The organism is Liquorilactobacillus uvarum DSM 19971, assembly GCF_001434935.1.
Taxonomy (GTDB): Bacteria; Bacillota; Bacilli; order Lactobacillales; family Lactobacillaceae; genus Liquorilactobacillus; species Liquorilactobacillus uvarum.
Genome location: NZ_AZEG01000006.1, coordinates 57672 through 115342 on the forward strand (window position 1 = coordinate 57672; position 57671 = coordinate 115342).

Here is a 57671-nt window from a genome sequence, read left to right on the forward strand (position 1 = left end):
ATTTTCTGATCAAATGATATAATTTGGTAAACGGTGTCAATGAGGAGGAAATGATTATGCATTTTATCGCGATTGTTGGTACGAACGCTAAACTTTCGTACAATCGTATTTTATTACGGTTCATTAGGGATCATTTTTCGAATAAAGCTACTGTTGAGGTTTGTGAAATAAAAGATATTCCGATGTTTAATGAGAACATTCCAGAAACAGATCCAAAGACTGTTCAAGAAATTACGGCTAAAATCGAGAATAGTGACGGAGTAATAATTGGGTGCCCGGAGCACAACCACTCAGTGCCTTCACCATTAAAAAGTGTTATTGAATGGCTCTCTTACCGAGTGCATCCACTCAATGATAAACCGGTTATGATCGTTGGAGCATCATATCATCCCCAGGGGTCTTCTCGCGCGCAGCTTCACTTGCGCCAGATCTTGGATACACCAGGGGTAAATGCCAAGGTGCTGCCAGGAAATGAGTTTTTGCTTGGCAACGTCAAAGAAGCTTTTGATGATAACGGAGTCATTAAAGATCAACAAACAATCAAATTTCTAGAAGATTGCTTTAATGAGTTTCTGAGTTTCGTAGAGACACATCGGAGTGCACTAGCATCTAAGAAGGGAACACGACATGAAGATGGCGGAGTTCGTTGGGATAAAGCATATGATGTACTTGTTTTAGGCTTTGGGGCAGCTGGTGCTACTGCAGCGCGCTTTGCGGCAGATAAAGGGGCAAAAGTACTTTTGGTTGATGCTGCACCGGAAGGACATGAAGGTGGTAATACTCGTTATGCTGGTCAAGTTGTTCTAACCGGTTACGATTACGATAAGATGATGGTATATTTTAAGCAATTATTCGGGCCAATCGAAATTGACGAGAAAATATTATCCACCTATGTTGATGGAATAGTTAACATGACTGCATATTTCAAAAAATATTTAGGCATTGAGCAACCAGTGAGTTATAACAAAACTCATCGTGATCCCGATTACCAAGCCTTTGCTAACGGATTGTCACCTGAATATCCCGAGTTTGAAGGATCTGAGACAGTCGATTTAACAACTGTTCATGATGGTTATTTCGATGCTTCACTTTGGAAAAATCTGCGTAAACAAGTTACAGATCGCAGCAATCAAGTGGATGTTTGGTTTTCTTCCCCTGCTAAGCATTTGATTCAAGATCCTGTTTCGCAAGCTGTTTTAGGTGTTCAAATTCAGCGTGGTGAAAGTCTGGTTAATATTCGTGCCCGCAATGGAGTGATTTTGGCGACAGGCGGTTTTGAGAACAATCAGCGTTATATTCAAAATTTCATCGGTGTGCCTAAGCTGAAAGTCATTGGCACTCTATATAACAAAGGTGATGGGATTCAGATGGCACAAGAAGCTGGTGCCGCTCTTTGGCATATGAAGAGTTATGAAGGTTATGGATTTAACACTAGTTTTACTTTTGAAAATTCTGAGGAAGAACGTGGAAAATTCATCTTGGATCCATGGGCAGAGTTATCACACGGCAGCATTTTTGTTGCCGCTGATGATGGTAGCCGATATTTGCGTGAGGATGAACAAGGGCGGCACGGACATGTATATGAGCATGGAAGCTGGCATAATCCAACGGTATATGAACACCCGCATCTTATTTTTGACGAGGCACAGTACAAGAAAATCGATGCACAAAAAAGACCTTTGCCTTATCCGAAGTTCTTCGATATAGCCATTAAAGCAGACACTTTAGCTGAATTGGCCGCCAAAATTAAAGCGGATCCACTTATTTTAGAAAAGGCAGTAAAAGATTTTAGTGAATCTGCACGTACAGGGGCAGATAAGGCTTTCGGACGTTCAACTGCTTCAATGCAGCCTTTTGGGGCAGGTCCTTTTTATGCAACACCACTTGCAACGGCCATGTTAAACACGCAAGGTGGAGCACAGCGGAATGAAAAGGCAGAAGTTATGAGTGCAGTTGGCACTCCAATTCCGCATCTTTATAGTGCGGGAGAGTTTGGTGGAATTAACGCTAACCAGTATAATGGTGGTGGAAATTTGGCAGAATGCTTAATCTTTGGAAAGATCGCCGGTGAAAATGCAGCTCTTCCAAAGGCAGACACATCTAGTGCTTCTTTTGAAGATGATGCACCAACTGCAACAGCTGATTTTGCAATAGCTAGTGATCTGCAAACCACTTCTAATGACGAGATTAAACTTGAAAAAAACCAGTATCTAGGCCGCAGTAATGCAGGAATTGGCGGCGAGATCTTAGTAAAGGTAACTGTTGATGAACAGCAGAAATTGCAAGACGTAGAGATATTGAAACAAAGTGAAAGTGGGGATGTTAGTGCAGAAGCACTTGAAAGGATTCCACATGAAATGGTGACGCGCAATACCTATGAAGTGGATGCGGTCTCAGGTGCTTCCGCAACAAGTAGAGCTTTGAAAGCAGCCGTCAAAGATGCCTTGAGTCAGATTAAAGCAAAAAACTAAACAGTAGGGTTATTTTAGAAAGGAGCAGACTAAAATGAAATTAGTCGCGATTGTTGGAACAAATGCCGCTTTTTCCTATAATCGGATATTGCTGCATTATATGCAGCAGCATTTTGAAAAAACAGCAAAAATCGAAGTATGCGAGATTAGTGAGTTACCGCCATTTTGTGAGGATCTGCCTGTCAGGGAAGAATCAAAAATTATGGAATTGGCTCATAAAATTGTGAAGGCTGATGGTGTGGTTTTTGCTTGCCCTGAATATGATCATTCCATTCCAGCGCCCTTGAAAAGTGCGATCGAATGGCTTTCCTATGAAATAGATCCACTGAAACAAAAACCGGTTTTAATTGTGGGTGCTTCCTATGGACCCCAAGGATCGTCAAGAGCACAACAACATTTACGTCAAATTTTAGCATCTCCTGATGTTAATGCAAATGTGCTGCCGGGAAATGAATTCTTGTTGGGTAATGTAGCTCAGGTCTTTGACAAAGAAAGGCAGTTGGGAGATCAGCAGGCAATTAAACAGCTAGACAGTTGTTTTAATGAATTTCTGAGTTACGTAAGGGTTTTGCAAGCAGACGCCAGAGAAGATAAAAAAATTAACTCTGAGATAAATCCGTTCTTTAGTGATGCAACGGTTCAGTTTGCAACAGGAAAACTGAAGCTGCTGGAAATTCAGCAATTGTTCAGCACATTGCCGTTCGAACTTGATTTTATTGATGCAGACGATAAATTTGCGTGGTTTTCTGATAAACCGCAGCGCGAACACAAGCGTTCAATTGCGGATTTGAATGAACCAGTTAAGGATTGTCACCCACCGAAAGCTGTTCCCGCAGTTTTAAAGATTCTTTCTGATTTCAGATCTGGTGTAAATGATCGTGTTGAACGTTGTTTTATAGCGCAAGGACATCAAATTTACACTCAATACTTAGCTGTCCGTGATACTGGTAATAAATATTTGGGAACGTTAGAGATCACCGGTAATGTGGATCATCTTAAGAACTTGTTGGAAACGGGAGCATTTGGTGGTAAAGCAGAAGCAGATGTGGAAACTTCGCAAAATTACGAAGTGAAAGAAAAAAATAATGCTGATGTTGTAACAGGGGCTTCACAGCATGAGGGAAACGGGAAGGATACGTCTCCAGGAAGTAAGGAGATCTTATAATCGATGAAAGTGACAGCAAATATAGCCCAACAGTGTGTTGAAAAAAGTTTTTTTGCGCTTGGCACGACTATTAATTTGACGGCATTTGGTACAGCTTCTGAAGAAGATCTGGAAGATACCTATCACCTGATAACTGCTTATGAAGATAAATTAACGGTTAATAGAACTAATTCAGAAATTATGGCCATCAACCATGCAGCAGGAAAAGAACCGATACAAGTTTCATCAGGAACCTATCAACTTGTAAAAAAGGCTGTAGAAATAAGCCGAAAACATGAGGGATTTAATGTAGCTATCGGGCCCTTAGTTAAGCTATGGCGGATCGGATTTAAGGAAGCAAATGTTCCAAATGAACAGCAAATTGAGGATAAAAGGTTTTTAACTGATCCTAATCGAATAATCCTTAATGATATGAAGATGTCGGTTTTATTGCCTGAATCGGGAATGGAGCTTGATTTGGGCGGAATAGCCAAGGGATACATTGCTGATCGTATTCGCAGCTTATGGGATTCACGCGGAATTTTAGCAGGAATCATTAATTTGGGTGGAAATATTTTAACGATCGGAGCTTGTCCACTGCATGGAGATCATAAATGGCGAATTGGAGTTCAGAATCCATGGCAAAAAAGGGGAAAGCCGCTTGTATTGGAGAAAGTGGGACCGTGTTCTGCAGTTACTTCAGGTGTTTACGAACGTTACTTTGAAACAACAGGAAAGAAATACCATCATATCTTGGATTCACGAACAGGCTACCCTTTAAAAACTGATCTGGTCAGTGTTACAGTCTTCACCAAGGATTCAATTGTAGGTGAAATCGAATCTACACGTCTTTTTTTTGCTGGTAGTTTACCTTTGAATTGGGGAGAAAAACGTTCAGATCTGTATGGCGCGATTTTTGTTTATCGCGATCAGAGCGTTCACAGGTATGGGTTTCAACAGTAGAACGTATTCAAAAAAGGGTTCTGTGATATTTGGTGTTGATGGATAAAACTCCGTCAATGCCATTTTTGTGTGTAACAAAAGGGATTACTGTACTGCGCTGCAACCAAAACGGCTAAAATATTAATACCTTTAGAATCAAAAAATCTAAAAATGCCATTTTTAGAACAATTGTTGAGTTTTAAAGTTGAGAACTCTTATTTCCCGACATGCTATAATAAGTGAATCAAACATAGAACGGAGCAGCCTTATATGCGCAAGTTGAATATTTTCAGCATACTTTTAGTAATAGTTATCTTAACTGGATGTGGTATTCAGAAGCAAAAAGCAGACAATACCATAAAAAAAACAACACACAATGTTTTGAAATCTGACTCAAAAACATGGACTTTCAGCAAGAAGATTACATCTAAGCAGACCCCGAATGCTGGTGTTTCTAATGACCTATCAACTTCTGTAGTTTCAAAAATCGGTGATATCTCAAATTGGACAACATCGAAAAACCAGTTTGTATCATACCCCATCAACTACAAGCAGATTTCATTAGAGAAATGGCAGCATGATACTCAGAAAAGAATGGTTAAAAGTGCACAAAGAAAAGTCCACTGGATGAGGATTTCGCAGATTAATGCCGTACTTAAAAAAATGGGAGCAGATATTAAAATTAACAAACTGTCAGACTTAGTTTTCTTGGAGACAAAAAGCAGCAATATGCCTTTGGCTCAGGCATTTGTCGCCAAGGGTTATCATTTATACGCAATCAATCCCCAATATACAGATACCGAGCAAACTATTACTATTGACCGTGGTCAAGCATTTACCGATACGCGGACTAAAAAAGCAACCGGACAAGTTGCACCGGACAAACTAAATGGCACGTGGATTGCACCTGAAACTACGACTAGTGCTAGTGATACCGGAAAAATAATGGTCAAAGATGGTTATCTCTATCAGCACCGCTATGATAGTTATGAACGTTCCGCAATTCAGGCTTTGAGTTCCTATTCACTAATATCATTAAATCAAAATACGACTTATGCTTCGCAAAAAACTAATGCAGCTAGGGCCGACTATCAGCTAACTCAAAAATCTGTCGCTAGTGGCGATAGTCTGGGTTATCTTTATCTGTTTGTTAGTGAAAATAAATTGATTCGAATTGGGCAGGGACAAACTACTACCTATAAGAAAACGAGTACGTTGGTGGCAGCAAATGACTTGCCGAAGGATGATATTACTATTTTTGAACAGCTGGATCAGAAAAATCCAGGTGAAGCAGCTTCGACAATTACAGTCAAAGCCGGTCCAGCGATCGTTGGCATGAGCAGCAGTATTAAATATCTGACTGATCCTGATGCCGGGCAAATTACTAGTAATATCCCTGTCGTCAGTCTTGAGAATGGCAAAGTTACCACAAGTGATGGGGAGAGTGGAATTGATTGAGATTGTGGAAGAACAGATTCCTTTTTTTGTTAAATTTTTTTATATTTTTTGATAATTTATTATCTAAACAGAAGTTCAGCTAGAGATTGATTTTACTTAATCTCTAGCTGAACTTTTTATACTCCTAGGTAATATGTCTATCCATTAATACCAAATATCATACAGCTAAAAAGAAGGACATGGTCAGCTTTTTGTTTAGCCAAAAAACAAAATGATTGTGATGACAGCATGAAAAATGTTTTTTGGAAGAACAACAGGTATTATAAAGATAGATAAAGCAAGTTGAGCAACTGCAACTCCGAAAACGAAAGAAAGGAATGAACGATACATGAAGAAAATGTATATCGCATTAGGAGCAGTGGCAAGTATTATCTTCATAGCTTTGATCGCATTTTTTGTAATTTTGCCGAATAAAAATAATACCAGTAACACAAAGGAGTCTGATTCAACAAGTGTTTCAGGTTCTTATAAGAAAGCTGAATTGGTTGGGACACCTCGTGTAAGAGCCAGCGGATTAGAAGCACCTTGGTCGCTTGTCTTTTATAATGATAGCGTTTTAGTTAGTCTGCGTGATAAAGGAGAGATCCGTGAAATTTTAGACAACGAAAAAACACGGCTTGTTGGCAGAATATCCGGTATAGAGCATGTTAGTGAAGACGGATTATTGGGAATGATAGTGAACACTTCAAATGAAGATCCCTATTTATATGTTTATTATTCAACATCTGGAGACAACCGTATTGTACGTTATGTTTTAAGTGGCAAAAAAGGTTCACTTAAATTGGGTAAAGCTGAGGTGATACTTAGCGGAATATCCAAAGCTGCTAATCATAATGGCGGTCGAATCGCATTTGGACCTGATGGCATGTTATATGCGACTACTGGCGATGCGGGCGATCCTTCCAGCGCACAGGATAGAAATTCATTGAATGGTAAAATTTTGCGCATGACGGCAGACGGCAATGTTCCAAAAGACAACCCTTTTCAGAATTCTCTTGTTTACAGTTATGGTCACCGCAATCCTCAGGGGATTGCTTGGTCTACAAATGGGACAATGTATGCAACCGAATTTGGGCAGAACAAATGGGATGAGTTGAATGAAATAAAACCGGGACGTAACTACGGCTGGCCGACACATGAAGGAAAAGCCAATACGCAGGGATTCGTTGATCCAGTACAACAGTGGACCCCCGCAGAAGCGAGTCCTAGTGGAATGGCTTTTTATAATGGCGTGTTATTTATTGCAAACCTACGAGGGACAGTTTTGCGTGCAGTTGCGACTTCTGCTTTGCAAGAATCGCTTGAATATTTCTCAGGCAAATATGGACGTATTCGAGATGTTGTGATTTCACCTAAAAATGAATTGTGGTTTATCACCAACAATACAGATGGTCGTGGGAACCCTGAGGCCAGAGATGATCGCGTGATGTCAGTTTCAATTAAAAAGTAGTTTGCCTATAAAGAAAGCCCTAGAGGGTGCATTGATTCAGAACCAGAAGTCTTTATGGTACAAAGAAGAGCTTGCCACATTAAAGATGGTAAGCTCTTCTTTCATTAAGTGGTACAGCTAGAATAATAATCATTCATCAAATAAAATGAATTCTTTATATTTTCTGCTTAAAATAGATAAAATCAAATTTAAACAAGTCATGGAATAGATAGGCTCTTGCCCGTTAACATTTGGCAACAAACCGGCTTCATAATACAAAGAATAATCAGCATGTTCAGTCAAATAGTTAGTCCCGAATGAAGTGACGGAACATAAGGGGACATTGCTAATTTTTAATGTTTTTATAGCATCTCGTATTCCAGGAGTATTTCCGCTCAACGAGGTAACTATTACCAGATCTTGCGGAGTAAGTTTATTTGAAATAATTTTTAAATTGGACTCTCCCGCGATTAAAAAATTTGTTCGTCCTGATATGAATAAGTCATTGGCAAATTCTTTGGTGGCGTTGCTTTGTGAAAAGCCGGTTGCATATAAAACTAGCGTATCTGCTTCTTTCATTTTGTCTAATAATAGTTGAAAATTGGTCTGCCTAACGTACTGAAATGTTCTTTGAATGTCATTTTGCAATTCAGCTACCAAATCTGCAGGTTCGAAGTTATCAGACGCAAGAGCTTGTTTCAGGATAAATTTGAGTTCTGAATAACCGCGAAAACCAAGCTTTTTTGATAAACGAAGGACAGAGCTTTTGGATGAGAGCATTTTTGCGCCTAAATCAGTAATTGAGGAATCAACGACTTCAGCAGCATGGTTTTGGATAAACTTAACCATTTCCTTCTCATTATCCGATAATGAATCATAGTGCAACCGTAATCGTTGGTCAAAATCCATCAAACATACCTCCTAAACTACCAATAGTGTAACATGGACAAGCAAGCTGTAAGTAGCTCACAGGTTTTGATGGTAAATCAGTGCTTCATAAGGGCGTAGTATCATTTTCGAAGTCAATTTTTTGACCGCACTAGGATAATTGGTTAGTAACAACTGACTGTTTTTTTCTAGTAGAGTGTCTGGAACTTTGAAATTAACGTTAGACTCTGAAAATGAACAAATAACGATCATTTTTTCTGATTTGTTGGTGCGTGTATAGCTATACACGGCCGAATCATCGGAATTAAATAGAGTATAACTACCATCAATTACTACGGGATATTTTTTGCGAATCGCTATCAGTTTTTGATAATGATAGTAAACAGAATGTTTGTCTGCGAGAGCTTGGACGACATTAATTTTTGGATTATCTGGAGAAAAGGCCAACCATGGTTTGCCGGTCGTAAAGTCTGCCGTGTCCGTTCCATCCCAAGGCATTGGTGTTCGGGCGTTATCGCGTGATTTTAAGAAGATGACACGCTTGATATAATCCTTATTCATCCCAGCTGCACGTAATGTTTTGATCATATTTATCGTCTCAATATCCTGATATTCAGCAAGTGATTTAAATGGAGCATTGCGCATTCCTAGTTCTTCACCTTGAAAAATATAAGGTGTTCCTTTCATCATGTGGAGTAGTGTTCCCAGCATTTTAGCAGATTCAATGCGATATGTTTGATCATCACCAAAACGTGTAACGGCTCGTGGCTGATCATGGTTACTCCAATATAGTGAATTCCATCCTTTTTCTAATTTGAACTGCCATTCGCTTAGAACGCTGCGTAAATCGCTCATTTTAAACCTAACATCAGAGAACTTTCCGAAACGTCCGTAATCCAAATGCATATGATCGAAGTGAAAAACCATGTTTAGTTCATGTCGTTGGGGGTCGGTGTAGAGAATGGCCTGGTCACTGTTTGTGTTTGCAGTTTCCCCGACAGTCAGACTTGGGTACTGGCTAAGGACTTGCTGGTTCATTTCATGCAAAAATTCATGCACACGTGGCCCATTTGAGGCACCAGCATAATAGTTTTTAGTGTAAGGCAAGTTGGCAGGCGCATCAGAATAACATTGGTCTTTGCTTATTAAGCTGATGACATCCATTCGAAAACCATCGATCCCCAGTTCAAACCAATAGCGCATCATTTTATAAATTGCAGCGCGGACTTCGGGGTTTTCCCAATTTAAATCAGGTTGTTGTTTTGCGAAGAGATGCAGGTAATATTGTTTTCTCCTTGGTACATATTCCCAAGCTGAACCGCCGAAAGTCGAACCCCAGTTGTTAGGTGGATCGCCATTTGGCTTAGGATCTTTCCAGATATAAAAATCAGCATATTTGCCTGAACGGCTTTGTTTCGAGTCTTGGAACCAGCTGTGCTGATCACTTGTATGGTTAACGACAAGATCCATAATTATTTTGATTCCCAGTGCGTGTGCTTTTTCTAAAAGTTCTTTAAATTCATCTAGTGTTCCATAAATAGGATTTATCTGATAATAATCGGAGATATCATAGCCATTATCGACAAGTGGAGAGGAGTAGATTGGATTTAACCAAATTACGTCGATTCCAAGGTCAGCTAGGTATGGTAGCTTGGAAATTATGCCATTTATATCGCCTATTCCGTCTCCATTACTGTCTTTAAAACTTTGGGGGTAGATTTGATAGACAACACTTTTCTTCCACCAATCTTTATTCATTACTCATCATCCTCATCTTGTGCTTGAGCTGTTAAATAATCGTTAACATAGATCAACTGTGTTTTTGCATCTGCGATGGCACTTCTCACAGCCTCAGGTGCCAAGTAGTCTTCTTTAGGAAGTGCTAGTAAGATCGTAAGTATAATTGGTAAATTTACTCCTGTAATTAGATGGACATGGGGATGACCGAGATGTTTTGCAAAAGCTTGATTCACAGAGCCGCCTAGCAAATCTGTAAAAACAATAACTTCATCTTGTTTACTGATATTTTCAAAAAAATCATTGACTTGTCCGTCTATCGGTGTATTGTCCATGTACGCATCTAACGTTATAACGTCAACTGTGTGAGGGGCAATATAATCAAAAGTGTCTTTCAAACCGGAAGCCATCTGGTGGTGGGTAGCAAAAATTATTTTACGCATATTTTTTCTCCTTAAACTAAACTGTTAAGATCCCAAAGTATGATAGAACCAAAGCTAAAATGATGATCAAAAAGATAATTTTAATGACGCTCAGTTTTTTAGAGGCAATCAGACGATAGACAACAAAAGTCAAAAGTGCAGGTAAAAGCGCGGGCATTATCTGATCTAAAATTTCTTTTTGAATTGGTAATTTTACTTTTCCAGTTTGGAAAACAAGACCGACTTTCATTTTAACGACTGAGGGGATTAAAGCTCCAACTACTGTTAAGCCCATAATTGAAGCAGCTTCTGTAAAGACAGAGAGTTTATCGCCTAAAGCAGTTACCAGTTTCAATCCTGAATTGTATCCGATTGAAAACAATTTGAAACGGAAAAAAAGAAAAAAGATATTGAGGCATAACCAAATGATTGCGCCGGTCGGGTTTCCTTGTAGTCCCATATAAGCAGAAATGGAGCCCATAATTGTTGGATACAAGACCCAGATCAATGTATCGCCAATTCCAGCCAATGGTCCCATCATTCCTGTTTTAAAGTTTTGGACAGTATCAAGCGAGTTAACACCGTCTTTTTCCTCCATTGCTAAACTGGCACCTAACAGCAGATTAGCCATCCAAGTGGTCGTATTGAAATATTTAAAATGATTGTTTAAAGAAGCTTTGTAGTCCTCATCTTTAGGATAGATTTTTCTTAAAGCTTTTTCCAAACCATATACTACAGCGGGGCCTTGCTGGTTTTCATAGTTAAAGATATTACATGCCATAAACATATAACGAAAAGCAGCTTTGTTAATATCTTTTTTATTTAAAATTTTACTCATCAAAGTCATCTCCTTCATCTTCGGCAGCACTTCCATTTGTTGCAGCTGCAGTTGGTGCATGCATTTTTGTGTTAAAGAAATAGTAGGCAATTGCAAATCCGATAATTGAAATGCCTAAAATTGGAATTTTCAAATAGCCGGATAAGACAAAACCGATTAGCAGCATTGAAAGATACTTCTTGGCAGGCATGACCTGTAATAAAAGTGCAATCCCGACTACTGGCAGCATACTTCCGGCAATAGATAAGCCGTTAGTAAACCATTTTGGTAAAAAGGTCAGGATCGTTTTAACGATTTGTTCACCGAAAATAACGCATAAGGCGGTTGGAAGGGCAGTTGAAAGCCCAAATATCAGAGGACCAAACCAAAAGATTCGATTCATTTTTTTGAAGTTGCCTAAATTGGCTGCTTTTTGTGCAGCATGTGTAACATAGGTGTTAAGCAATTTAGCCAAGACATCTAATTGAATACCCAGCATTCCAACTGGAACACCAACTGCCAAGGCAACTGCTTTTGCGTCTTCAATATTGTGTGTTGTTTTAATTGCAACATAAATTCCAACTAAGGCAGCCAGCCCCCAATTAGGAACTGAAGATCCACCTATGTTTGCCACACCAAGAGCCATCAGTTGGAAAGTACCACCTATGACCATTGCTGTCTGCATGTCGCCCATGATAATTCCAAGAAAAAGTGCGATCATAATAGGGAACCAAGTAGTAATAACGAGACCTTGCTGATCTAAAACCATCCAGAATGATAACAGAATAACCAATGCACCTTGAATAATTGCCATGTTTTCATCTCCTATTTGATATAAGTTTCTAAGGGTTCTTCAGGATCACTTGGAACGAAATGGAAAGTTACTGGGATACCTTTAGCCTTGATTTTTTTTAGATCGGCTATTTCTTTTTCATTAACCGAAACCATTTTTTTGACGGTTTTCTTTCCTTCACCATCAAACATAATACCGATATTAACTTTTGGAATTTTTACGCCTCCTTCAATTAAACGTAAAATTGTTTCAGGTTCTTTTACAATTAGAAAAACATTGTGACTGTCGTACTTACCATTGTTGAAATTCGTGATGGCTTTTTGTGTATCGATAATTGACATTCCCGTTCCTGCAGGTTTGCTCATACGCATGGCTGCTTTTTGATTTTCATCTTTACTGACAAAATCATCAACCACCATTAAGCGTTTTGCTTTTGTATGTCCAGCCCACTGTGTGACGACGATTCCGTGGATCAAACGTTGATCAATACGTGCTAATACCAAACTCATAATAATCTCTCCTTGTTAGTTGATAACAAAAGTATACGGTTGCAATAAAACGTTTACAATGGTTAGAACGACTTTGGGGAAGTGCGATGTCACTCTTGGGAAAAGCGCCATGAGTCTGGGAATTTTCCCTGATATATAAGTTATCTAGTAAAATGAGCAAAAGGAAACTGGGGGTTATTTTTTGAGAGGAGTCTGGACTAAAGACCTCGATATTATTATCTAAAGTTGTTGTGTGGATGAATAAAAAAACATCTCCTAAACTTTATGCAAGTTCAGAAGATGTTTTTTGTATAATGAGATTTTTAGCAAATGTAGGCAAATTGAGAGAAAGAATTGAAGATTCTCAAAAGTATGCAAAAGCTGCAAGAAACTATTTGCGCAATTCTTGTTTACGTAGCTCACGTTTACGCAGCATCGGCATAAAGAATCCCAAACCGAATAAGACGAAAACAGTAATGATATTAAGCAACAGTTGATGATTGAATGATTTTGTGCCAAAGTCCGCTTCTTGCGGAATAAAACCAAGCGTTGCACAGATGAAAGTAAAAGCTAAACACCATCCTCCTACAAGCAGTGCACCAATCCGGTTCTTAATAAAGATATAATCAGACTGAAATTTATTTTGCTGCCAGCGAACAGCAACAAAGGCGAAGAAAACCCAGCAGGTCTTGTAGGGCGAGATGATTCCGTTGATATTAAGAAGCCAATTATAAATTGTGTTGATATTAGGCAATGTGCCGGTTAACAAGAGCAAGAACAAGCTCAATCCAGTAGTCATCAGATAAGAATGAATGGGACGCCCATTTTTGTTTTTTTTAGTCATCCAGTGCGGCATAAATCTATCAGCAACATCTCCCGCAAAAACACGACTTGAGGCATCAAGCAAGACGGCCAGCTGGGCCATCATGAAAATAGCTTGAACCACGGCAAAAAGGTACATCAAAATTTTTCCAAGTCCCATTTCCTGTCCCAACATCTGGAATGCATAGTAGGGACCATTCATTTTGAAATCGTGGGGGATATTATTAGCATCAAAGAAGACAGCCAATGATAAAGTTCCTAAGACAGTTAAGATAGCTGTCATGATAGCTAGCAGCCACATTGCTTTAGGAAATTCGTGTTTGGGATCACGCATCTGGACAAGATACGGTGCAGCTAATTCAGCTCCAGACATGGCGAAAATCAATAAACCGGTTGTTGAAAAATATTTTAGACTAAAATTAGGCATGAAAGCGTGAAAATTAAAAGGCTGCGTTGCCATATGTGTTCCATGCATTACGGCATAACCGGCCAGCAGGATAAAGAGAGCTGACATGATAAACATTGCTCCGCCGCCAATGAGAGAAAGAATCTCAAGTGAGTTTTTGAATACATTTTCTAAAAGAATGAATGCTAGAATAATGCCGAAGGTTAATAATCCAAATTGAAAAGTTGACATTCTGGAACCTAGAGAATTATCACCGAGAATCATCCAGCTAAAAGAAACGATGACAGAGTTGGAAACATCAACGATATAGGGCACGCTTTGAATCCAATACATCCAAGATGTCCAGTAACCAAGCGTATCGTTACTGCTGCGTCTGACCCATGATGCCAAACCGCCGCTCTGAGTTTGAAAGGTCAGTCCCATTTGACTGACAATTAATTCATAAGGTATGACATAAGCAAAAAGCAAGAATATCCAAGAAATAACAACAGAAAGTCCTTGATTTTGGAAAGGATAGAAAATATTTTCAAAACTGATAATTGTAACGAAGTCCAGTAGGGCAATAACCTGCCAGCGCATATAATGTTTCTTAGATTCTAATTCATTCATGTTTTTCTCCTTCACTAATTAAAAATGGTGTTTTTTTGACACAGAAAACACCAAAAATTAGGCGGCTTATGAATGAAACCTAGGCTTAACCGTTTCACTTGTCGTATACCTCAGCATATAATAGAATACGTGGAAAGATTGGTTGAAGTCACAGTCTTTTAAACCGAATGAAAGATTTAAGAATAACTTTTAAATCTTATCCACCAGATAATTGTAATTCAAAATCGATGTATTGCCCAGACTTAATTTGAAAAATTAAAAAGGTAAGGATATTGAAATGAAAACATTAAAAATAGCGGTCTCTAAAACTTTGTTTACCTATGTTCCAAGCGGATGGATGCCTGCTGCTTTAAATATCTCTTTGCAAGGGTCAGAGTTGGCAGCAATTGTAATCAGAGAAAATAATCGTTCAGAAAAGAGAATCGCTGCGCAGTTGTGTGCTATTTCAGGATTAGACATCCCGGTGGTCACGATAGCTAAAGATGATAAGATTGAAATTTCCAAAGACAAAATCAATAAAAAGGCTCAAGCCTATATGGTAAAGAATGTTCCATCTTTTTTAACAGATCTAATTGCTTTTGCTGATGAACATCCAGTAAGTTTTACAACTCCTGGTCATCATAACGGCCAATATTATGAAAAACATCCAGCTGGTGTAGTTTTTAATCGTTTTTTTGGAGCTAATATGCTGTATGCAGATACGAGTGATACTGTTGCTGAACTAGGGGATACGATGACACATGAAGGGGCACCTTTGTCAGCTGAAAAGCGGGCAGCTTCAGTTTATAATGCTGATAAAGTTTATTTTTGTACAAATGGAACAAGTAGTGCTAATGCAATTTGTGCTAGTGCAGCATTGACGCCTGGTGATCTTGTTTTGTTCGACCGCAACAATCATAAGTCACTTTATAACAGTGCATTAGCTATAAATGGAGCAAAACCGGTCTACATTCCTACAGATCGCAATGCTTTGGGCTTGATAGGTGAGATGGATCCTGAAAATTTTACAGAAAAAAAATTGCGCGATGAGATAGCTAAGGTTTCACCGGAGAAGTCGCATGTGAACAGGCCTTTTCGCTTAGCAGTTATACAGTTAGAAACCTATGACGGTGTTTTTTACAATGCACGGTGGATTCTGGATAAAATCGGCGGGTTTTGCGATTATATCTTGTTTGATTGTGCTTGGGGAGGTTATGAACAGTTTGTTCCCTTGATGCGTAACCTTTCACCGCTGTCATACACTTATCGGAAGAATGATCCTGGAATTCTTGTGACGCAATCGATTCATAAGCAACAGGCAGGTTTAGGCCAGACATCACAGATATTGAAGAAAGATAGCCATCTAAAAGGACAGAAACGTTACATTGACCATAAGCATTTTAATAATGCATATCTGAAGTATGTTACTTCCAGCTATTCCTACCCACTATATGCGTCTTTGACAGTTAACGCTTATCTGGTTTCTGGCAAAGGAAAAAATCTGTGGTGGCAGAGCTTGCTTGAACGCAGTATTGATTGGCGTAAAAAGCTTTTGCGAAGCTCAAAGCTTTTTAAACCATTAGTTCCGCAAAATTTTGATATGATTCCATGGCAAGACATATCGACTAATGAACTGGCCGCTGATCCTAAATATTGGAACTTGTCTCCTGCGGATATGTGGCATGGGTTTAACAAGGTTGCATTAGGTCAGGTCATGCTTGATCCTTTCAAGCTGACGATCGTTACTCCTGGTATTGATCTGAAAAATGGAAAGTATACACAGAGGGGGATTCCTGGACAAGTTGTCGCAGAATTTTTGACAGAAAAACGAATTATGTGTGGAAAAGCAGATTTAAATTCTTTGCTGTTTTTGCTAACTCCTGGAGATACGGATACTGATTTGCAGGCTTTACTGGATGCATTGCTGGAGTTTGAAAAATTTTATTATGCGGATGCTCCGCTTAAGAAAGTTTTACCGCGTTTGTATCAGCAGTACGAAAAACGTTATAACGGTTATACTATTAAACAACTTTGTCAGGAAATGCATTTGTATTACAAAGAACGACAGACTTTTAAATTACAACAGGCATTATTTGAAAAGAAAAATTTGCAGTCTTACGAATTCACACCACAAGAAGCAGACCTAGCTTTCAAACGCAATCAGGGTGAACTTTGCGATCTGAATGAAATCGTTGGGAAAATTGCTTTAGAGGGTGCTCTGCCGTATCCGCCTGGAATCTTTATTGTCGCTCCTGGTGAGCGGTGGAGTGAACATGAACGAGACTACTTTAAAATACTACTTGGAGCGAGTGAGCGTTTTGCGGGTTTTGTTCCCGAAATTCAAGGTGTTTATTATCAATGGAATGCTGCACACAAGCTTTCTGTTTTCGGTGAAGTTTTAGCTGAGCATTAACAGTGGATTACGAATACAACATGTTTTTTGCTATGAGTAATTTGAAGTCAGTCGGAGAACTTTGACTTATGGAATGCATTTATATGGAAGCAACAAGGGAACTAGATCAAAATTTGGTTTCTGACCTAGTTCCCCTTATAGTGCACTAATTTTATAGTTGAAAATCAAAAAACATTTCGTTTCGATGGTTTAGATTTCAATTCATCAAAATCATATTTAGACAGTTCAGCTAAACCGCTACGACTTGCATCAAAATAAGCAGTCAAACTTTGAGCAATCATCAGATTTAGTTCTTTCTTGGGATCAAATTGAACGACCGCAATAGGTGTGTTTGATTGAAAGGCCGCACCAATTTCAAACATCGTTCCAGAATCAGGTTCATTGTTGCTTTCTTCGGCTTGATAGTCCAAGATAGCAACTAAAATGTCAGCTCGATTTACCTGACGTATGTCTGAGGCAAAGACATACTGCTGCCAAGCACGACTGCCGAATTTTTCTTCTTCAAATTGATGTTCCTGAGGCAAAAAAATATTATGTGAATCGATTGTATTATTGGAAAGCAGAGCATCCTTAACCTTTTGAATCCGTTCTTTTTGATAATCGCTAAAAAAAGGTGCTGCAAGATAGACTTTATTCAATGGTTTAACCTCGCTTTTTATAGTATACAATATACAGTAGCTACGTATATGATATACACTATATTGTGTAAAAGCAATGCTTTATTTTTAGAGTGAGACCGAGTATGATGATTGTTGTTCACTAATTTGGTCTGGCTAATATATTGATTAGAAGAGAAAGGGTGTATTGATTATTTTGATTACATTATCAGGTATTATCGGCTCTGGAAAATCGAGCTTAACTGCAATTTTAGCAAATGAACTAGGAACTAAAGCCTTTTTTGAACCAGTTGAAGATAATCCTGTGTTGCCGCTTTTTTATAAGGGAAATGAAATTGCTGCAAGCAAAAGGGCAGCAGGAGATAAAGAAGCAACTAATCCCTATGCATATTTGCTGCAAACATTTTTCTTGAATCGCCGCTTTAAAATGATAAAAGAAGCAATGAAGGATGATAACAATATTCTGGATCGATCGATCTATGAAGATGAGTTGTTCATGAAAATGAATACTGACATGGGAAATGCAACGCAAGTTGAGTACCAGATATATAAAAGTTTATTGAAAAACATGATGGAAGAGCTGCCATATGCTGCTAAGAAAAAGTCACCAGATTTAATGATTACCATCAAGGTTTCATATGAAACAATGATTAAGCGAATTACTAAACGTGGCCGTGAATACGAATTAGTTCAAAATGACCCATCATTAGCGGACTATTACAGGAAGTTATTGGGTTACTACGAGGAATGGATGGCCCAGTATAATGTTTCACCACTGCTGGTTATCGATGGCGATAAGTATGATTTTGTTGGTAATTCAAACGATCGGGGTACGGTTTTAAAAACAATTGAAAAACGATTGCTGGAACTAAACAAATTAACTCCAACTGAAGTTGCTCAGATAGAAAAAAAACATACACACTCTTTTTAAAAATCGTACCTGATAGGATGATCGAAGTGAGGGCTTGTTTACAAGGCTGTTTCAAACAAAGTATACTTGAGAAAACAACTTCGAGGTGAAATGTGTGAATTTATTCAACAGGGACAAGAAGAAAACAAATGAGAGAAGAACGGTTAACAAAAAAATCGGCAAAATATTGATGGTAACAGCGATATATTTTGTTGTGTTTCAAATTGCAGCAACAGTGGCTGGGGTATTGATGATGGCGCGCAAAAGCAGCAATATTCATTCAGTGGCAGCGTTGGAAAAAAGCGGTATTCCATATTTTGTCGCGATCGCATGCGGTATGCTGGTCATAATTGCTGTTACTTCACCTAGATTGAGAAGAAGGATGTTTACAGAAACAAATGTTCGCATGACACCGGTTATCTTTTTGTGTCTAGTAGCAGTTATGATGAGCGGCCAGATAATTTCGAGTTTGTATGGGTCTGCTCTTGAAGCTTTTGTTAATTTATTTGGATATAGTGCAACTGCACAGATGCAAGCAGCGACTGCGCATAGCCAGACTTTTTCGATGTTGGTATATGCGAGTCTTATAGGCCCTTTAAGTGAAGAAATCGTTTTTAGAGGCTTCTTGCTGCGAAGTTTTGAAGCATATGGAAAAAAATTTGCAATTATTATGTCAGCATATATGTTTGGCTTATATCATGCCAATCTTGTTCAGAGCCCCTTTGCTTTTTTGCTGGGGCTTGTGCTCGGGTATACAGCCCTGACCTATGGTTTGAAATGGGCTTTTGCACTTCATGTTTTTAATAATTTTATTTTGGGAGATTTTTTAATTTTCATATTACGAGATGTACCTACACATCAAGCTGAAAGTATCAGCGGCATGGTTCTCCTCTTTGGTGGTTTGCTAGGCATGTGGGTGTTGTGGAATAGGAGAAATGAAATCAAAACTTGGTTAAAAAAACAGCAAGAAGCTCAGGCATACTTAAAAGAAACTTTTTTTGGCAGGTATAACGTTATAATAACTGTGGTGGTCTTTATTTTAGCTTGTATGGGACTGGAAAAACTTTGAAGCAGCCAGTGTCCCAATGCTATAATAAAGATAAACGGAAGCGCTATGCAAAATTCTTGCGGCTTGGGTTAGTTATTTGCAGTAATAAGAAACGCGGAAGTCTGTATTTGTAAAAGATGGGGTGATTAGAATGGCTCAAAAGTATGAACGTGTTCTTGCAGCAGTTGATGGCTCAAAGGGTGCTGAAACAGCCTTGAAAAGGGCTGTAGAAATAGTCAAACGTAACCATACGAAATTAGATGTATTACGAGTTCTTGATTTGAATTCACTCGAATATGGCGGAGCAGGAATTGCATTAGATGGTGAGCGCATTTACAAAATTGAACAGGCAAACGAAGAATATATGCAAAAATTAAAACATTCTTTGATTGAAAATGGGCTAGGAGAGGAACAAGTCAAGGTCCATTTGCGTTTTGGAAATCCTAAAGTTGTGGTTGTTGATGATTTTCAGCCTGAATATCAGAATGATTTGATTGTTGTCGGTTCGACAGGAAAAAACTTTATCGAGCGTTTGGTCGTTGGGTCTGTAGCTTCTTACATCACACGTAATGCTGCCTGTGATGTCTTGATGGCTCGTCCAGATAAAAAATAAAGAAGAATTGCAGCAAGCAAATGATTATGTGGTTAATCCACATACTTCATTTGCTTGCTGCAGTTTTTTTGTTAGCGACCATTAATTTCGAGATTTGATAACAATCTGGGATAGAATGCGACATTTGTCGGTTTCAGGTTTGAATTGGATAAATTATGTAAAATAATAATTTTGTTGTTCTGCGCAAACCAAGCAAACTCAATTGTTGAGGAAACTGAAACGCTTTTGGATGAAATCGGAGAACGTTTTGATAAGGGAGAAATAGTTTAATTGCTTGCAGTAGCTCAGTGTTCACAGCATTCAAAATAGCGGTATGGAGCATCTGTACTCAATAGAAGAAATTGATTTTATTCTGGCAGTTCAATAAAAACATGCTAGTATTTGTTTAGCTACTGGATCTGTTATTCTATGTTTCTGCATAGTTAAGTATGAAAAAAATAAAGCAATTAACTTGAAAAGTAAAGTTAGGTTAAACACGTATTTTGAAAGAAGAGGAATATTTGTTTTTCTTGAAAGCGGTTTATTTATGTAGTAAGATTTTTTGTTAGGGAGGGCGATCAAAGTATGAAAATATTAACATTGAATTGTCATACTTCAACTGAATGTGATATAAAAAAGCAGCTTGATGCTATTGTTGATTTGATTATTAGTGAGAAAATCACGTCATTCTGTTTGCAGGAAGTTAAACAAGCGCGGGTGGGAAGAATTATTGATCATGTTGGACTAAAACGAATATGTTTTATAGAGAATGAGATGGATGAAATTCCTGTCAGATCAGGGAATTTTGCTTTTCTGCTTCAAAAAAAACTACAGAGATTAAAAAATAATTTTTCGTGGACTTGGGCAGCTTCGCATGAAATAGATAACAGTTTTGATGAGGGTTTAGCTATTTTTTCAAAGATTCCATTTAAGAATGTGAACACTAAAATATTAACAAAAAATTTTGATTACAAAGATCAGCGTAGAAAAAAAGCTGTGGCTGCCATTTTAAAAGATGGACGAACGCTTATCAATGTTCACTTCAGCAAGCAATATAAACAATTTCTTGTTGAATGGAATGAAGTAGTTGCATGGACAAAGTCGCTAAAAAAAGACAATAATCTATTCTTAATGGGTGATTTTAACATTGATGCAGAAAGTAATATATTAGGGTATACCAAAATTTGTGAACATTTTCAAGATACCTATGCAGATGCTCTTTCGCGTGGAGACGGTCTAACTGTCCGTGGGGCGGTTAAGGGTTGGCAAGATAATCAAATTGGTAAACGTGTTGACTATATTTTAGCCTATCCTACACAGCCGATCGTTTCCAGTCGCATTTATTTTGAAGGGGATTTAACCCCAAGGATTTCAAGTCATGCTGGGGTCGTTATTGAAACTGAGGAAGCTGTTAGTAGTAAAAATAGTTTGAGAACAAGTGGGTAAATAAAATGACAAAAAAGCTTAGCTCCAGAGATTCAACTTGAAGAGTCTCTAGAACTAAGCTTATTTTGTTCATTAATTTAAAGTAGTTTGAATTAAGATACAAAATTTTTAGTGAATTAAAGCAAAATAGCCAATTACAATGATACCTAAAACAATACGATACCATCCGAAGGCTTTGAAGTCATTTTTCTTAACGTAATTCAGCAAGAAGCGAATAGATATGTATGCAACGATAAAAGAAACGACAACGCCAACTGCAAGAACGACCCCTGGTAAACCGACTAAAGACCCACCATGTTTAAAAAATTTGTAGAGCTTTAGAAGAGAAGCACCGAACATAGTCGGAATTGCGAGAAAGAATGAGAACTCAGTTGCTACATAGCGAGAAGCTCCAATGGTAATTCCACCTAAGATAGTTGAACCGGAACGTGATGTACCAGGGACAAGTGAAAGAATCTGAAAGAGTCCGATTGCAATTGCTGTTCTATAGGATAAAGTATTTAAGTCAGCATACTTTGGCTCGATGTCTCGATTGCGATTCTCAATAAGAATAAATAATATACCATATACAATGAGAGCCATAGAAACAACAAACCAGTTCATCAGATGCTCATCCATCCAGTCATTTAGCGGTAAGCCGATAACTGCAGACGGGATGACTGCAACGATAACTTTTTTCCACAATGTCCAAGTACTTTTCTTTTCAAGCGCATTTTTTCGAGGTGACCATGGATTCAATTTGTGGAAGTAGATAACGACAACTGCCATGATTGCTCCGAGCTGTATGACAACGTTAAACATGTCAATGAATTGAGATGATTGTTCCAACTTGATGAATTGATCGACCAATACAAGATGCCCAGTTGAACTAATAGGCAAGAACTCAGTGACACCTTCAACTATTCCTAATATTATAGCTTTGATAATATCAAACATAAAAAATCTCCTTCATACATAAAAAATTAATTTCACTGTATCATCATACTTCATTTAACACGGATAAACAATTTTAGTTAGTTGTTTTATGTTCGCTTAAAAAAAAATTAATTACCTCATTGTTTTTTCAGAACAATCTTTTATCTGTCCGCATACAAAACAGAACCTGCAAAATAGTTTCTTAACTGTTCTGCAGGTCCTACTAATTTAAAACTATAACTACCTATTTTGTAACCTTTAGTTCTACAGTACCTAAACCACGGCTGAAAGATACGTCCCATTTCCCAGCGGTCAGTTTTGGTGGTAGGACGAACGTTCCAGATGAAACCATTTGTCCTGCTGCAAATTTTTTGTTTTGCGACTCAAGTTTTTCAACAAGCCAGTGAAGAGACTTGAGTGGGTTGCCTAATACTTCCGATGAAACACCATTTTTAACTTTTTTACCGTCATGATGTAATTCGCATTTTACATCTGCAAGTTCAGCAACTGAGGAAAACACCTCGTTTGTATTGTATTCCTGACCATACACAACAAGACCTCCAACAGCAGCATCCGACATGACCATGTATTTAGAAAGCGTTGGAAACCAGTCTTCAAAACGCGAATCGGGAACTTCAAGTCCACCCGCGACTGTTGTTTTATTCATCAAATCTTCAAGCGAATCAGATGCTGAAAGATCCTCTTTTGCACGAAATTCAAGTTCGACTTCAACTAGAGGTTCCATTAAGTCCTGCAAGCTTACAGTAACAGGTGCTTTTAGAAAATGACTGGTTACTTGGGCTCCATAAAGAGGGGAGTCCGAAGCAAACATCTTTTGAGTCTCAGCACTTGTTAAAGAGACTTTATAACCACCGACTTCCTCATTCTTTAGTTCAGTTAGACGTTCCTGAACCTTATATGCCGTGTCAGTATCTGTCACTAGGTCTTTCCAATCAGTTTCTTTGAGAGGTTTCTTTGATGAGTAAGCGTTAAAAAGTTCCTGCGCAAATTTTTCTTCTGTTTTTGATAATGTAGTAGTTTGTTGTGTCATAATGAATCTACCTCCGTTTAGTATATTTATATTATTAATAACAACTGAGATAGCCTTCACTGCCTTTTACTTATGCCCACGAGCGTGAGGACTATCTGGTAAATCTTGGAAACAACTTGTTAGTTTATTAATCTGAATATCGCTTTCATCAGAATTTTTAATACCACTTTCACCTTTCATAGGTCCTCACCTCACTTTAGATTAGTTTAAATTCGAATAAAAAACGTCCTCTGATTTAAAAAGAACACATCACTTTTTAAATCAGAGGACGTTAAAAACGCGCTACCACCTCAGTTTATATTTTCATTACTGAAAATACCTCAAGCAAACTATCAAACAATCAATTTGCTGGCCTGATAATGGCGGCAGCCAGTGCAAGTTACTATTTAAAAATTTCGATGCACAACTCCTAGGTGATTTTCGCCTATCCTCTTCAGTCCATCTTGCACCAAACGATGGCTCTCTAAGCTGATTCACATAAACTACTTTCCTAATCGACGTTTTCTCTCACTCGAATTTAATTATTGACTGTATCTTAAACTTTAAATTTAATCTTGTCAAGACTTTTTACAAATTTTGTTGTTTAGAGTTAGCACAAAGGAAAGGGTACTAGAAAAACTGAAAATCATGCTTGTTATTATTTGTTAACTATAGTTGAAATGTAGTACGCTTACGATGAAAAAAGATTTTGAGAGGGGCCTATTTATGAAAAAGTGTGCAATAGTCATACTTGCCGTGAGCAGTCTGCTGCTGACTGGCTGTACCTCACAGTCAAATGAAGCAAAGACTAAGGGCAGCACAAAAATAGGGATAAAAAATACAACAAAAAATGGTTCTGCCAAGAAGAAAAGCGCGCAAAAAAGGACATCTGCTGCTAGTGGTACAAAGGATTCACCAAAACAGACAGCAAGAATAACCATGCTTAATCGTAAATTGCGAACTGCATTAGGAAATGTTTTGTTGCCGACCGCTGATGGTTTGACCAGCGGCAGTCGCACAATGAATGTCCGTTATGATGGCGATACTGCTAATTACGCGATTTTTTATAGTGTCGGGGAAAAAGCTAAGAGTTTTAATGCTGACGATGTAGCGCAGGAGACGCCGTATGCCGAGTTTACAAAGAGGACATATAATACGACTGAAGAGGCAGCTCAGCAGATAGAACATAAAACATCAGCTGATTTTAAGGGGTTGTCGACCATCGATTTGGACCATAATATTCAAGGCTATCTGGATGCGAGAGCAGGGCAACGCTATCTAAGCTGGAATGAAGGAAACTGGTCACTTACTATTTATTCAACCGCTGCTCAAGAGAAAAAAGCGGAGCAGATGGCGAGAAAAACAGTTGGATTATTAGAGAGACATGTATTGCCTGTGCCGCGATTATACGGACAAGTCTCTTTTGAGGCTGACAAGCAGAGTGGTCAGCATAATCAGACTATAATATGGCAGGATGAAAAAACTGTTTTTAAGTTGAGTGCGTATGATTTCGAAACGGCAATTAAGATGGTTGCAAGTGTTAAATAGTTAACAACAACTTTTCAATATCTCGATTAAGAAGTAAAGTCCCTATTAAAAGTATGTGAATAAGAGGTCAGTTTGCAAAGTATTTTATATCTAAGAACCAAAAGCTGTAATTTTTAAAAATATTTTGCAAAATGTATTTTCTTTTAGGCTTAATTGGTTTATACTGACTATGGGTTTAGAAATATTCTAAACAATTTAAAAGGAGGCTGTTTTTATGAATTTCATCAATCAAAAGTTAGCAGATTTCAAGGTCAATGCGTACCAGCAAGGGGAAACAAAAGAGATAACAACAGCAGATGTAATAGGAAAATGGTCAGTTTTTTTCTTCTATCCAGCTGATTTCTCATTCGTTTGTCCGACAGAATTAGGTGATTTGCAAGATCATTATGAGGAATTCAAAAAGGCCAATGCAGAAATTTTCTCTGTCTCAGAAGATAGTGAGTTTGTACATAAAGCATGGGCTGAAGCAACCGATACAATAGGCAAAGTTCAATACCCAATGCTGGCTGATCCTGCTGGAAAATTAGCACGTTTTTTTGGAGTTTTGGATGAAGAAGCCGGTCAAGCATTTCGTGGAGTATTCATTGTTGATCCTGAAGGTAAAATTAAATCTTATACGATCAATGACATGGGTATCGGTCGCAATGCAGGTGAAATATTGAGAACACTTGAAGCAGCACAGTTTGTTGCGGAGCATGGTGATAAGGTTTGCCCAGCCAACTGGCATCCAGGTGAAGATACTATTACACCAAGTCTTGATTTAGTTGGAAAAATATAGTGAAATGAGACGATGAGGATGGCAGAAAAACACATTTATGACACAGTCATTATAGGGGCTGGTCCAGCAGGTTTATCCGCAGGAATTTATGCTGGAAGAGCAACTTTGGACACATTGATTATCGAGAATGATCAAGTTGGGGGCCAAGTTACAACGACTTCTGTTGTATGGAACTATCCTGCTGTTGAAAAAATTGATGGTACGGCATTAATGAATAAAATGCAGGAGCAAGCAGTGTACTTTGGCGCTGAAATAACGCGTGACAATGTAGAAGCATACGATTTTGACGGAGATGTTAAAGTCGTGCACGGAAGTAAAAAAGATTACTATTGTCGTAGTGTTATTTTAGCGACAGGAGCAAAGCCGAGAAAATTAGGATTTCAAGGTGAGGACGAATTTAAAGGACGCGGAGTTGCATATTGTTCAACATGTGATGGAGAATTGTTTAGCGGGATGCAGGTGTTCGTCGTTGGAGGCGGGTATGCAGCAGCAGAGGAAGCCGATTATCTCACTCGTTATGCACGTCATGTGACTGTAATTGTACGTGAGGCAGAATTTACATGCGCGCCTCTAACAGCAGCTCGTGCTCTAAATAATCCTAAGGTCGATGTTAAATTTAATACAGAACTAGCTGCTGTAAGCGGGGATAATTATCTGACAAGTGCGCATTTTGTCGATAATAAAACTGGTAAAGAGACTGTATACCACGTGCCTGTAAATGAACAAACATTCGGTGTTTTCATCTATGTAGGGACACAGCCTGCTACTAAGGGGTTTACTGAATATATTGATTGTGATGAGCATGGGTATGTTAAAGTTGACGCTTGCCAAAAAACAAGTACAGACGGTGTTTTTGCAGCTGGTGATGTTGTGGCTAAACCGCTTCGCCAAATCGTTACTGCGGCTGCTGATGGAGCTAGTGCAGCTACAGCGGCAGAGCATTATGTTACCGAACAGAAACAGCGGCTTAATATTCCTGTTCATCCCGCCGTGGATAAACAAAAGCAACCGAGGAAAGTTTTGGGCCAGGCGACTGACCTAGATACAAAAGCAGAAGAAAAGTCTGTACAGCATCAAGGGGAATGGTTCAATTCAGATTTGCAAAAACAGCTGCAGAGTGTTTTTAGCAAATTGAAATCGGACGTTGTTTTGTTGCATTTGGATGACGGAAGTTCTAAAAGTCAGGAATTGGGTGGATTTGCAAAGGAATTTGCTGAGCTTGATACACATATCCATTATGAGCTCAAACACGTAGCGGCGTCAAAAGGTCAGCGCTTGCCAGCGCTGAGTATTTTGGATGCTGAGCAGAATTCTTTGGGAATCAGTTTTAGCGGAATCCCTACAGGACACGAATTAAATTCACTTGTATTGGCGCTCTACAATGTCGCGGGGCCAGGACAAGCAATTGATTCGGCACTAGAAGAACGTATCAAAAAATTACCAAAAACAAAAATTGAGATTGGAATTGCATTAACTTGCCATTTTTGCCCAGATGTTGTGTCAGCTTGTCAACATATGGCAGTTCTTAATTCTAACGTTTCTGCTGAAATGATAGATCTGCAAATGTTTCCAGAGCTAAGAACCGAAAAACATATTATGAGTGTTCCAGCTACTATTATTAATGATGGTGACGTGATTTTTGGAAGCCAGACTTTGGAACAGTTAGTAGCTGCCTGTGAAAAAGTAGCTGCAATCTAATAATAGTTAGTTTTGGAGAAGCATTTAGGTTAAACATGTGAAAGCAGATAAATAAATATTAAGAAGGACCTGCGCGGCAAAGATGTATTTTGTCCGCAGGTCCTTGTTTGTTTATGTCTTTTGTGAGTGTATGATGAAGGTATTCACAGGCAGAGAAGTGGTTTTGAAAAATGGCAAAAGTTAAAAAATTAATAAAACTGAGTACTGCAGTTTCCGCAATAATTTTACTTTTGGGAGGAGCATGGTGGTATCGGCAAGCAAATTTTCTTCGAAAAGTTAAGGTGCAAAAAAATGAGATTCCGACCCTTTTTATACCGGGGTATATGGGTAACCGATTTTCTTTTGGCGGAATGATTTTTAGATTGGATCATTATGGACTAGGAACTAAGGCGATGGTTGTTCATGTAAGTGCAAAGGGCAGAATCACTTTTGCTCAAAAAGCATCTTTAAAGTCTAGAAATCCTTTGATTCAAGTCTTGTTTGAAAATAATCGAAATGAGAAGCTTGAAGCTGTACAGTTAAGCAAGGTATTAACTAAGCTAAAGCAAAAGTACAATATCTCGAAAGTCAATTTAGTTGGACATTCGAGTGGTGGAAACATTGTTTTTAACTATCTAATTAGCAAAGATGCTAAAGATTCGCGAACACCGCAAGTGAGCAAATTCGTAAACATCGCAACTACTTTCCCCGGGCTTAGAAAAAAGGGTAAAAAATTAGATTCGGAATTGAGTATTCTGAATATTGCAGGTAATATTTGGAATTGGAAAACGGATGGTGGTATTCCGTTGAACAAGGATCTGTCTTTAGGAATGATTGTTAAACCTTATGTTAAAAGTTATCAAGTCAAGGTGATTGATGGGAGCCCACTAATGGCATATCATAGCATGTTGCATGAGAATGGAGAAGTTGACCGCGATGTAGCTGAGTTTTTGTTTAATGAGAATGGACATAAGTAGTGAAAGAGTGAATTATACGGTCATGTACTTACTGGTTCGAGCATGCGATAGACGGCATAAAAAAGCGAAGAGAAACTGTTGTAAAGCCGATTAAAATTTGAAATTGAACACATAAAATTGTTATGATATATTTATTCGTGATTTGAGTTAGTAGAAACTAATTTTTTATAATTTGAAAGAGGTGCTTATAAATGCTATTAGGCAGTATCGAAGCAGGTGGTACCAAATTTGTCTGTGCAGTGGGCAACGAAGATTATCGGGTTAAGAACAGTGTTAAATTCCCAACTACGACCCCAGAAGAAACTTTGGGCAAAGCAATTGAATACTTTAAGAAGTTTAAAATCGAGGCTTTATCTATCGCATCTTTTGGGCCGATTGATGTGCAGTATACAAGTAAAACGTATGGCTTTATTACCAATACACCGAAACCTGGTTGGAAAAATGTTGATTTCGTAGGTCTGCTCAAAAAAGAGTTAGATGTGCCTATCTTTTTTACAACAGATGTTAACGGTTCAGCGTTTGGTGAGTATACGGTTGCGCAGCTTTTTAATGAAAAGATCAAATCACTGGTTTATTTGACAATTGGAACTGGCGTTGGCGGCGGTGCAATTATTGATGGAGAAATTCTTGGAACTAAGGGACATCCTGAGATGGGGCATGTTTATTTAAAAAGACATCCTGCTGATTCAGGTTTTGAAGGAATCTGTCCGTTCCATAAAGATTGCTTAGAGGGATTGGCCGCAGGACCCTCCATCAAAGCCAGAACCGGAATTGCTGGTGAAAAAGTTGCTCAAGATGATAAGGTTTGGGATATACTGTCATATTATATCGCTCAGGCAGCTATCCAGCAGACATTGATTTTGCGTCCTGACAATATTATTTTCGGTGGTGGAGTCATAAGTGAAAGATTGCTTAAGAAAGTAAGACGTGATTTTGAAAAATTGAACAATGGCTATATCGATATTGATGACTTGGAAAATTATATTCGTATGCCAAGAGTTAAAAACAATGGATCCGCTACTTTGGGTAACTTCGCACTGGCTTTTAATGAGCTTCATAAGTAGTTAAAGCTTAATTTTATTGTAGTGGTGGTCCAAATCGTGGAAGCTTTATACTTTTTAAGCGTGTTATGTTAGTTTTTATGCGGATATTTATTATTATGCGGAGATGAGATTAATGACGCTGGATCAACTTTTTTATGTTATCGAATTGTCGCAGCAGCGTACACTAGCAGATACTGCAAATGTATTGCATATCAGCCAATCTGGGTTAAGCAAAGCAGTGTCTCAATTGGAAGATGAGCTAGGAGTAAAAATTTTTGAACGCAATCGTTACGGAACCGAATTGACCCCAGAAGGGAAGGAATTGATCCCTTTTATCCAAGAAGTCATAGATAATACGTTGAAATTCAAGGATTATGCAACTAATTTAGGCACAAAGTCAAAAAAGGAAGTATTCCGTGTGGCGTTTGCAAACACAATTTTAAGGCCATTTCTGCAAGAGTATTTAAAAATGCAGGCGAGTGGAATAGACTTCAGAATGGATTTGAGTCAAGCATCATCCGCAAAGGTCGTTGAACGTGTTGCTCATCATGAGATTGACCTCGGTTTTGCGGCAATTAATGATTATAATCATCAATACATCAAAAAACTTGAATTTAAACCAGTTCATGAAGGACATCTACGGTTGTTTACATCCAAGCAGAATAAAATATTAAATGCTGATTACATTGATACTGCGCAAATTAGAAAGCAACGTTTTGTACTGTTTGATGATCCATATAACGATGCAGTCTTTCGACACTTACAATTTTTATGCGGACCCTTAGACGTTATTTTAAGAACTTCTGATCCTTGGACGATTGTTTCATCGATTAAAAGACTTAATGCGGTTACCTTAGCCCGCGACTGGCAAGCACTTTTTTCGGTTTATTCGCCTTTGGTAGAGCTTCCGCAGCTTAGTATAGGACATCTTGTTAACGATCAATTCGAACTTGGGTGGGTATACGATGATGAGGTAATGTTACCATCGGTGCTTAAAGAACTGATGCGAAGAGTAACTGACAGATTAAAAAAAACATAGGTTTTGAAACACTTTAATTAATATAATACAAGGTTTTAAAGAAGAGGACCTACAGCAAAAGATTAGTTTTGCTGTAGGCCCCTTTATTGATTCCGTATGAACGTGTTTCATAAGTCAAAATTCTATCCGTAATTTCATGTCATTACTTAAATTTTACCGACTTATGTCACACTTTTCTTCAAAGATTTCTTATAGTAAGAAATTTGAATTTTAGATTAGTAATTAGTTTCGTTGATATTGGATAACTGATTCATCACCAGGCATTGGAACATCGGTAACATATCCATGTTTTGGAATGTCTCCTTGCCAGCCCTCTCCTTTAATAATCACGTCGAATAACCCAGAAGGCCATTTAAGATTTTTCAGACGTTCAGGCGAGATTTCAGAGACGATCTTATCGTTCTTGTTTTCAAGCAGTTTTTTTGCAAATTCAGGTTCCATTAATGCTTCACGAGCAAGCGCTGCCAAATCTGCAACTTGGATTGCTTCATCAGCATCTTTTACGGTAAGAATATTACCACAGGCAATTAGTTTTATGCTTGGATCAATCACTTTTGCGTATAATTCTGTAAAGTTTTCTTCCCTATCGCTTGGCTTTGCTTTCCAACCATCAACAGCATTACCCATTGCGGAAATGTGAACATAATCTAAATCTGTTTTATTAAGACGCTTAATTAGTTCAGAGTTTTCTTTCCAGCCAAAGCCAAAATTAGTACCATGAATTTCCTGTTGACTTATGCGAAGTCCAATGATGAATCCTTTTTTACCAAATTCCTTGGTTACTTTGGAAACTTCGTTAATGATATCAAGCATAAAATTCATTCGATTAACAAGAGATCCACCATACCAATCTGTCCGTTCGTTAGAATATGCAGAGAAAAATTGCTGTAATAGGTAGTGATTTGCTCCATGGATTTCAACACCATCAAATCCTGCTTTGATTGCTCTAATAGTAGCATCACCGAACTCTTTGATTACACGTAAAATTTCTTCTTGTGTAATTTCACGAACTGGATAATCAATAAAAGGATAGTCTTTTTTAGAGGGAACGACTGGAATACCACCACGATCATAGTAGATAGCAGCTTGGCGTCCACCGTGATGTAACTGAAGAATAGCTTTAGCACCGTGACTTTTTATGGTGTTGGCAAGCTTGGCTAAGCCACTGAGGTATTTATCATTTGAAACACCAATTTCTCCTTTGAAAGCAATACCGGCTTCATCGACATAGGTTGCTTCAGTGATGATCATACCACCTACTTCAGCGCGTGCTTTGTAATAGTCAAGTTGTTCTTGGCTAACATCACCATCATCAGTTCCTGCCCATGTTACCATGGGTGCCATGACAATTCTGTTGTTCAGTACTGCACCATGCTTAAATGTAACCTTATCAAGCAATTTATTCATTATAATCCACCTTTCCTTGTTCTATGTGAATACTTTAACATTATTTGAAGGCGGTTTATATGAAGAAAAAGTTTCATTAAGCTTGACTTTTATTCAAGGCAACAGTCAATAAGAAGGATTAACTTAACTTTCAATTTATTGTTTCATTTAGACGGAGATAATGTGACTAAATAAAAGGAGAACTGTGGCATAACTTCTTTGCCACAGTTCTCACAGTTAGTTTTTGATCTTCGCGATTATGTTCTGACTACCATTCATTTTTACTTGATCGAAAATTCCATATAGGCAGAGTAACATTCGCTACTAATTTTCTATTAACGCCTAAAAATTTCCAAATTTGTACTATTTTTTTGATTAGTTCAAAATGGTTTTTGCATTTACAAATTCCCGAATCCCCATATCGCTCAACTCACGACCATAGCCAGAATTTTTAACACCACCAAAAGGCAGTTCAGGGTAGGAAGACAAAGGCTGATTAATTGCAACTTGACCTGTCTCAACCTGAGAGGCAATATGTTTGGCATGCTCAGCATCTTTTGAATAAACAGCTCCTCCCAAACCATAGTTGGAATGGTTAGCAATCTTCAAAATGTCTTCTTCTGTATCAGCTTTATAAACCTGCGCGACAGGGCCAAATAATTCAGTGTCGTACATCGGATTATCAAGGGTCATTCCTGAAATAATAAGCGGATTAAACAGGGCTCCTGGACCTTGTGGCAATTCTGGATCACCCCAGAGAATTTTTGCACCTCCCGCAAGGATCTTTTTTACTTGTTGGTGGAGATTTTGTTGTGCACTTCTAGAGGACAAAGGTCCAAGTGTTGTGCGCTCATCAAGCGGGTCACCTAACCTGCGCTTGGAAAATTCATCGATAATGCCCGCAAGAAAATCAGCATAGATACCGCTTTGAACAATATAACGCTTAGCAGCGGTACATACTTGTCCTGAATTGTTCAAGCGTGCTGCAACGGTACCTTCAACAGCGGTTTTAAGATCAGCATCATTCAAGATAATACTGACATCAGTCCCGCCAAGTTCCATTGTTGATTTTTTGAGATTTTTGCCAGCCTCAGCAGCAATTTTACGTCCAGCATTCTCGGAACCAGTCAAGGCGACTCCTTGTACCCGCGTATCTGCAATTATATGATTGACTTGATCGTAGTTAATGAAGAGGTTTTTAAAGGCACCTTCGGGAATTCCCGCGGTTTTGCAAGCATCCTCAAATGCTTGTGCACATTCAGGAACGATACTTGCATGTTTTAGAATAACTGGATTTCCAATAATGAAGTTAGGTGCGAAAACACGCATAATCTGAGTGTAAGGAAAATTCCATGGTTCAACAGACATGATTGTCCCGATTGAACTGAATTCAACGTGAGCCTCTTTGCCAGGGATATTGTTGTATGGGACAGGTTGCAAGGCTTGTGCCCCGTTTTTGACATAATACATTGCAAATTCAACGTTTTTCTTCACTTCAGAACGTGCTTGTGAAATTAACTTGCCCATATTGGTTGTTAGAAAACGTGCATATTTTTCATTGTGCTCAGAAAATTCATTTGCGAGTTTTTCAAGTTGTGCCGCTCTTTCAGATATTGGTTGATTTTTAGCTGCATGATAAAAATGATTGGCCTTTTTCAAAGCTTGATCAACTTCGGCATCGGTTGCGTCTGGAAATTCACGAATTGTTTTTCCATTAAAAGGATTTACTGCTTTATAGGACATATATTTCGTTCTCCTTTCTATACTCTAATATCATAATGACTTTTCTATGCAACAATTACAAACCATCTGCTTGTTTAACACCAATATGTCCAAAAGAAAATTAGTTAAGTAAAATACGACTTTTTTTGTGAAGAATCTATTTATCCCATTGATTATTAAAGACTATTAATTTAATATTAACGTGAACCATTGAACATTCAAACTTTGTTACTCAATTCAAATTTATCAAGGTCTGGGTGAATACTATGGTTAAGAGGGAAAGGCTAAAAACAGCCCTTTGTTTATATTTGAATTATCTCGTTCATGGGATGGCAATTGTCATTTTAGCGCAGAATATGTTGGCGTTAGAAAAGCAATGGGGCGTAAATGCTGCAGGTGTGGCATATGTTATTTCATCTCTCGGAATAGGACGTTTATTGGTTTTGTCTATTTCGGGGTTTTTATCGGATCGTTTTGGACGCAAAATTTTTGTTGAATTAGGCATTTTGACATATATTCCTTTTTTTATCGGTATTATATGTAGTGGTAATATAACGCAGGCCTATTTCTTTGGCATATTAGCTGGAATGGCTAATTCCTTTCTAGATTCAGGAACATATCCCGCTCTAATGGAATTGTATCCAAAGGCTCAGTCAACCGCTAATATTATAATTAAAGCTTTTGCATCGATGGGAGAACTATTATTGCCCATTTTTGTTGGGCTGCTGGAAAAAAGATCTTTATGGTATGGATGGTCGTTTGTTGTGTGTATATTGATCTTGACGTGGAACTTTATTTTCTTATTGAAGCGAAAGTTTCCTGCAGGAACCTCTAGCAAAGCATCTTCGATCATTGCAGTTTCTAGAATAGAAACGAAGGTAAAAAAATCGCAGCGAATATTTCTAGGGACAGTTTTAACGATTTACGGTTATATTTCCATGTCGACCTTTTATTTAGTCAGCCAATGGATGACTAAGTATGGTGAAGATATCGTGCATCTGGATTTGATACACGCACGAATGCTTGTCAGTATTTATAGTGTTGGGTCCATTATTGGAGTGATCGCGAATGCAATGCTGGTAAATCGGATGGCAAAACAAACGTGGTTGATATGTGGATATACAACTGCTTCTTTCGCTGTTTTGTTCCTGATGGCTGCTGTGCCAAATGCTCAAATTATGACTTGGGGTTCATTTGTAATTGGTTTTACGGCAGCTGGCGGAGTTATGCAGATTGGATTAACAGTTATGAGTTCATTGTTTCCGTCACATAAGGGAGTTGTTACTGGGATCTATTACACTGCCGGGAGCATTGCTTCTTTTACGATCCCTTTGATCACGGGAATTATTTCTCAAACAAGTGTTCATAATATTATGTGGTTTGACGTCTGTATTGCTGCTGCAGGTGTAATTTGCAGTCTAATAATAGTTGCGATGAGAAAATATTTATAATCAATGAATATCAGCAGGTTATGAAAATAAATCGGTCCTAGCTACGAGCAATTCCTAGCTAACTGTGGGATTGACTATTGAAATACGTTAACTTTTACAATAGAAAGTTAAAGAAAATGGACCAGATCAAAAGCTAAACTTTGACCTGGTTCTTTTATCAATTTTGTATAAATTTACTATGTAAGTCAAAATTTTTTGTCTAACTTTACCAACGAGTTTCACACTTCTCTTTTCACCGTTTAGATGTAAAAACTTGATTTTTTAATGGTCCAAATTCAGAAACTTTGAATTAAAAAAGGCGATATTGTTAAATCATTTTATTTTGTGACGTAAAATTTTTGAAACAGTACTCAGTAATAAAGTTTTGCATTTTTGACGCAGAAGGAGTTAAAAAATAATTATTTTTTAATACTAGATATAATTGATGCTTGGCGGCGGACTCATTGATATGAAGCATTTTGACTGAATCGCAGTTCGAAAGCGGCAAGCGAGGTATCAGAGCAATACCCAATCCTTGTCTGACAAATCCAATGATTGTGTGATCCTCTTCAATTTCAAATAGTATTTTGGGCTTTAAACCATTTTTTTTAAATAGAGAATCAATTAGGGGCCTTAGTCCACTTTGTTTTGAAAAATATATTAGGGGATACTGCGCAAGATCTTCAATATTAATATTCTGGCAGCGGGCCAATGGATGATCAGCAGGAACAGCGAGAACGATTTCCTGCTGAACGAGGGGGCGGAAATCAAGGATATCAGTTGTATTCAGGTTTCCAACATGGTTGCTAAAAGAAGAAAAAACAAAATCACATTTTTCTTCTAACAAAGCAGTTAAAAGCTGCTGTGTGTTTCCTTGGATAAAATTAAAAGAGATTTTGCAATTTGTTTTTTCCTTTTGAAATGATTTAATGATTTCTGGAACTAAGCTTTGTCCAGGAGTATATGTAAAGCCAAGATTAACCGTACCTTCGTTAACATTTAAAAGACGTTGAAGAAGAGCATTTCCGCGCTCAATTTCGTCTAACCCCTTTTGAACGAATTGAAGATAAACTTTTCCAAGATGTGTCAATTTAATGTTGCGCCCATTTTTTTTGAATAAAGGGAACCCAAGTTCCTTTTCCAAACTGTCAATTGCATAACTAAGAGAAGGCTGAGATATGCCCAGCTTTTCGGCAGTTTTTGACATGTGCTGTGTGTGAGCTAAATCTCTAAAAAATTCTAAGTGACGTAAATTCAATTACAACACCTCCAAAGCAATCATAGAATAATTCTATCAATCAATCAAATAATTTTTATTTATTCTATCTAAGTAAGCGGTTATCATTATATGTGAATTGAGTAACAAAAAAACAGATATTTTTAAAGGAGCGGATTTTAAATGACAGAACGTATTGATGGACACACAATTTTGATTGGGCTAATGGCTTATCCTATTAGGCATTCAATGTCACCTACAATGCATAACAATGCTTTTGCAAAATTAGGTTTAAACTATGCATATCTTGCATTTGACATCACAAATGACAAGTTGAGCGATGCTGTCAAAGCAATTCGAACCCTTGATATGCGAGGCTCAAATGTTTCTATGCCAAATAAACAGAAAATAATTCCTTATTTAGATAAACTTGATCCTGCTGCAAAATTATGTGGTGCAGTTAATACTGTGGTTAATGATGATGGGATTTTAACAGGTTATACAACGGATGGAACAGGGTTTATGAAGTCACTTGAAGATGAAGGTCTTGATATTCGGGGTAAAAAAATGACTTTGAGCGGTGCCGGTGGTGCTGGGACCGCAATTGCAATTCAAGCAGCGTTGGACGGTGTTGCTGAAATATCTATTTTCAACGCAAAAGATAAAGTCTGGGATAATGCTAAACGAAATGTTGATATCATAAATGAAAAAACAAGTTGCAAGGCCACACTGCATACTTTAGAAGACCAAGAAGACTTTAAGTCAGAAATTGCCGATAGTGCGATTTACTGTGATTCAACTGGTGTAGGGATGAAACCTTTGGAAGATGAAACGCTTGTAACTGATCCAAGTTGGTTCCGAAAAGACATTATTGTCTATGATACAGTATATGCTCCAAGGACTACTAAATTGATGGAAGTTGCACAAAAAGCGGGTGTTGCACACGTGTTTAACGGTCTGGGAATGATGCTTGAACAAGGTGCAGAAGCTTTCAAACTTTGGACTGGCAAAAGTATGCCTGTTGAATACATTCGAGAATTACTCTTTAAAGAAGATAAATAAGTGGGGTTACAGAGATGAAAAATAAATATATGCCTACTGCATTCAGTTTGTATTTAAATTATTTTGTGCATGGCTTCGGAGTTATTATACTAGCACAGAATATGAACTTCCTAGCTAAACAGTGGGGCACTAATACAGCTGGGGTCGCGGTAGTTATTTCCTCACTGGGAATTGGCCGGTTGATAGTTCTCTTTGTCTCAGGAGCCCTGTCTGATCGATTTGGACGCAAACCTTTTGTTCTGCTGGGCACTGCAACATATTTGCTTTTTTTTGCTGGAATTATACTAAGTAAGAGTGTGGCTATAGCATATGTTTTTGGTGTTTTGGCTGGGATTGCCAATTCATTTCTTGATTCTGGGACCTATCCAGCATTGATGGAAATGTTTCCTGATTCTAAAGGAACTGCTAATGTCATTATCAAAGCTTTCATTTCAGGTGGGCAATTCATTTTACCTTTGCTGATTAGCTTTTTGATTTCCAATGGGCTTTGGTTTGGTTGGACCTTTATCCTATGTATCATAATTCTAGGTTTAAATGGTATTTTTATGCTCATGGCTGGCAAGTTTCCACAAGTATCTGAAATTAAAAAAGAGGAAAAAAACGAGACAAAAAAGAAAGTCTCCGACACCAGAGCAAACTTTTGGTTTGATGGAACGTTATTTATTTTGTACGGATATATTTCACAAGCTACTTTTTATTTAGTTAGTCAGTGGCTCAGCGAGTATGGTGAAAAAGCTGCAGGGATGAGCGCAACAGGTGCGCATGCACTTATCAGTTACTATAGTGTTGGTTCACTGGTATGTGTGTTTGTAACAGCGGCACTTGCTCGTCGTACAGTTAAAGAAATCAGTTTTTTGAGTGTTTACACATTGATTTCGTTTGTATCACTGCTAGCGATGTACATTTTCCCCAATCCGGTCATTTGTTCGGTTATGTCATTTGTCGTTGGATTCTCTGCAGCTGGTGGAGTAATGCAATTGGGACTGACTGTTATGGCGGATTTCTTTCCCAGCGGCAAGGGAACAATTACAGGGGCTTTTTATACAGCAGGTTCGATCGCATCTTTTACTATCCCACTATTCACGAGTATGATGGCTTCAAATATGGGGAATATTATTTTATTTGATGTTTTTATCGCTTTAGCCGGATTTATAATCACTACGCTGATAACGTTACGATATCGTAGGCTCTTCAGAAAAAATAGATTAAGGGGTGCCAAAAATGAAGACAGTTCAAATTAAAAACCTTGTTTTAGGAAGCGGCAGGCCTAAAGTTGCAGTCCCGATCACAGGAAAATCATTAGAAGAAATTGCAGAACAAGCTCAGACCATTGCTCAGCAGAAACCAGATATGGTCGAATGGCGGATTGATTTTTTTAAGGACGTTATGGATAAGTTGATACTTCAAGCCGGAGCACAAAAACTGCGTAAAATTCTGGGTGAGACAGCACTGCTGGTTACTTTTAGAACGCAGGCTGAAGGCGGTGAACTAGCGTTGGACGATGATGGCTACTTCAAACTTATCCATGAAGTGATTCAAGAAAAAATAGGTGATGCAGTTGATCTTGAAAGATACCATGATGAGGGCAAAATCAAGGAGCTTGTGGGTGCGGCTCATGAAAATGAAATAATAATAATAATGAGTAATCATGATTTTGAGAAAACTCCTAGCAAGCAAGAAATCATAGAGCGTTTAAGCAGTATGGTAGCTCTAGGTGCGGATATTGCTAAAATAGCAGTTATGCCTAATTCAAATGGTGACGTATTGACTCTGCTTCAAGCAACAAAAGAAGCTGCTGAGAAATTATCTAAGCCGCTGATCACAATGTCAATGGGAAATCTGGGCAAAGTTTCACGGATTTCCGGCGAGGTCTTCGGTTCAGCATTAACTTTTGCTTCAGTTACACAGGCGTCAGCACCAGGTCAGATTGAGCTGGCACATCTAAGACAAGAACTTGAAGATTTAAAATTGAGCTAAAAGAAAGCGAGAGGAGAAATATGCTAAAGTATTCACACCTTTTTGAACCAATTACTATCAATGGTATGACACTGCGAAATAGGATTATTATGCCCCCTATGGGTACCAATTTCGCTAATTATGACGGGACTATTACAGATAATCATATCAAGTATTATGAACAGCGTGCCAAGGGTGGGACCGCATTGATTACTTTGGAGAATGTTTGTTTTGATTATCCAATGGGTACTAACGGAACTACGCAGCTGCGAATGGATAATGATCAATATTTGCCAGGCTTGTGGAAATTCAATGAAAAAATGCATTCTTTTGGTGCGTGCACTTCTGTTCAAATAAATCATGCTGGAGCATCTGCTACTGGTTTGCGTTTAGGCGGGCTGCAACCCGTTTCGGCTTCAGATGTTGCCTCTAAAAAAGGCATGACTTGTCCGCGACCCTTGAAGGTTGAAGAGATCGAGCAGATTGTGAACAAGTACGAGGAAGCTGCCGCGCGTGCTAAACGGGCTGGATTTGATTGTGTTGAAGTACACGCTGGGCATAGCTATCTGTTAGATCAGTTCTTATCTCCGCATTACAATCATCGAAAAGATGAGTACGGCGGATCACCAGAAAATCGTGCACGTTTTGCAAGAGAAGTTTTAACTGCTGTCAGAAAAGCAGTCGGGCCACGTTTCCCGATCTCAGTGCGCTTTAGTGCTGAAGAATTTATCAATGATGGCAACTCATTAAAAGATACATTAAAATTGTTGGAATATTTCAATCAAGAAGCCGATATTTTAAACGTGTCTGCTGCTGTCAATGACAATTTACAATATCAGATCGATAAGATGAGCCTGCCTGATGGGTGGCGTTCGTTTATGGCAAAAGCCGTTAAAGAAAAATTCCATAAAGTAACAGTTACCTCCGGCAATTTTCGTTCACCCAAAATTGCAGAACAGGTTTTGGAGAATGGCGATGCAGACTTGATTGCAATGGGACGAGGTCTGATTGCTGAGCCAAATTGGGTCAATAAAGTTCAGTTTGGGCAAGAAGAATTGCTCCGCAAATGTATTTCATGTAATATCGGATGCGCTGATCATCGGATTGCTAAGGGACTTCCAATTCGCTGTACAGTCAATCCAGATGTAATTAATGAGGATGAATATAAAAAAGATAAGCTTAGGAATCCAATAAAAATTGTGGTTATTGGCGGTGGTACTACAGCGCTTGAGGCCGCTTGTTCGGCTGCAGAAATTGGGGCCGAAGTCGTTCTATACGAAAAGAAAGATTTTTTAGGTGGACTGGCACATGAAATAGCCCGTCTCCCAGATAAAAAAAGAATTGATGACTATGTTGTGTATTTGGTTCATCGGGCAAAAGAATTAGAGAATCTTGAAATCCACTTGAACGAGGAAGCGACATTGGATAAGATCGAAAACCAAAAACCAGATATGATTATCAATGCATCTGGGGCCCATCCCTTCTTGCCGCCTATTAGTGGATTAAAAGAAACACAGAGCAAAAAAGAACGGCATGTTTTTAATATTTTCGATCTTTTAGAAAATATGGATGCATTTGAAAAAAATAACGAAGACATTTTAGTTATTGGCGGCGGAGCAGTTGGCTTAGATGTCATGGAATATTTTACTGAACACCGGCAAAGCCGAGTTACGATGGTTGAAATGATGCCCGAAATAGGTAAAGATCTGGATCTGATAACTAAACTAGGAATGAAAGAATTATTAAAAAAATATAATGTTAAGCAATATGTGGGAACTAAACTCGAATCCATATCCAATGAAGCTGCTGAGGTATCTCGAGACGGTAAAAAATTAAAAATAAAATTTGACAAAGCATTTGTGTGCTTGGGAATGAGGGGCTATGCACCTTTGATGAACCATGCTTTAAATGAGTATGCTGACAAATATGGTGTCAGTGTAGTCAACATTGGAGACTCAAAACGCGCACGTAGGATTTACGAAGGAACACAAGAAGCACGGCGTATTCTTAATGAAGTTCATTTGGTCGATGCAAGAAAGAACCTTGTACACAGTCGATAAAAAATTTAAAGATATGTTAGAACTCAAGGATTTTTGAAGATGAACTCCTGCCTGAGTATAGTTTAATTTGTATTGTGCACGTAGCACGTTTAAACAGAGAAAAATGATTTTTTAAGATACATTATATTGGTGTAGGAACGTGTTGAATTGGGTCAATAAGATGTTGACTATAAAAATTCTATAAAATCCAGTCTGGGGTACTGATCAGTTTCAGTCCGTAGACTGGATTTTTAATGTGCACGAAATGAAATCACATACGCTTTTTAAATCTGTAACTTGCCATTGATAGAATGAAACTTTTATGAGTCATCACTTAAGTTGGTTACTAGGTTAAAATACAATTTAGAAATAAATTTTTTTGTATGGCGCTGAATCACTTCAAAAAATATTGATATTTATATTCATTATTTTTAGCTAAATAGCTTATTAACTTGCAATTATAGACAAAAAAGCAGTATCTGCTTAGCTTGTGATTTCTTTCATTAATTGTGGCACTGACAACCGTGCCTAAATGTTGTTTAGTAAGTATTGTAAACACTTACATTAATTCCTATAATTAAAAGTGAAATAAAGGGAGGTTACTCACATGGAAGCTACAAAAACAGTTCCTAAGAAGTCTTCACTAAAGACTAAAATACAGAAACTCGGGACCAGTCTTAGTGGAATGATTATGCCTAACATTGCAGCAGTTATTGCTTGGGGCTTAGTCACAGCTATTTTTATGGCACAAGGATGGTTCCCAAATGCACAAATCGCTAAGATGATAAGCCCGATGCTCAATTACCTGATTCCATTACTGATTGCATATGTTGGTGGACGAATGGTTTATGAAGAACGTGGTGCGGTTGTTGGTGCGGTAGCAGCAATGGGTGTAATTGTTGGGTCAAGCGTACCAATGTTTATCGGTGCAATGATTATGGGACCCTTGGGCGGCTGGTGTATCAAAAAATTTGATCAGCTTTTCCAAGAAAAAATTAAGTCTGGTTTTGAAATGATATACAACAATTTTTCGAGCGGTATTCTCGGAATGGTTTTAGCTATTTTTGGGGTTTTTGTTGTAAACCCGCTTGTAACAGCTGGAAGTAACTTTATGAGTCGCGGAGTTGATTGGATCATTTCAATTCATATGCTGCCGTTGGCTAATATCTTTATCGAACCCGCAAAAATTTTGTTTTTAAATAATGCTATTGGAAATGGAATCTTGGTTCCTTTAGGAATTCAGCAGGCATCAACTTCAGGCAAGTCAGTTTTGTTCTTACTTGAGTCGAACCCAGGACCAGGGATTGGAATTCTTTTAGCATTCATGATCTTTGGCAAAGGAACTGCTAAAGCATCAGCTCCTGGAGCTGCAATCATTCAATTCTTTGGTGGTATTCACGAAATTTACTTCCCATATGTTTTAATGAAACCTGCATTGATTTTGGCTGCTATTGCTGGTGGTGTAAGTGGAACATTTACATTCTCACTTTTGAACACAGGTATTAAAGCTGCGGCCTCACCAGGTTCAATTATTGCTATCTTACTAATGACCCCGAAAGGCAATTACTTACGTATTCTAACAGGTGTTGCAGTTGCCGCGATTGTCTCATTTATCGTTGCCGCTATTATTTTAAAAGCGGATAAATCAGACGGCGAGACAGATTTGGCAGAGAAACAGGCACAGATGGATCAAATGAAATCTGAATCAAAGGGTGGTATGCCATCAGCGGAAGATGCAGAACGCTCAGTCCAAGATTATGCAGATATTAAGAAAGTTATTTTTGCCTGTGATGCTGGGATGGGTTCTTCCGCGATGGGGGCTTCGTTGTTACGTGATAAAGTCAAAAAGGCTGGGATCAAAGATATTCCCGTAACAAATACAGCGATCAGCAGATTAAAAGATGAACAGGGATTGTTAGTCATCACACAGGATGAATTAGCTGATCGGGCTTCACAAAAGACGCCGAATGCAATGCATATCTCTGTTGGTAATTTCTTAAGCAGTCCAAAATATGATGAAGTTGTTATCAATTTGAAGACTGTGAAACAAATTGCTCCTGCTGAAAGTCAAGCTGAGACACATGCTGAGAGTAGTAAAGAAGCAGATGGTAAAATCGATACGATCGATTATGCAGCTGTTAAGGAAGTTGATTTCATTCATCATGATCAAAAAGTTGGATCTTCTACGATGGCAACTTCATTGTTCAAGGATCGTTTGAAGAAAGAAGGGAAAAAGACACCGGTTAAGAATCTGGGGATTGACGAATTAGAAGACAGTAAACTTCATTTAGTTATTGTGACACCAGAAGCAGAAAAAAATCTGAAACTGCGCTATACTGAGGTTCAGATAGTAAGTGTCGAAGATTTGTTGAATTCTAAAGACTACGATTATATTGTTGAACATCTAGCTTGAAAACAAAAGGAATGATTTAGTTGATTTTATTATCAGATCGCCAAAAAAAAATTTTGTTGAGACTCTGTGAATCTGATAATGGAATAACTATGTCCGCTATTGAAAATTCGCTGCATATTAGCCGTCGGACAGTTTATCGAGAATTTTCGGAACTAAAATTGTATCTACAGCAGCATGAGGTGAGTGTTCGAAATGCAAATGGCCTTTATCGTTTAGATGGTTCGGCAACTGCTTTGAAAGGTCTGCAAACTGAGTTGCAAGGACAAAATGAGAAAATGGGTTTGACAGCAAAACAGCGGCAAGACGCACTTGCGTGTTTGCTGCTGTTGAGCGATGAACCATTGAAAATTTTCTCGTTAGCGGTTTCCCTGGACGTCAGTGAAGGAACAATTCAACGAGATTTAAAAGTTGTGACAGCTGCTTTAAAAGAATATCAGGTTAAGATTGTGTCAAAAAAAGCAGTTGGGATCGAAACCGTGGGACAAGAAATTCAGATCAGATTAATTCTCTGCGGCATTCTGACAAGTGAAATCAACGAATATGAATTTTTTGAATACTTGAATTCGAAAGATGATTATCGACCGCACAATTTCTTCCTAAAGCTTTTTCCAAAGGATATTCTGTTAGATTGTGCCAAGGCTTTGAAACAGGCAACGGGTGCTAAGCTGGCTCACAATTCTGATGTGCAAGAGGTTCAACTGATTTTAATAATTGCGATTTCTGTGATGAGAATGACGAACAATACAATCAGAAAATATAAAGTTGTTGATGTGGGTGATCTTTTTAAATATCGTCAACGTGCTTTGGAAATCTTAGGAAATTTTGACGGTAAGATAAAAGAAAAGATAACAACTAGTGAAATTGATTTTATTGCGATTCAGATAAAGGGATTGGATTATAAACTAGTAAAGGGAGATTGGGCTGATAATTATGATTTCCAAATATCTTTTAATGTGAAGCAATTGATACAGGATGTGTCAGAAACTTTTCATTGGAATTTCAGCCGTGATACAGAATTGTTTTCGCGTCTAGTCAAGCATATGACCTTCTTGTTGCATAATGAAGGCGTCAAACTGCCTAATACGCGCATTAAAGTGTTAAATAATGTCAGTGTTCAATATGCGGATCTTTATCACATATTGCAAGGCGCGTTGCCAAAAATATTTGGCAATTACGGTTTTACTGAGACGGAAGAGCAACTGATTCTATTATATTTTGCAAATAGCTACGCCAGCACAAAAAGTAATTATTTATCAGCACTAGTTATTTGCCCTAATGGAATTGGCACAGCAAGTATTTTGAAAAGCAGGTTGCGAAGAGAGCTCCCAGAACTTGCCGAGATAAAGATTGCCAAGGTATCACAATTGAATGAGATTCACCCTAATCATTATGACGTCATTCTTTCAACTTTGAATCTACCTGGCTTTGATTGGAACTATCATATTGTCAGTCCGTTGCTGGTAGGTGATGAAATAGCGAGAATAAAAAGTTTTATCAACAAGTTTGATCTAGAGTATAGGCGTAAAACTGTGATAGAAGGTAAAGCGGTCAGACTCGAAGAAGGGCAAAAAAGATTGACATCTTTGTTTGATATGGTAAGTGAAAGTAAAAAGTTGGTCGATCACATTTGTTTAGAGCAATTAGACAATAAAAATGAAAAATTAGAAGAGCTGCTAGTTCAGATCTTAGACAGAGTCCCAGCCGCAGTTGTAGAGGATCGAAAGAAGATCGTGCATGAAATGCTTAAACGGGTGGAGGCTGCACCTGTAGGGATTCCTAATGCGAGTATCTCACTTGTACATGCCACAGATAAAAGCGTTTTAAGTCCGTTTTTCTCAGTTTATGAACTTGAAACACCAATTGTAATGAGGGCAATGGACCAAAATGCTATCTATGTCAAACGTATTTTGTTAATGATAGGGCCGGCTCCAATGTCAGATTTTCAAAACAGTTTAATGGGTACCATCAGCAGTGCAATCGTTATGAACAACCGATACACAGAGATTTTTGAAAATGGCAATCTAGATAAGATAAAAAATTTGGTAGCAGCGCAGTTTATGGAGCAGCTTGACTTTAAGAGAAAGAGATGATGAATTATGGATTTGCAAGAGAACATGATATTACTGGATCAGCACGTAGCTACAAAAGAGGAAGCAATTCGTTTAGCTGGTAAATTATTGGTGGATAATGGATATACAGAGCCGGAGTATATCGATTCAATGCTAGCGCGCAATGCGGATGTTTCAACTTATATGGGAAATTTTATTGCAATTCCACATGGAACCGATAGCGGCAAGAAATATATTAAAAAAACAGGTATCTCTGTTGTTCAGGTACCAATGGGAGTTGATTTTTCCAGTAATGGGGATGAAAATGTTGTAACGATTGTTTTCGGGATCGCAGGCTTGAATGGTGAACACTTAGAATTATTGTCGCAGATAGCGTTGTTCTGTAGTGATGTAAACAATGTTGTTAAACTTGCTGACGCACAATCAGCAGGAGAAATAATCAAATTATTGAAAGAAGTTGACAAATAATGAAAGATGTACATTTCGGAGCAGGTAACATTGGACGTGGTTTTATTGGTGAAACTTTGGCAGCAAATGGGTTTGAAATTACTTTTGTGGATGTCAATGAACAGATCATTGATGCGTTGAACGAGAAAAAAACTTATACGATTGAACTTGCAGATGAATCGCATAAGAAGATTCAAGTAAGCAATGTTCGCGGTATAAATAATGGTAAAAACCCTGAGTCTGTTGTTACAGCAATTAAGGAAACAAACTTAGTTACTACAGCGATTGGTCCGAAGATTTTAAAATTCATTGCACCGTTGATTGCAGATGGTATCAAGGCACGTAAAGAAGCGGGAATAACAGATAAATTAGATGTCATTGCTTGCGAAAATATGATTGGAGGCAGTCAATCTTTGAAAAAAAATGTCTACAGTCATTTAGATGCTGAAAGCAAGAAATTTGCTGATGAGAATATTGGCTTCCCTAATGCTGCTGTGGATCGAATTGTTCCACTTCAAAAACACGAAGACCCGCTTTTTGTTTCTGTTGAACCTTTTAAGGAGTGGGTTGTTGACGAACATCAGATGGCTAATGCAGCTCTCAAGTTGAAAAGTGTTGAATACGCACCTGACTTGGAGCCATACATTGAACGTAAACTCTTTTCTGTAAATACAGGTCACGCAACAGTTGCTTATACAGGAAAATATCGCGGATACGAAGATATTGGTTCGGCAATCAAAGATACTGCTGTGCTGACGCAATTGAAGAAGGTCTTGAAAGAGACTGGTGATCTTTTAATCAATAAATGGAACTTTGATCGTTCTGAGCATGAAGCATACCAGAAAAAAATTATCGGACGTTTCCAGAATCCTTATCTTTCTGATGACATTGCACGTGTAGGTCGGACACCAATTAGAAAACTAGGTTTTGACGAACGTTTCATTCGTCCAATTAGAGAATCTAAGGAACGTGGCCTTTCATATGCAGCACTTCTTGAAACTGTAGGAATGATTTATACTTTTAATGAGTCCAAAGACGATGAAAGTCAAAAATTACAAAAGATGTTAAAAGAGCAGCCAATAGAAGATGTAGTGAAGGAAACAACTGGCTTGAATGATGAAAAATTGATTCAAGAAGTAATAGAATCTTATAAAAAAGCTGCTAAGGAATATCAAATTTAGAAATATTTTTTAAAAAGTTTAAGTGGTGCTACTGTTCAGCATGACATTATTCAATTTGAAAAAGGCTTTGTAGAATCCATGGGGATTTTATAGAGCTTTTTTGTTAGTTTTAAAAAATGAGATTGGGGAATAAACATATTTTCCTATTAAGTGGCGGGCAAGGTTGTGGCTAGAGAAAACCAAAAGCATATTTCCTGAAACTTATCTATACCATTTTTATTTTCTCTTGACACATAACTATGACTAGGTTATATTTATTGGTGGTTATTGAATTGGATGATACGTTTTAGACATCTATACCAATTCTGATTAAATTTAAAAATAAATGATAATAAATGTGAAAGGTCGGTTCTTCTTATGTGCGGTATAGTTGGAGTTACAGGAAAAGAAAATGCGGTTGATATTTTGCTGAATGGTCTGGGGAGACTTGAATATCGTGGATACGATTCTGCTGGTATTTATGTTAATGATCAAAATGGCAAGGAATATCTGGTCAAGGAAAAAGGTCGTATTGCTGATCTGAAAAAAGAGATAACGCCTGACGTTCATGGGACAACAGGGATCGGTCATACACGCTGGGCAACCCATGGCGTTCCTAGCAAAGAAAATGCACATCCACATGTTTCTGCTGATGGACGCTACTATCTTGTTCACAATGGAGTTATTGGAAACTTTGCGCAGTTAAAGAAAGAATATTTAGAGGACGTCACCTTTATTAGTGACACAGATACTGAAGTCATCGTTCAGTTGATCGCTAAGTTTGCACAAAAGGGTCTTTCTACAAAAGAGGCTTTTAAAAAGACATTAACATTAATTGATGACAGTTCATCCTACTCATTCTTATTAGTTGATCATGAGGAGCCTGACACATTATACGTCGCCAAAAATAAAAGTCCCTTGCTTATTGGGGTAGGGGATGGATTCAATGTGGTCTGCAGTGATGCCATTGCAATGCTTGATCAAACGCATGATTTTGTCGAGCTTGTGGATGGAGAGATAGTAGTTGTTAAGCCAGAAAGTGTCACAATTGAAAATATGGAGGGCAATCAAATTAGTCGTAAGCCTTTCCATGTAGACACTGATGCATCTGAGGCAGAAAAGGGTGCATATCCTTATTACATGCTAAAAGAAATTGATGAACAACCAGGCGTAATGCGCAACTTAATAGAGCATTATATTGCTGAAGATGGTTCGATCAAGATTGATGAAGAATTACTCAAACGGCTTAATCAAGCACAAAGGTTGTATATCGTTGCAGCTGGTACGAGTTACCATGCAGGTTTAGTTGGGAAAGAATTATTTGAAAGACTTACTAATATTCCAACGGAAGTTCATGTTGCATCTGAATTTGCTTATAATCCACCATTGTTAGCAGAACATCCTTTCTTTATTTTCCTGACTCAAAGTGGCGAAACAGCCGATAGTCGACAGGTGCTTTCGCAAGTTAATGAATGGGGTTATCCAAGCTTAACAATAACAAATGTTGCTAATTCAACGTTATCGCGCGAAGCTACATATACTCTGTTGTTATATGCAGGACCTGAAATAGCTGTTGCTTCAACAAAAGCATACACGGGTCAAATTGCTCTAGAAGCTATCTTAGCTAAGGCAATGGGGGAATTAAAGAATATTGATAAGGCTGAAAACTTTAATGTTGCAAAAGAATTAACATTTGTTGCTAATGGAATGCAAGCTTTGGTTGATGGAAAGTCCGAAATTAAAGAAATTGCTGAAGATGTTCTGGCAACGACACGCAATGCATTTTATATTGGGCGCTCAATCGATTATGATATTGCCCAAGAGGCTGCTCTTAAACTCAAGGAAGTATCTTATGTACAAACAGAAGGTTTTGCTTCCGGCGAATTAAAACATGGAACGATTGCATTAATCGAGAAGGATACTCCTGTTATTGCAATCATTACTGATGAAAAGACTGCTAAACACACACGCAGCAATACACAAGAAGTTCTTGCACGTGGAGCACGTGTAATCTATATTGCGAGTCGCCAATTGGCAGTTGCTGGGGATCAAATTATCCTTCCAGAAGTACATCCTTTGCTGACGCCATTGTTAGCTATTATTCCGTGTCAATTGTTAGCTTATTATACGAGCTTGCAAAGAGGGTATGATGTTGATAAGCCGCGTAACCTTGCTAAAAGTGTAACTGTTGAATAATGGAAATTTAAGGGAAATCAATCCGCTTTCGGATTGGTTTTTTTAATTTAATTTTAAATACAATGCAAAACCAGGTGTAAAAGCCACCTAGTTTGGAGGGTGCTTTTTGATCTATTTAGCCCGTATTTAATACTCGAAAATTACACTCTCTATCTTGAAAAAAATTTTTTTATTCGAGGTAAAAGTTACGTTAATTAAAAAAGAATAAAAAAATAGGTTTTTTACAATATTTATTAGGTTGCAAGATTGGTTTTTGACTGTTGGAGTAGTATATTTAGGTTGATAAGGGTTACTTTTAAACTGCAAAAAACATATTAATAATTTATTTGCAGCATAATAAAGAGTTGAGGGGGAGTTAAAAATGAGCATCGTTACATTAGCTCGTTTTCAGTTTGCAATGACGACTATCTTTCATTTCTTTTTTGTCCCATTTTCAATCGGAATGGCTTTAGTTGTCGCAATTATGGAAACGATGTACGTTGTTACTAAAAAGAAACAATATCTCAGAATGACAAAATTCTGGGGAAACATTTTCTTGTTGAGTTTTGCGGTAGGAGTTGTGACCGGAATCATTCAGGAATTCCAATTTGGAATGAATTGGTCTGATTATTCTCGTTTTGTTGGCGACATTTTCGGGGCACCGCTGGCAGTTGAAGCGTTGCTGGCTTTTTTTATGGAATCGACTTTTTTGGGCTTGTGGATCTTCACATGGAAAATGGTTAGTCCTAAGCTGCACGTGGTGTTCATCTGGTTGGTAACATTCGCTTCATCAATTTCGGCATTTTGGATACTAGCAGCGAATAGCTTTATGCAGCATCCAACAGGATACACTATTAAGAATGGACACGCGGTAATGACAAGTTTTAGTGCATTATTGACTAATGCACAGCTATGGTATGAATTTTCACACGTTATTGCTGGAGCGATTACAATGGGTGGAATGATCCTTGCTGGTTTGTCAGCTTTTCAGTTGCTGAAGCGAAGAATTAATGAACCTGATTTTTACAAAAAATCAATAAAGATTGGTCTTTGGATAACTTTGATTGGTTCGCTGGCAGTTTTAATGGCCGGGGATTTGCAGATGAAGGCGTTGGTCAAAGAACAACCTATGAAATTTGCTGCTGCTGAAGGAGAGTATGATGACACTACTGATCCAGCAGCGTTGACACTGGTTGCATGGGCAAATGAAAATCAGCATAAACGTGTTTTCGGTGTTGAAATGCCATATGTATTGAGTATTCTAGCTTATGATAAGCTTTCTGGTTCGATTCAAGGAATGAATCATATTAATAAGCAACTAGTTAAGAAATACGGTCAGCGGAATTATTATCCACCAGTAAACACTCTGTTTTGGAGTTTTAGAATAATGGCTGGTTTTGGAATGTTGATGTTACTGGTTGCAATGTTAGGTTTATTTCTCGCACGTAAGAAGAGCCAATTACTATATCGTCAGAAATGGATGTTGTGGATATTAGGATTATGTACATTTGCACCATTTTTAGCCAATACTGCTGGCTGGCTGGTAACAGAGCTTGGAAGATATCCATGGACTGTTTACGGATTGTTTACGATAAAGCAAAGTGTTTCACCTAACGTTTCTGTTGCCTCACTTTTAATTTCAAACATTGTTTATTTCTTATTATTTACTGGTCTAGCAGCAACGATGGTAGCTTTGATAATTCGCGAATTGAAAAAGGGACCGGATTATGAGGAAAAACTGCTGCATCAAGATCAAAGGAAATCGGCAGATCCGTTTGATAAGGAGGCATTTGAATAATGAGTTCATTACAATTTCTCTGGTTTGTTCTGATTGGGATATTGTTTGCAGGATTCTTCTTTTTGGAAGGATTTGATTTTGGAGTAGGGATGTCGATTCAGACGTTGGCACACGATGAAAAAGAAAAAAATCAATTAGTGGCGACAATCGGTCCTGTTTGGGATGGAAATGAGGTGTGGCTGATAACTGCTGGTGGAGCGATGTTTGCTTCTTATCCATTCTGGTATTCGGCTTTATTCAGCGGATATTACTTAATTTTGTTTATTATTCTTGTAGGTCTGATTATTCGTGGGGTTTCCTTTGAATTTAGACAAAAAGTGGCAGCTAGACAAAAAAATCTTTGGAATTGGTCGCTCGCAAGTGGCAGTTTTATCGTACCTTTCTTTTTCGGGATCTTGTTCATCAGTATGATTCAAGGAATGCCGATTGATGCCAAAGGGAATATGGCTGCCGGTTTTACAGATTACATTAATCTATTTTCAGTTGTTGGCGGGATTGCATTGACCTTACTAAGCTACTTGCATGGATTAAACTACATTGCACTAAAAACAATCGGCCCAATTCGCGACCGTGCAAAAAATTATGCTAAGTTTTTATATGGTGTTTTGTATATCGGGTTAGTGGCCTTTGCCTTCTTATTATATTTAAGAACGGATTTCTTCAATGTCCATTTGGTGTCAACGCTAATGCTGTTAGTACTAATGGTTGTTTTGACAGTAATTGCGAATGTTGGTGTAATGAGGAATATGGAACTCTTGGCTTTTTTAGCTAGTGGGTTGACACTCATTTCTTTAGTAGCCTTGTTGTTTACGGGGCTATTTCCGCGATTAATGATCAGTTCGATCACGCAAAAATATGATTTACTGATCACTAATGCTTCCTCTAGTCCTTATACGCTGAGGATAATGAGTTATATTGCATTGTCGTTTTTGCCATTTGTTCTGGCATATATTGCGTGGACATATTATATTTTCAGAAAACGTATCAGCCATGACCGTTATACGGAGTATTAAGAATGATTGATAAAAGCATTTTAAGATTTCCACATATCAAAAAAATATTATTTTTGCTGACTGGAATAACCTTTTTGCAGGCCTTTGCAATTGTTGGGCAAGCTTGCTTTTTAGCAGCAGCAATTGTTGGACTCTGGAATGGATTGCATATAGATAGTCAGTTCGTCAACATATTACTTTTTGCAATATGCTTTTGTGCTCGACACAGCGCGATTTTTTTAAGAGAGCGAATACTTGATAATTATGCAGCTGAGCAAGCTAGTTCATTACGCAAGCAATTATTGATAAAAATTTTTTGCGTAGGGCCGCAAGTTATTCAGCAAAATGGAACAGGTAATATAACTACGATGGTGCTTGAGGGAATTGATCAAGTTGAAAATTACCTTCATCTTACTTTGTCTAAAGTTATCAGTCTTATGATTGTTCCATGGATTGTTTTGCTGAGTATCTTATTTTTTGATTGGAAATCAGCTGCCTTTTTATTGATTATTTTTCCGGTTATTATTATATTTATGGTCGTTTTGGGTTACGCAGCACAGTCAAAAGCTGACCGGCAATACAAAACTTATCAAATTCTCTCTAATCATTTTGTTGATTCTTTGAGAGGAATTGATACTTTGAAATTCTTTGGATTAAGCAAGCAATATGGTAAAAGTATCTTCAAAACTAGCGAACGTTTTCGTAAAGCAACACTCAATACCTTGAAAATAGCGATTTTATCGACCTTTGCTTTGGATTTCTTTACGACTTTATCGATTGCAGTTGTAGCTGTTATGCTGGGATTGAGACTGATTGACGGACATATCTTACTTTATCCTGCTTTGGCGATTTTGATTTTGAGCCCAGAGTATTTTTTACCAATTCGTGATTTTTCAAGCGATTATCACGCAACGCTTAATGGTAAAAATTCAATGGGCGCAATCAGTAAAATTTTGGCTATCGAGGAAGAAAAGGTAGAACAGCAGGATCTACCGACTTGGAGCTCGGAGAGTTACTTGAAAATTAATGCTTTGGATTTCGGATATAAGAATGAACCAACACTTTCGGAGGTTTCATTGAAGGTGAAAGGTTACCAAAAAATTGGAATCATTGGACTAAGCGGTGCCGGTAAATCAACGTTGATTAATCTTTTGAGTGGTTTTTTGAAACCTCAAGCAGGTCAAATAAGTGTAAACGGAATAGAGATTTCTTCTTTTTCGCAACATGACTGGCAGAAACAGATAATTTATATTCCACAAAATCCGTATATTTTTAGGGCAACTTTGCGTGATAATATTACTTTTTACCAGCCCGATGCAACAACTGAGCAGGTACATGAAGCGATCAGAGTAGTAGGTCTTGAACAATTAGTTAGTGAATTAACTCAGGGAATAGATACGGTTATTGGTGAAGGATCACGTTCTTTGAGTGGTGGACAAGCACAGCGAATCGCTTTAGCAAGGGCATTTCTTGATAAAAAGCGCAAAATACTTCTTTTTGATGAACCAACAGCGCATTTGGATATTGAGACCGAAGTTGAACTAAAAGAAAGAATGCTTCCTTTAATGGAGGACCATCTGGTCTTTTTTGCAACGCATCGATTACATTGGATGCAGGAAATGGATCAGATCGTTGTAATGGAACATGGCAGGATAGCTGAACAGGGGACACTCAAAGATTTGAAACAGCACAATGGTTCTTTTATACGTTTGAGTAGTTCAGTAGGGAGACTTTGAGATGAAAATATTTAAGATATTCAGGAATGATAGCTGGGTAAAACCTTTTTTAGGCAAGTACCGAAAATCTTTGTGTTGGGCTCTTGTACTGGGCTTTATTACTTTTTTTTGCGCAGGGGCGTTGATGTTTAATTCTGGGTATCTAATAAGCCGTTCAGCCTCGCTGCCAGAAAATATATTATTAGTTTATGTGCCAATTGTTTTGACCCGTGCTTTTGGAATTGGGAGGCCAGTTTTTAAATATTTAGAACGCTTGACGAGTCATAATTGGGTACTTAAATTAACTTCTGAGTTGAGATTGAAACTGTATCAAGTTCTAGAAAAAGATGCAATTTTTTTCAAAAAAGATTATCAGACAGGCAACATTCTGGGACTGCTTTCTGAAGATATTAACCATATTCAGAATTTATATCTAAGAACTGTTTTTCCAACTGTAATCGCGTGGTTACTGTATATTTTTATTGTTATCTGTTTGGGCTATTTCTCATTGTGGTTTGCATTAGTGATGTTACTGTTATTTGCGATTTTGGTTATTTTGCTGCCAATTTGGTCTACCATAGTCAACGGAGCAAGACAGGAACAGCAAAAACAGATGCGTAATCAGTTATATACAGAATTGACTGACAATGTATTGGGGATTTCTGATTGGATCTTCAGTCAACGTAGTTTGGAATACGCTGAAAAGCATATTAGGCTTGAACAAAAATTTCAAAAGATTACAAAAGCAATTAGAAATTTCAATCATAAGCGCAATTTTTTAGCGCAACTCGTTTTTTGCATAATTGCAATTGTGCTTTTGATTTGGACAAGTCAGTATTTTCCAGGAAATCATGGCGGATCAGCTAACTGGATAGCGGCATTTGTACTCGCAGTGTTTCCCTTAATCGATGCATTCGCACCCTTATCGGATGCTGCTCAGGAAACGAACATTTATCAAGACTCTCTTATACGGCTTAATCGTCTTCAAGATGAACAGACCAAAAGGACACTTAATTTAGAGAGAAACGAAAAAAAAATAGTGGCTCCATACACAGTGAAAATCAAAAGTTTAAAATTTAAGTATCCAGATAACGCTAAGTTGCTTATTAATAATCTTGATTTGAAAATAGTTGATGGTGAAAAAATTGCAATTTTAGGTAAAAGTGGTTCTGGTAAAAGCACGCTAGCTAATTTGATACGTGGTGATTTGACTCCAACTGAGGGTAAAGTGGTTTTGAATCAGGAAGAAACATACAAGTTTGGAGATAAGATAAGTAACTATATTGGTGTGATTCATCAAGCACCATACCTATTCAATACATCCATTCGAAATAATCTTAGTATTGGGAATGAAGGAGCATCCGAGCAGGAGTTGTGGGATGTTCTAGAGCGAGTGGGTTTGAAAAAACTGGTTGTAGAGCTACCAGACAAACTTGATACCCTCGTCGATGAAGCTGGGTTACGCTTTTCGGGCGGGGAGCGGCACCGTTTAGCACTTGCACGCATTCTCCTGAAAGACGTGCCGATCATTATTTTAGATGAGCCGACAGTGAGTTTAGATCCAGTGACTGAACAGGAAGTTATTGAAACATTTATCAAAGAGTTACAAGGCAAAACCTTGATTTGGATAACACATCATTTACAAGGCTTATCGTTAATGGATCAAGTTATTTTTCTTGAGGATGGTCATTTGGAAATGAGTGGCTCCCCCCAAAAATTAGCGCGAGATAATAGGCATTATCGTAAGTTGCTTGCAATAGATCAAGGTTTTTAAAGAAGAATACAAACTAAATTTAGGAGGGTGTTTCAATAGTCGTTAGAATGGAGCATTACTACGAATTACGAGTGGCTATGGGTAATTTGAAGTTAGACGGAGAATTTTGACTTATGGAACGTGATTATACGGAATCAATAAAAGGACTGGATCAAAATTTAACTTTTGATCTAGCCCCTTGACCAAGATTTTAACAGTATCAGATATGTATTATTTTAATTAAAAATTGCGTTTGAGCAAGACCAGCGCAATTTTACGAATTTTGCTGGTCGTCTCGCTGTGAGGAAGCTGATCAATATCTGATAGTGCTTTTTCAGTATAAGTGCGAGCCAATTGTTTTGCCTGAGCCAGTCCACCGTAATTCCGAACTAGTTTTGCGACTTTTTTTATCTCTTGCGGAGTGATGTTTTGTTTTTTGTCGAGATAAGGTGTGAATTTTTCAGGGTGTTCAGCAACTGCAAAGAGCAGCGGTGAAGTATAAACGCCTTGTCCAATGTCTTCAAGTACTGGTTTTTTTAAAATTTTAGCGGTTGAGTCATAATCTAGGATATCATCGAATATTTGGAAAGAAATCCCGATGTTTTCGCCTATTCTGGCAGCGAGTGCGACTGTATTCTTATCGGCATGCCCGAAGTGTGCTCCTTCGGTACATGCGAGTTTAAATAAAGCGGCTGTTTTGCCTTTGATGTTTTCTAAGTATTCGCCAATTGTCTGGGCTTTATCAAAACGCGCATGCATCTGACTTAGCTCACCTAAAAGCAGGTTTTTCATTGAAGCTGCATTGTATTCCATATAAGGAGTACCATTCATTGTTTCAATCAATATTTGAAAGAAGACTGTAAATAATAAGTCACCAGCATAGACAGCAACATCTTTTCCGTATTTTGCCTGAATAGTTATTGTTCCGTGCCGAAGGGGAGAATCATCAATAATATCATCATGAATCAGTGAAGCGCGATGCAACAACTCAAGGGAAGCAGCTATTTTAAATAACTGCTGTTCATCTTGTTGTTGCCGGTCCCCCAATTGTGAAAATAGCAAAAACAGCCCGGGACGTAACAACTTCCCCTGTTCTTGTGCACAAGCGGCAAGTAGGTCCTGAACAGAATTATTTTGAGTAGCAAGTCGTTGATTTATTAACGAATTTACAGTTTCAAGTTTACGTGCAATTATTGGGTAGTGATTCCAGAGATCTAGCATATTGAATTCCTTTCCAATTCCTAATAGACACAATATATTTTACACCATATTAAACTATATTTTCTAGTTTATGCATAAAAACAAAAAAACGGGAGGCGTAGAGATTGACGATTCCAGTATTTTTAGAACTGGTTGAAATTAAAGCAAAAACGGCAAGTATCTTTCCTTTTCTACTTGGAGCTTGTTTTAGCTGGTTCAATTATCGTTCAGTTCATCTAGGACTTTTACTACTGTTTTTTGTGGCAATGTTTATTTTCAACATGTCTGTTGATATTTTGGATAACTATAATGATTACCAGCATGCCACAGAAACACATGATTATAAGAAAAAGACGAACATTATAGGGCGGGAACATCTATCACTTAGATTAATTCTTATTTTAATGGTAACGATGATCATTGTATCTGCGGCAATCGGTATCGGATTGGCATATATTGTCGGATGGCCGTTGCTTATCATGGGAGGTCTATGTTACTTGGTAGGAATTTTCTACTCATCAGGGCCACGCCCACTTTCTAGTTTACCACTAGGTGAGCTTTTTTCTGGGCCAACTATGGGATTTATGATAACGTTGATATGTGTTTACATTAATACATATCAGCTTTTCGACTGGGATGTGGGAACTTTGGCGAAAATTTTGCTTATTTCTTTACCTAACACGTTATGGATTTCAAATTT

General features: G+C 38.0%; 45 protein-coding genes and 1 other annotated feature (1 of these 46 only partly in view). Of the genes, 31 read left to right on the forward strand and 14 right to left on the reverse strand.

Features of this window, described 5'->3' with window-relative positions; all coding sequences use genetic code 11:
* Nucleotides 1-56: 56 nt before the first annotated feature.
* The 5 genes from FD20_RS04420 to FD20_RS04440 all read left to right on the forward strand — a co-directional run bounded on the left by FD20_RS04420 (nt 57) and on the right by FD20_RS04440 (nt 7465).
* Nucleotides 57-2471, forward strand: coding sequence for an NAD(P)H-dependent oxidoreductase (locus FD20_RS04420; RefSeq protein WP_057736379.1), 2415 nt, complete (start codon nt 57-59; stop codon nt 2469-2471).
* Nucleotides 2472-2505: 34 nt separating this feature from the next.
* Nucleotides 2506-3636 (forward strand): NAD(P)H-dependent oxidoreductase, encoded by a 1131-nt coding sequence (locus FD20_RS13530; protein WP_057736380.1) that lies wholly within the window; start codon nt 2506-2508, stop codon nt 3634-3636.
* Between the two features lie 3 nt (nt 3637-3639).
* The gene (locus FD20_RS04430) at nt 3640-4578 is read left to right on the forward strand and encodes an FAD:protein FMN transferase (protein ID WP_057736381.1); all 939 of its coding nucleotides are present in this window, start codon (nt 3640-3642) and stop codon (nt 4576-4578) included.
* A gap of 249 nt (nt 4579-4827) precedes the next feature.
* Entirely contained in the window at nt 4828-6015 is a 1188-nt protein-coding gene (locus FD20_RS04435) for a hypothetical protein (protein ID WP_057736382.1), read from the forward strand.
* Between the two features lie 328 nt (nt 6016-6343).
* Nucleotides 6344-7465: a PQQ-dependent sugar dehydrogenase gene (locus tag FD20_RS04440; RefSeq protein ID WP_057736383.1), complete on the forward strand. Its 1122-nt coding sequence runs from the start codon at nt 6344-6346 to the stop codon at nt 7463-7465.
* A gap of 129 nt (nt 7466-7594) precedes the next feature.
* Here the strand turns inward: FD20_RS04440 and FD20_RS04445 are convergent, their stop codons facing one another.
* From FD20_RS04445 to FD20_RS04475, 7 genes are all read right to left on the reverse strand, one after another.
* Nucleotides 7595-8353 carry a MurR/RpiR family transcriptional regulator gene (locus tag FD20_RS04445; RefSeq protein WP_057736384.1) on the reverse strand — a complete coding sequence of 253 codons (759 nt, stop codon included), beginning with the start codon at nt 8351-8353 and terminating at the stop codon, nt 7595-7597.
* Between the two features lie 57 nt (nt 8354-8410).
* The gene (locus FD20_RS04450; protein WP_057736385.1) at nt 8411-10090 is read right to left on the reverse strand and encodes a glycoside hydrolase family 13 protein; all 1680 of its coding nucleotides are present in this window, start codon (nt 10088-10090) and stop codon (nt 8411-8413) included.
* Entirely contained in the window at nt 10090-10512 is a 423-nt protein-coding gene (locus FD20_RS04455) for a PTS sugar transporter subunit IIA (protein WP_057736386.1), read from the reverse strand. The genes FD20_RS04450 and FD20_RS04455 overlap by 1 nt, the downstream gene beginning before the upstream one ends.
* A gap of 16 nt (nt 10513-10528) precedes the next feature.
* Nucleotides 10529-11338 carry a PTS system mannose/fructose/sorbose family transporter subunit IID gene (locus tag FD20_RS04460; protein WP_057736447.1) on the reverse strand — a complete coding sequence of 270 codons (810 nt, stop codon included), beginning with the start codon at nt 11336-11338 and terminating at the stop codon, nt 10529-10531.
* Complete coding sequence (locus tag FD20_RS04465; protein ID WP_057736387.1) at nt 11322-12122, reverse strand: PTS mannose/fructose/sorbose/N-acetylgalactosamine transporter subunit IIC; 801 nt, start codon at nt 12120-12122, stop codon at nt 11322-11324. The genes FD20_RS04460 and FD20_RS04465 overlap by 17 nt, the downstream gene beginning before the upstream one ends.
* 11 nt (nt 12123-12133) lie before the next feature.
* Nucleotides 12134-12610, reverse strand: coding sequence for a PTS sugar transporter subunit IIB (locus FD20_RS04470; RefSeq protein ID WP_057736388.1), 477 nt, complete (start codon nt 12608-12610; stop codon nt 12134-12136).
* A 370-nt stretch (nt 12611-12980) separates the two neighbouring features.
* Entirely contained in the window at nt 12981-14426 is a 1446-nt protein-coding gene (locus tag FD20_RS04475) for an APC family permease (protein WP_057736389.1), read from the reverse strand.
* Nucleotides 14427-14703: 277 nt separating this feature from the next.
* On the opposite strand from FD20_RS04475, the gene FD20_RS04480 reads away from it, so the two are divergent.
* Nucleotides 14704-16818, forward strand: a complete 2115-nt coding sequence (locus tag FD20_RS04480; RefSeq protein WP_057736390.1) for a putative ornithine decarboxylase — start codon at nt 14704-14706, stop codon at nt 16816-16818.
* 164 nt (nt 16819-16982) lie between these two features.
* On the opposite strand, the gene FD20_RS04485 is transcribed toward FD20_RS04480, so the two are convergent.
* A complete protein-coding gene (locus FD20_RS04485; protein WP_057736391.1) occupies nt 16983-17456 on the reverse strand; it encodes a nucleoside 2-deoxyribosyltransferase in 474 nt (157 codons plus the stop codon).
* A 175-nt stretch (nt 17457-17631) separates the two neighbouring features.
* Here FD20_RS04485 and FD20_RS04490 point away from each other — a divergent pair, with 175 nt between their 5' ends.
* The 4 genes from FD20_RS04490 (at nt 17632) to FD20_RS04505 (ending at nt 21431) form a co-directional block, all read left to right on the forward strand.
* Nucleotides 17632-18366, forward strand: coding sequence for a deoxynucleoside kinase (locus FD20_RS04490; protein ID WP_057736448.1), 735 nt, complete (start codon nt 17632-17634; stop codon nt 18364-18366).
* A 94-nt stretch (nt 18367-18460) separates the two neighbouring features.
* Entirely contained in the window at nt 18461-19414 is a 954-nt protein-coding gene (locus FD20_RS04495) for a CPBP family intramembrane glutamic endopeptidase (protein WP_057736392.1), read from the forward strand.
* A 130-nt stretch (nt 19415-19544) separates the two neighbouring features.
* Nucleotides 19545-20006: a universal stress protein gene (locus FD20_RS04500; RefSeq protein ID WP_057736393.1), complete on the forward strand. Its 462-nt coding sequence runs from the start codon at nt 19545-19547 to the stop codon at nt 20004-20006.
* Between the two features lie 564 nt (nt 20007-20570).
* Nucleotides 20571-21431: an endonuclease/exonuclease/phosphatase family protein gene (locus FD20_RS04505; RefSeq protein ID WP_057736394.1), complete on the forward strand. Its 861-nt coding sequence runs from the start codon at nt 20571-20573 to the stop codon at nt 21429-21431.
* Between the two features lie 108 nt (nt 21432-21539).
* On the opposite strand, the gene FD20_RS04510 is transcribed toward FD20_RS04505, so the two are convergent.
* On the reverse strand, nt 21540-22367 hold the full coding sequence (locus tag FD20_RS04510; protein ID WP_057736395.1) for an undecaprenyl-diphosphate phosphatase: 828 nt from the start codon (nt 22365-22367) through the stop codon (nt 21540-21542).
* Nucleotides 22368-22590: 223 nt separating this feature from the next.
* A complete protein-coding gene (locus tag FD20_RS04515; RefSeq protein WP_375712485.1) occupies nt 22591-23400 on the reverse strand; it encodes a 2-keto-4-pentenoate hydratase in 810 nt (269 codons plus the stop codon).
* Nucleotides 23401-23658: 258 nt separating this feature from the next.
* Nucleotides 23659-23904 (reverse strand) — a binding site (T-box leader).
* 198 nt (nt 23905-24102) lie between these two features.
* Between FD20_RS04515 and FD20_RS04520 the strand changes: the two genes are divergently transcribed.
* The 6 genes from FD20_RS04520 to FD20_RS04545 all read left to right on the forward strand — a co-directional run bounded on the left by FD20_RS04520 (nt 24103) and on the right by FD20_RS04545 (nt 30438).
* Entirely contained in the window at nt 24103-24924 is an 822-nt protein-coding gene (locus FD20_RS04520; RefSeq protein WP_057736397.1) for a hypothetical protein, read from the forward strand.
* A 214-nt stretch (nt 24925-25138) separates the two neighbouring features.
* A complete protein-coding gene (gene ahpC / locus FD20_RS04525; RefSeq protein ID WP_057736398.1) occupies nt 25139-25702 on the forward strand; it encodes an alkyl hydroperoxide reductase subunit C in 564 nt (187 codons plus the stop codon).
* Between the two features lie 18 nt (nt 25703-25720).
* Nucleotides 25721-27400 carry an FAD-dependent oxidoreductase gene (locus FD20_RS04530; RefSeq protein WP_057736399.1) on the forward strand — a complete coding sequence of 560 codons (1680 nt, stop codon included), beginning with the start codon at nt 25721-25723 and terminating at the stop codon, nt 27398-27400.
* Nucleotides 27401-27570: 170 nt separating this feature from the next.
* The gene (locus FD20_RS04535) at nt 27571-28356 is read left to right on the forward strand and encodes an alpha/beta fold hydrolase (protein WP_057736400.1); all 786 of its coding nucleotides are present in this window, start codon (nt 27571-27573) and stop codon (nt 28354-28356) included.
* Nucleotides 28357-28547: 191 nt separating this feature from the next.
* Nucleotides 28548-29420 (forward strand): fructokinase ScrK, encoded by an 873-nt coding sequence (gene scrK / locus FD20_RS04540; protein ID WP_057736401.1) that lies wholly within the window; start codon nt 28548-28550, stop codon nt 29418-29420.
* 112 nt (nt 29421-29532) lie between these two features.
* Nucleotides 29533-30438 (forward strand): LysR family transcriptional regulator, encoded by a 906-nt coding sequence (locus tag FD20_RS04545; RefSeq protein WP_057736402.1) that lies wholly within the window; start codon nt 29533-29535, stop codon nt 30436-30438.
* 222 nt (nt 30439-30660) lie between these two features.
* Here FD20_RS04545 and FD20_RS04550 read toward each other — a convergent pair whose 3' ends face one another.
* Both FD20_RS04550 and FD20_RS04555 read right to left on the reverse strand, forming a co-directional pair.
* Nucleotides 30661-31845, reverse strand: coding sequence for an oxidoreductase (locus tag FD20_RS04550; RefSeq protein WP_057736403.1), 1185 nt, complete (start codon nt 31843-31845; stop codon nt 30661-30663).
* Between the two features lie 354 nt (nt 31846-32199).
* Nucleotides 32200-33567, reverse strand: coding sequence for an NAD-dependent succinate-semialdehyde dehydrogenase (locus FD20_RS04555; RefSeq protein WP_057736404.1), 1368 nt, complete (start codon nt 33565-33567; stop codon nt 32200-32202).
* A gap of 245 nt (nt 33568-33812) precedes the next feature.
* On the opposite strand from FD20_RS04555, the gene FD20_RS04560 reads away from it, so the two are divergent.
* A complete protein-coding gene (locus FD20_RS04560) occupies nt 33813-34997 on the forward strand; it encodes an MFS transporter (protein ID WP_057736405.1) in 1185 nt (394 codons plus the stop codon).
* Nucleotides 34998-35304: 307 nt separating this feature from the next.
* Here the strand turns inward: FD20_RS04560 and FD20_RS04565 are convergent, their stop codons facing one another.
* Entirely contained in the window at nt 35305-36234 is a 930-nt protein-coding gene (locus FD20_RS04565) for a LysR family transcriptional regulator (protein WP_057736406.1), read from the reverse strand.
* 141 nt (nt 36235-36375) lie between these two features.
* On the opposite strand from FD20_RS04565, the gene FD20_RS04570 reads away from it, so the two are divergent.
* The 13 genes from FD20_RS04570 (at nt 36376) to cydC (ending at nt 55792) form a co-directional block, all read left to right on the forward strand.
* Nucleotides 36376-37254 (forward strand): shikimate dehydrogenase, encoded by an 879-nt coding sequence (locus tag FD20_RS04570; protein ID WP_057736407.1) that lies wholly within the window; start codon nt 36376-36378, stop codon nt 37252-37254.
* A gap of 14 nt (nt 37255-37268) precedes the next feature.
* Nucleotides 37269-38495 carry an MFS transporter gene (locus FD20_RS04575; protein WP_057736408.1) on the forward strand — a complete coding sequence of 409 codons (1227 nt, stop codon included), beginning with the start codon at nt 37269-37271 and terminating at the stop codon, nt 38493-38495.
* Complete coding sequence (gene aroD / locus FD20_RS04580) at nt 38476-39231, forward strand: type I 3-dehydroquinate dehydratase (RefSeq protein ID WP_057736409.1); 756 nt, start codon at nt 38476-38478, stop codon at nt 39229-39231. The genes FD20_RS04575 and aroD overlap by 20 nt, the downstream gene beginning before the upstream one ends.
* A gap of 20 nt (nt 39232-39251) precedes the next feature.
* Nucleotides 39252-41270, forward strand: coding sequence for an oxidoreductase (locus FD20_RS04585; RefSeq protein ID WP_057736410.1), 2019 nt, complete (start codon nt 39252-39254; stop codon nt 41268-41270).
* Between the two features lie 586 nt (nt 41271-41856).
* Nucleotides 41857-43662, forward strand: coding sequence for a PTS mannitol transporter subunit IIBC (locus FD20_RS04590; RefSeq protein WP_057736411.1), 1806 nt, complete (start codon nt 41857-41859; stop codon nt 43660-43662).
* A gap of 20 nt (nt 43663-43682) precedes the next feature.
* Nucleotides 43683-45752, forward strand: a complete 2070-nt coding sequence (locus FD20_RS04595) for a BglG family transcription antiterminator (protein WP_057736412.1) — start codon at nt 43683-43685, stop codon at nt 45750-45752.
* Between the two features lie 6 nt (nt 45753-45758).
* A complete protein-coding gene (locus FD20_RS04600; protein WP_057736413.1) occupies nt 45759-46199 on the forward strand; it encodes a PTS mannitol transporter subunit IIA in 441 nt (146 codons plus the stop codon).
* Nucleotides 46199-47359, forward strand: coding sequence for a mannitol-1-phosphate 5-dehydrogenase (locus FD20_RS04605; RefSeq protein ID WP_057736414.1), 1161 nt, complete (start codon nt 46199-46201; stop codon nt 47357-47359). Before FD20_RS04600 ends, FD20_RS04605 begins: the two co-directional genes overlap by 1 nt.
* Nucleotides 47360-47716: 357 nt before the next feature.
* A complete protein-coding gene (gene glmS, locus FD20_RS04610) occupies nt 47717-49534 on the forward strand; it encodes a glutamine--fructose-6-phosphate transaminase (isomerizing) (RefSeq protein ID WP_057736415.1) in 1818 nt (605 codons plus the stop codon).
* Nucleotides 49535-49895: 361 nt separating this feature from the next.
* Nucleotides 49896-51311: a cytochrome ubiquinol oxidase subunit I gene (locus FD20_RS04615; protein ID WP_057736416.1), complete on the forward strand. Its 1416-nt coding sequence runs from the start codon at nt 49896-49898 to the stop codon at nt 51309-51311.
* Nucleotides 51311-52324: a cytochrome d ubiquinol oxidase subunit II gene (cydB, locus tag FD20_RS04620; protein WP_057736417.1), complete on the forward strand. Its 1014-nt coding sequence runs from the start codon at nt 51311-51313 to the stop codon at nt 52322-52324. The genes FD20_RS04615 and cydB overlap by 1 nt, the downstream gene beginning before the upstream one ends.
* A gap of 2 nt (nt 52325-52326) precedes the next feature.
* On the forward strand, nt 52327-54039 hold the full coding sequence (gene cydD, locus FD20_RS04625; RefSeq protein ID WP_057736418.1) for a thiol reductant ABC exporter subunit CydD: 1713 nt from the start codon (nt 52327-52329) through the stop codon (nt 54037-54039).
* Between the two features lies 1 nt (nt 54040).
* Nucleotides 54041-55792: a thiol reductant ABC exporter subunit CydC gene (gene cydC, locus FD20_RS04630; RefSeq protein ID WP_057736419.1), complete on the forward strand. Its 1752-nt coding sequence runs from the start codon at nt 54041-54043 to the stop codon at nt 55790-55792.
* A gap of 219 nt (nt 55793-56011) precedes the next feature.
* Here the strand turns inward: cydC and FD20_RS04635 are convergent, their stop codons facing one another.
* Nucleotides 56012-56992, reverse strand: coding sequence for a polyprenyl synthetase family protein (locus FD20_RS04635; RefSeq protein ID WP_057736420.1), 981 nt, complete (start codon nt 56990-56992; stop codon nt 56012-56014).
* 104 nt (nt 56993-57096) lie between these two features.
* On the opposite strand from FD20_RS04635, the gene FD20_RS04640 reads away from it, so the two are divergent.
* Nucleotides 57097-57671, forward strand: the 5' portion of a protein-coding gene (locus FD20_RS04640; RefSeq protein WP_057736421.1) for a prenyltransferase. Its footprint extends 331 nt past the window's final position; 575 of the gene's 906 nt are visible here — the first part of the coding sequence; it begins with the start codon at nt 57097-57099; its stop codon lies beyond the right edge, outside the window.

Excerpts from the sequence above, each read along its gene's own strand:
- FD20_RS04450 (WP_057736385.1), bottom strand. The coding sequence starts at position 10,090 with ATGAATAAAGATTGGTGGAAGAAAAGTGTTGTCTATCAAATCTACCCC.
- FD20_RS04585 (WP_057736410.1), top strand. The coding sequence starts at position 39,252 with ATGCTAAAGTATTCACACCTTTTTGAACCAATTACTATCAATGGTATG.
- FD20_RS04430 (WP_057736381.1), top strand. The coding sequence starts at position 3,640 with ATGAAAGTGACAGCAAATATAGCCCAACAGTGTGTTGAAAAAAGTTTT.
- FD20_RS04590 (WP_057736411.1), top strand. The coding sequence starts at position 41,857 with ATGGAAGCTACAAAAACAGTTCCTAAGAAGTCTTCACTAAAGACTAAA.
- glmS (WP_057736415.1), top strand. The coding sequence starts at position 47,717 with ATGTGCGGTATAGTTGGAGTTACAGGAAAAGAAAATGCGGTTGATATT.
- FD20_RS04440 (WP_057736383.1), top strand. The coding sequence starts at position 6,344 with ATGAAGAAAATGTATATCGCATTAGGAGCAGTGGCAAGTATTATCTTC.
- FD20_RS04520 (WP_057736397.1), top strand. The coding sequence starts at position 24,103 with ATGAAAAAGTGTGCAATAGTCATACTTGCCGTGAGCAGTCTGCTGCTG.
- aroD (WP_057736409.1), top strand. The coding sequence starts at position 38,476 with ATGAAGACAGTTCAAATTAAAAACCTTGTTTTAGGAAGCGGCAGGCCT.
- FD20_RS04470 (WP_057736388.1), bottom strand. The coding sequence starts at position 12,610 with ATGAGTTTGGTATTAGCACGTATTGATCAACGTTTGATCCACGGAATC.
- FD20_RS04555 (WP_057736404.1), bottom strand. The coding sequence starts at position 33,567 with ATGTCCTATAAAGCAGTAAATCCTTTTAATGGAAAAACAATTCGTGAA.
- FD20_RS04480 (WP_057736390.1), top strand. The coding sequence starts at position 14,704 with ATGAAAACATTAAAAATAGCGGTCTCTAAAACTTTGTTTACCTATGTT.
- FD20_RS04530 (WP_057736399.1), top strand. The coding sequence starts at position 25,721 with ATGGCAGAAAAACACATTTATGACACAGTCATTATAGGGGCTGGTCCA.
- FD20_RS13530 (WP_057736380.1), top strand. The coding sequence starts at position 2,506 with ATGAAATTAGTCGCGATTGTTGGAACAAATGCCGCTTTTTCCTATAAT.
- FD20_RS04505 (WP_057736394.1), top strand. The coding sequence starts at position 20,571 with ATGAAAATATTAACATTGAATTGTCATACTTCAACTGAATGTGATATA.
- FD20_RS04535 (WP_057736400.1), top strand. The coding sequence starts at position 27,571 with ATGGCAAAAGTTAAAAAATTAATAAAACTGAGTACTGCAGTTTCCGCA.
- scrK (WP_057736401.1), top strand. The coding sequence starts at position 28,548 with ATGCTATTAGGCAGTATCGAAGCAGGTGGTACCAAATTTGTCTGTGCA.
- FD20_RS04560 (WP_057736405.1), top strand. The coding sequence starts at position 33,813 with ATGGTTAAGAGGGAAAGGCTAAAAACAGCCCTTTGTTTATATTTGAAT.
- FD20_RS04545 (WP_057736402.1), top strand. The coding sequence starts at position 29,533 with ATGACGCTGGATCAACTTTTTTATGTTATCGAATTGTCGCAGCAGCGT.
- FD20_RS04445 (WP_057736384.1), bottom strand. The coding sequence starts at position 8,353 with ATGGATTTTGACCAACGATTACGGTTGCACTATGATTCATTATCGGAT.
- FD20_RS04475 (WP_057736389.1), bottom strand. The coding sequence starts at position 14,426 with ATGAATGAATTAGAATCTAAGAAACATTATATGCGCTGGCAGGTTATT.
- cydD (WP_057736418.1), top strand. The coding sequence starts at position 52,327 with ATGATTGATAAAAGCATTTTAAGATTTCCACATATCAAAAAAATATTA.
- FD20_RS04435 (WP_057736382.1), top strand. The coding sequence starts at position 4,828 with ATGCGCAAGTTGAATATTTTCAGCATACTTTTAGTAATAGTTATCTTA.
- cydC (WP_057736419.1), top strand. The coding sequence starts at position 54,041 with ATGAAAATATTTAAGATATTCAGGAATGATAGCTGGGTAAAACCTTTT.
- FD20_RS04575 (WP_057736408.1), top strand. The coding sequence starts at position 37,269 with ATGAAAAATAAATATATGCCTACTGCATTCAGTTTGTATTTAAATTAT.
- FD20_RS04420 (WP_057736379.1), top strand. The coding sequence starts at position 57 with ATGCATTTTATCGCGATTGTTGGTACGAACGCTAAACTTTCGTACAAT.
- FD20_RS04550 (WP_057736403.1), bottom strand. The coding sequence starts at position 31,845 with ATGAATAAATTGCTTGATAAGGTTACATTTAAGCATGGTGCAGTACTG.
- FD20_RS04465 (WP_057736387.1), bottom strand. The coding sequence starts at position 12,122 with ATGGCAATTATTCAAGGTGCATTGGTTATTCTGTTATCATTCTGGATG.
- FD20_RS04570 (WP_057736407.1), top strand. The coding sequence starts at position 36,376 with ATGACAGAACGTATTGATGGACACACAATTTTGATTGGGCTAATGGCT.
- FD20_RS04460 (WP_057736447.1), bottom strand. The coding sequence starts at position 11,338 with ATGACTTTGATGAGTAAAATTTTAAATAAAAAAGATATTAACAAAGCT.
- ahpC (WP_057736398.1), top strand. The coding sequence starts at position 25,139 with ATGAATTTCATCAATCAAAAGTTAGCAGATTTCAAGGTCAATGCGTAC.
- FD20_RS04615 (WP_057736416.1), top strand. The coding sequence starts at position 49,896 with ATGAGCATCGTTACATTAGCTCGTTTTCAGTTTGCAATGACGACTATC.
- FD20_RS04455 (WP_057736386.1), bottom strand. The coding sequence starts at position 10,512 with ATGCGTAAAATAATTTTTGCTACCCACCACCAGATGGCTTCCGGTTTG.
- FD20_RS04635 (WP_057736420.1), bottom strand. The coding sequence starts at position 56,992 with ATGCTAGATCTCTGGAATCACTACCCAATAATTGCACGTAAACTTGAA.
- cydB (WP_057736417.1), top strand. The coding sequence starts at position 51,311 with ATGAGTTCATTACAATTTCTCTGGTTTGTTCTGATTGGGATATTGTTT.
- FD20_RS04510 (WP_057736395.1), bottom strand. The coding sequence starts at position 22,367 with ATGTTTGATATTATCAAAGCTATAATATTAGGAATAGTTGAAGGTGTC.
- FD20_RS04605 (WP_057736414.1), top strand. The coding sequence starts at position 46,199 with ATGAAAGATGTACATTTCGGAGCAGGTAACATTGGACGTGGTTTTATT.
- FD20_RS04500 (WP_057736393.1), top strand. The coding sequence starts at position 19,545 with ATGGCTCAAAAGTATGAACGTGTTCTTGCAGCAGTTGATGGCTCAAAG.
- FD20_RS04600 (WP_057736413.1), top strand. The coding sequence starts at position 45,759 with ATGGATTTGCAAGAGAACATGATATTACTGGATCAGCACGTAGCTACA.